Genomic DNA, 56,481 nt, shown 5'->3' on the forward strand with positions numbered 1-56,481 from the left:
GTCGCTCTTTCGCGCTCCGCTTCAAGCACTTATTCAATATAGCGAACCCATTTCATTGTGTCAACTATTTTTCCCAAAATCTTTTTGGATGGTTTTGGCGTCTCCTGAAACTGCCCACAGTGCCGGGTTGTAGGCAACAATGGTTTATGCACTGTGTTGACTAAGGATGGAACAAGCGTGAACTTTCAGTCGGTAATAAGTTTATTGCATGATTTCTGGGGCGATCGCGGTTGTCTTATTGCCCAGCCCTACGATATTGAAAAGGGGGCTGGTACTAAGAATCCCCAGACTTTTTTAAGAGCATTGGGACCGGAACCTTGGGCTGTTGCTTATATTGAACCTTGTCGTCGTCCTACTGATGGACGCTACGGCGAAAACCCTAACCGCTTCCAACACTATTATCAGTACCAAGTTTTGATTAAGCCATCACCAGATAATATTCAAGAGATTTATCTTGATTCGTTAAGAGCTTTAGGTATCCGTCCTGAAGACCACGATATTCGGTTTGTAGAGGATAACTGGGAAGATGCAACTGTGGGAGCTTGGGGTACTGGGTGGGAAGTATGGTTAGACGGGATGGAAGTTACTCAATTTACCTACTTTCAACAGTGTGGAGGAATTGATTGCCGTCCGGTGTCGATTGAAATTACATACGGGCTAGAGCGGCTGACAATGTATCTCCAGCAAGTAGAAGCATTTACTAAGATTCAGTGGACAGACAACATTACTTATGGCGATGTTTTCCTGCAAAGTGAGATTGAGCAATGTACATACAACTTTGAAGCGTCAAATCCTGAGTTGCTACTGACATTATTTAATTTGTATGAGCAGGAAGCTACCCAATTGACGGAGCGAGGATTGGTAGTGCCTAGCTTAGATTATGTAATGAAGTGTTCACACACATTCAATCTGCTGGATGCTAGAGGTGTGATTTCGGTGACGGAGAGAACTCGCTATATTGCCAGGATTCGGCATTTGGCTAGGAAGGTAGCTCATTTATATGTTGAGCAAAGGGAGAAGTTGGGTTTTCCGTTGCTCAAAGATACTGTGAGTTCAATAGGAAGCCAAACATCCTAAAGGGTGCGTCTAAACGAACTAAGTACAGTTTTGTGTAAAATAATAGCCTTTTTAAAGGCAGAGGAACACAGAGTAAAGGTAAAGGTACGCAGAGTCTTGCCAAATTTCATTCATTACGATTTTATGTTCTGTTTATCCTTGTGGCGCTAAGGTTTAAGCTAGATATATCTTTTTGATGCAGCTTTTGCTAGAGGACAGAAATACGGTTAAAAATTGGGTCTAAAACATTCAAGCTACAAGGATAAAGCCCGCACAGGCGGGCTTTGTTTATATAAACTTTATGGATTATACTCACCACAAGCATAAAAATTTTTCGCTGTTGTTGATTAAAGAGATAAAAAGCTCACGCAGAGGTGCTCCAAACACAGATAATAAGAGTTTGGAATATTTTATTTTTGAATTTTATAACCAAATTCAGCAACGCCGATTTTTCTTGATTACTGCCCTATCTATATTTAAATCACCTGTAAATTCGGATTTTCAGGTGCTTTTACAAAAATCTTATGATTCAAACCAGTGGTGTAATTATTTGTCTTGGCTACATTTTTGGGTTGCTGCTTACAGCAGTTCCTTGGGGTGGTGTGGGGATTTTGTTTGTGGGGATTGTGGGAGCAATACTCTTTAGAAAACGCACCACACTACAGCAATTTGCTCAGAAACCGGAAAATGCTGGAAGCAAAAATAAGGCAGTGCCTAATATTTGGCAAAGTATTCCCCATCCTCGAATATGGCTAGCTGCTGGCTTGGTGGGATTATTGGCAACTTTATATTTTCAATGGCGAATGCCACAACCGGGTGCAAAAGATATTAGTCAGTTTGTCCCGCCTGGAAATAGCAGCAATCAAGAACAACTTGTGATTGTACGTGGCGAAGTGGTTAGTAATCCTCGCTTAACTCGCAGTCAGCGAGGACAATTTTGGCTGGAAACGACTCAGTTAGATGAAGTCAAAAACGATAAAGGTTCAGCAGGTGTCCCACAAGGGGTTACAGGGAAATTGTATGTGACAGTCCCCATACTTCAGGCTACTGGGTTATACCCTAGTCAACAAGTTGCTGTGACTGGGATTTTGTATAAACCAAAGGCGGCTTCCAATCCTGGTGGTTTCGACTTTCAGAAGTTTCTTAAGCAGGAAGGAACGTTTGCTGGTTTGATTGGGCGACAAATAAATGTTTTGGATCGGGAACGTAAATTGGGATGGTGGCAAATTCGGGAGCGAATTGTACGATCGCAAGTTCGTTGGTTGGGCGTTCCTGAAGGGCCTCTTGTCAGCGCAATGGTTTTAGGTAGCAAAGCTGTTGATTTACCCTACGATATCCGAGACTTATTTGTACAAGCCGGATTGGCTCATGCTTTAGCAGCTTCTGGGTTCCAAACTTCTTTGATTCTGAGTGTGATCTTACAGTTAGCGAGACGGGCAAGAAAAGGAACACAATTTACTCTTGGGTTTTTGGGTTTAATCATTTTTCTGAGTTTAACAGGGTTTCAACCTGCGGTTCTCAGAGCCGTAATTATGGGTTTTGCGGCATTAGTTGGTCTGCTATTAAAAAGAAAGGTAAAACAGTTTGGCTCGTTACTAATAGCAGCAACTCTGCTATTAGTGTTTAATCCTCTATGGATTTGGGATTTAGGTTTTCAATTGAGTTTTTTAGCAACATTAGGATTAGTTGTAACAGTACCTGCATTAGTCAATCGCCTAGCATGGCTACCACCTGCGATCGCTGCTTTGATTGCTGTTCCCCTCGCTGCTACTATTTGGACTTTACCTGTGCAACTTTTTGTCTTTGGAGTTGTACCATCTTATAGTCTATTGTTGAATGTAGTTAGCACTCCATTAATTTCGATCATTAGTATAGGTGGAATCATCAGTGCATTAGTAGGTTTAGTTTGGACTGATGCAGGAAGCTTCCTAGCAGGGGTATTACATTACCCTACTGATTGGTTAATTAAACTAGTAGATTTCTTTAGCAATTTGCCTGGAAATTCTGTTGCTGTGGGCAGTATATCTACTTGGCAGCTTTTGGCAATTTATATACTAATTATATTGGTCTGGCTAGTGCGTTGGTGGCAAAGGCGGTGGTGGTTTGCTAATATGATTGCAATTGGTTTAGTATTCATCCCACTTTGGCATTCAAAAAATACATTGTTTAGGATAACAGTCTTAGAATCTGGGACAGAACCAATTGTAGTCGTTCAAGATCGAGGTACTGTAACTGTCATTAACAGTGGTGATGAAGGTACAGGACGTTTTACAATTTTACCCTTTTTACAACAGCAGGGTGTAAATCAAATAAACTGGGCGATCGCAACTGATTTCCAAGGTAACGAAAGTAATGCTTGGTTTGAATTAATGCAACGTTTACCAATCAATAATTTTTATGAATATTCACCTCAAACGGATAATTCTATTACAACTCAGGCTATTCAACAGGAGCTACAAAAACATCAAGGAATTTATCAACCTTTGGGAGTTGGTCAATCTGTGAAAGCTGGTTCAATAGTAGCGCAATTAATCAACGACCAATTACCAATTTTACAATTGCAAATTTTAGATCAAAATTGGTTATTAGTAGGTAATGTTAAATCTAAAGAGGTACAGCAACTAGTTAAAAATGGAAGTTTGCCTCGCCCACAAGTGCTTTGGTGTGCCCCTGAGTCATTAAAAGATTTAGTTATTGCTTTGCAACCACAAGTAGCGATCGCTTCTTCTGCCAACTTCGATCCAAAAACTTTATCTGAGCTGAATCAAACCCAAACAAAACTATTTTTTACAGGAAGAGATGGGGCTATTCAATGGACACCTAATGGTCAGTTTGAGGCATTCATTGAATCAACAGAAAACAAATCATCTGTTTTATAAAAAACTTACAAATTCAGTAAATTCAAGAGAATTGATTTAATTTTTATGACAATTTATTTTTATAGTACTCGTGAAGGGTATGGCTGTTTCTCTAACTTTTCGCCCCACGGCTTTGAATTAGATGGATTGTATTGGTCAACTAGCGAACACTATTTTCAAGCGCAAAAGTTTGTGGGTACACCTCATGTAGAACAAATCCGCCTAGTTAAAACACCTAAAGATGCAGCAAGAATGGGGCGTGAGAGAACGCGTCCCTTACGCCAAGATTGGGAACAGGTTAAAGATGACATCATGCGGCAAGCTGTGCTGTGCAAATTTAAAACTCATACAGATATTAGAGATATTTTACTTTCTACAAACAATGTAGAAATTGTTGAAAACTCGCCTATAGATTTTTACTGGGGCTGCGGAGCCGATGGAAGCGGTAAAAATATGCTAGGAAAAATTTTAATGGAGGTGCGGGATATTCTACACCATACATACAGGACAGATATTGATAATAAAACCATTAAATAAGCTGGTCAAAAATAGTTTTTTAATCGAACTACTCCAGACGTAGAGAATACGAATATAGAAGAAATAGAGACGATCGCAAACGCTATAAGACTGCTATATAGTTATTACTCTTCATGAGTGGAAATCTGAAAGCCTCGATTAACGATCGCTATATAAACTCTCACCTTTCCTAATTTATGCTGTGGTAAAGGGGACTGATGAAAGATGCGTCCTGGTTTTGGGAATACTAGATTTAGCACCAGACTTCGCAGGAAGAAGTTGATGTCTAAAAGCGAATGGAATAACCAGATCGAAAAATACAGTTCCCTTGCAATTACCCATAACATACCAAAAACCAGTGAAGCGTAATACAATTACCCATGAATTTGACTCTGGTTCACAAGCAGAAATAATACCTCTACAAGAAAGTGATGACCATTTGTCAGAAGCATCCAAGCTACTAAGGCAAGGAATTCAACAGCAGCAAGGTGGCGAATTAATAACGGCTATGAAGTCTTTACAACAATCCTTGGGGCTATTTCAGGCAGTTGGCGATTTAGAAAAACAGGCACAGGTACTTTCTTTTTTAGGATTGGTAACTTACAGCGCTGGAGACTATAAAGGTGCTATCTCTTACTCCCAACAGTGTCTGTCTTTGCTTAATAACACCTCAGATTTAGCATTACAGATGCAAGCATTTTCCCATTTAGGCAATGCATACCGTCATCTGAACGATCATAAAAAGGCTATTGAGTTTCTAGAAAAATGTTTGAAAATAACGCAACAGTTGCAAGACAAACGCAGTCAAGTTGCGGCACTCAATAATTTGGGATTGGTGTATAAAGCTTTAGGCAACTTTACGCAGGCTATTGAGTATCAACAGCAAAGTCTAGAGATTGTGCGGGAACTCAAAGATAATTGGGGCGAAGAACAGGTACTCAAGAATTTAGGTAATGCTTGGTACGCTTTGAACAATTACCCAAAAGCGATCGCTTATTATGAGCAGTGTGTAGTACTAGCACGCTCTTTAAAAAATGTTCGCAGTGCTTCTCAGGTGCTAAAGAATCTGGGCAATGCTTGTTATGCTTTAGGTGATTATACCAAAGCGATTAAGTATTATGAAGATCGGTTGCAATTAGCCAAAGAAATTCAAGACAAGCGTAGTGAGGAACAGTCTTTAAGTAGTTTAGGAGTTGCTTGTGAAGCTTTGGGTGACTATAACAAAGCAATTACGTATTATGAAGAACGTTTGCTGTTAGCTAGAAATATCAAAGATCGTCGCAGTGAAGAACAAGCTCTTGCCAGTCTGAAAGTTGCTTGTTACGCCTTGGGTGATTATGCTAAGGCTATGCAATATCAGCAGGGAACATCTTCAAATAGTTAAAAAGTAAGATTGGAAAACAATTCAAAATTACTCGCACAGATCAATTCCCCCGATTGTCTTTTGTTGTTGGAGATATACGAGAACTTCTAATGTATCTACTTGGGGAAATTCTGCGTAAAAATTACTTACACTCCAGAAGGGTTCGGGTGTTTCTAAGACTATTGTGCGATCGCCCCACTGTTCTAACCAAGGTAGCAATTTTTGTGGTGCTACTGGAGTACATAGCCAAACTGCCGCTGGAGAAAGCGCTCTCATCGCAGTTGCTGCTACCGCTATTGTCATACCTGTAGCAATGCCATCATCAATTAAGATGAGCGTAGCATTCTCTGCATTTACTTGCGGACAAGCAGGAATTAATTGAGCCTCAAGAGACTTAGCAAGTTTCATCGCTTTATTTAAAGCCACTTCTCGCCACCGTACATCATGTTTAGAGCGAAATAGTTTTTGATCGGCCCAAAGAACATTTCCCGAAGTAGTCACTGCACCAATTGCTAACTCTGGGTTTTCTGGATGGCTAATCTTTTTTGCGACAACAATTGTCAACGGACAATCCAAAAGACGTGCTACTGGTGCTGCTACTGGTACACCTCCTCTTGGCAAAGCATAAATAATTGGTACAGGCTTTATCCCAGAATCAATAGTTTGCTGAGTCAAAACATCATGAATTACTCGCGCCAATAACTCACCTGCATGGGTACGATCGGCGAAAAGTGGGGTATGTGACATGGTTTTCCCCCAGCATCTTAAGACGGCAATGCTTTTATCATGACTGAATTTTGTCTCAAATTAACTGATACAATAAGATTTGTATAAATAATTAAGTATTCAGCAAAAGTTTATTGTTCTGATAAATATCCAACCAAAAGGCTATTTAACTCAGATATACAGCTGGCGCTGATGCCAAAATCCTGATTTTCATGAGCAGCGAAACCCAACTCAGCCTCTTCGACGACTCAACTTTTAATCAACGAGAACTGATTCCTACAGACGCGAAAATTCCGATCGCTCCCGGAACTTATTCTGACATAACGGAGTTGACACAGCATTGCGATCGCTGCCACCGTTGTGCATTGGGAGACACTCGCACTCATGCCGTTGTCGGACGTGGCAATCTCAAAGCACCAATTATGGTTGTGGGAGAAGCGCCAGGTCAAAATGAAGATGAAACGGGTTTACCATTTGTGGGCAGATCGGGACAATTGCTGGAGAAAATTTTGGCATCGGTGAATCTGACTACTGAGCATGATGTATATATTGCCAATATCAATAAATGTCGCCCACCAGATAATAGAGTTCCCACTCCTATAGAAGTAGCGGCTTGTCTACCCTACCTACTAGAACAAATTCGCTTAGTTGACCCCAAAATAATTCTGTTAACGGGTGCAACTGCTGTCAAAGGGATCGTTGGTGATAAGCGGGGGATTACGAAAATTCGCGGCCAGTGGCTGGAGTGGGAAGGGCGTTTATGTATGCCAATTTTTCATCCTTCCTACTTGCTACGTAACCCTTCTAAGGAAAGAGGCGCGCCAAAATGGTTGATGTGGCAGGATATCCAGGCAGTACGTGCTAAGTTAGACGAAATTCAAAATAATAGCTGATGCTTAATCCCCTCTTTTTCTAGGGTTATGATTCCCAACATCTTTTCAATTATTCACTTCGTTGCTATCCCGGTTGGAAAGAAATTCTCAAGCTAATAGCTAAAGTCTTCTTAAGAGGACTAAATACAAGATTTTAAGCAATGTAAATCACTAGACTCTGTGAAAGAGAAAATTTCAGTCTATTGATTGCGATCGCTTATTTTGATTGAATATGACGACTTGCTCGTTAGGGGTAAAACTGGAACTAGCGCGCCCCTTGGCAAGGGGTGCGCTAGCATGGGTGAGGTAGTTTGATTATTGGTAATCGGGCAGACTCGATATTACCTTTTACCTTTTAAACGCGAAATTTCAAGTCTCTATTCGTCGTCGAAATCATCTTCGTCGTCTTCTTCTTCCTCGTAATCGTCGTCGTCTACTACTTCGTCAGCAATTAATTCATCTTCTTCATCTAGAATAGACCTTTCTGCACGTCTGCTGCCAAAGCCAGATTCCCCAAGAGTAGGAGAATCTAAATTATAGGTGCGAGCTGTGCGATCGTCTAAGACCATATCTAGAGGATCGTCAACTTCATCTAAGACACTACTGGTAATTTCAGCAGCATAGTCATCGATCGCTCCTGGTTCTTCATAGGTATTGTATCCAGTACCAGCCGGAATCAATCGCCCGATAATCACGTTTTCCTTTAATCCGCGCAGCCAGTCAGATTTGCCTTCGATCGCGGCTTCGGTGAGTACCCGTGTTGTCTCTTGGAAGGACGCGGCGGAAATAAAGCTGTCGGTGTTCAACGATGCTTTAGTGATCCCCAACAATACTGGAGTGTACTGTGCCCTAGCACCACCTGTAATTGCCATAGCTTCGTTCACCTGCTCGACTTGGCGCAATTCCACCAATTCGCCGGGAAGCATTGTGGTGTCACCACCATCATCAATCCTGACTTTGTTGGTCATCTGGCGAACAATCACTTCAATGTGCTTATCGGAAATATCAATCCCTTGAGACTGGTACACCATTTGCACTTCATTCACTAAGAAGGTTTGTACTTTCTGTAAGGCAAGGCTAGCACAAGCATAGATTCCATCTTCAGAACCCAAACTAAAGAAGATTTCCAAAATTTCGTGGGGATTAGATGGGCCATCAGTTAACGGTTGTCCTGCTAATACCATTGAGCCATCTGGCACAATCAAATTTTGTCCGGGTCCCAGAGGATAATCTGTCACCACGCCATTTGATTCTACGACCTTGATGGCGATCGCTTCATCACCATCACCGTAAACTACCTTAACTTCTCCGCCCCGCCGACATAAGATGCACGCTTCTTTCGGTTTACGAGCTTCAAGTAGTTCCTCAATCCGAGGCAAACCTTGAATGATATCTCCGGTTTTGGCGCGTTCAAACACCAGCAACACCAAGTTATCACCCCGTTGTACCAAATCGCCGTCTTCTATCTGCAACACAGCACCAGGGCTGACTCGATAAGGGCGACCGATACGGGTAGTAATAACGTAGTTTTTAGTACTTAAAGCTGATTCTCCACCAGATGCAGCAGCGACACTTTTAATATCGACTACTTGCCCTGATTCTGGGGCAAAAACTCCAGGAGCAACTTCTGTCCCTTCTACTAGTAAGTCACCCACTTTTACCTTTGGCTGAGTACTAGTATTAATGGGAAGTCTGTCAGCATCGCGCAACACTAAACAGCGACGCACGTTTTCGGTTCCTTTTTTAACACCTCGTACTTCCCCACCTTCTTTACACAAAATTTGGGTACGTGCGACTACAGAACCTGGGGCGATGGTTAACCCATCGTGTACCTCAAGTGTCGTCTGGGTACTACCTTGGGTGGCATCGGCGGTAATGTCTCGACGAATTACCAAGGATTCCAAAATCACTAGTTGTAAACGTTGAACTTCTGGATCTTCAGTATCCTCTACTAATTCAATATCTGCCGCCAGGGGCGAAGCATTATGGTCTTGTTCCCCTTCTTGCTCAATTTCTAGCACTAGCTGGGTTCGCAGCAGTTCCACACCTTCAACAGATTTGACACGTTCTGAATCTTTATAAGGTAGTCGCTGCACCGCTCTTAATTGAATCGATCGCCCGGTTTGTTGACTTACCGATGTCGTTGATGGCACATCTGGATTATCAGGGACGGCAAACTCAACTACTGGACGGCTCAACAGGGCGGGTCCTTCTGGTGTCTCTACATACTGGATGTAACGCAATTCCGTGGCGACATTGCCTTGGAATTCCTCACCTGGTTGGATGAAGGTGTTATCTCGCCCGATAACTGATTCGGGATCGTCCACCATCAGTAGTTCCCCCGGCTTCACCACTACTTCCCGGAGGATGTCGTTTTTCTGGGTCACTTCTACCACACCACTGTTTTGGCAGAAGATATCTTTCACGACTTCAGTGCCAGCTTCGACAAACTGACCGTCTTCCACCAACAGTAAGGAGATATCTTTATTAACTTCGTGGCTTTCTTCGGGAATCCACAACAGTGTACCGCCCTGCACGACTTCATAACCCAGCTTGGCTTTGCCTTTTTTCTGGACTTCGACACCTGCAAATTTCAGGAATCCACCAGTGGTTGTGCGATAGCGGTCATCGATTAACTCAGCTACTACTTGACCATTTTGCACTTTTGTACCTGGTGTAGCTCGGAGGTTAAATACCTGGTTGTTGCCAGTAGAAACTAAGTAGTTATTGCGACCTTGGGAACTTTGGACTGTCACGGTTGCTTGATCTAAGACCACAGAAGCGGTGATAATTTCAATTTCCCTAGTACTCTTACCTGGGGTAGCTTCTGGCAAGCGCACGACACCGCCGTGCAAACTGGTTAACTTGGTTTCTGCTAAAACTCCATTAGAAGCGATCGCATCACCATTTTTCACCACCAATTCTGCACCAGGCGGCAAGTTGTAAACTTCCCCAGACAAAATCCAAATCAAGCCACCGCGTGCGGCTGTGGTTGTGGTATTACCTTGACGGTCAGTTTTTTGTTCTGGAACAACTTCGGCAAATTGCACTTCCCCTGCTAAGTCAGAGGCGACATCTTTAACTGCTTTTTCTGTATTAGTCCGAGTTGTCCGTCCACCAAGGGCGACCTCTGCCAACAACTGCCCTTGTTTTACCTTATTTCCATCAAATACATATAGTGTTGAACCTTGGGTCAGATGAACCTCTTGGTTCTCTGGGGTAACATCACCTACTTTTGTTGGTTCCAAAAGCATGATCCCATTCGCCTCAACATAAAGGGCATCTTCCCCGTGGCGAGTCCGATATGTTCTGGTCTTCAGCTTGCGAGGAAGCTTGACAGTCCCATCGATTTTGGAACGAACTTGTTGCGCCACTTCCCCAGTAAACACCCCACCAGTGTGGAATGTCCGCATGGTTAGCTGAGTACCAGGTTCACCGATACTTTGAGCAGCAATGATCCCCACAGCTTCGCCCAAATCTACCATCTTGGCGTGGGCCAAACTCCAGCCGTAGCAGTGTTGACAGACAGAACGTGCGGCTTCACAAGTTAGTGGCGATCGCACCACAACTTCTCTCACCCCAGATTTTTCAATTTTCTTCGCCAAATCCTCAGAAATTGGGGTATTGCGTGCTGCAATCACTTCTTTTGTTACCGGATGCACCACATCTTCACCAATTACCCGCCCCATCAAGCGGGTTGCTAGAGGAATCAAGGTTTTGGCCCCTTCTGTCATTGGTTGAATCGCAAGACCTCTAGTGGTGCCGCAGTCAAATTCCCGAATAATTACATCCTGGGATACGTCCACCAACCGGCGCGTTAAATAACCAGAGTCAGCCGTCCGCAAGGCAGTATCCACCAATCCTTTTCTGGCACCGTAAGACGAAATAATGTATTCCGTCACTGTCAGTCCTTCACGGAAGTTAGTTTTAATGGGCAAATCGATAATTTCCCCTTGGGGATCTGCCATCAATCCCCGCATCCCCACCAACTGCCGCACTTGAGAGATGTTACCCCGTGCCCCGGAGAATGCCATCATGTATACGGAGTTTAGGGGATTAGTCTTCTTGAAGTGAACTACTACTTCATCTTTCAAAGCTTCACTAGTACCATTCCAAGTATCGATTACCTTTTGGAAGCGTTCTACTTCCGTGATTTCTCCTCGTTGGTAACGGGTTTCAGTGGCGCGAATTTCTTCTTCGGCTGCTTCTAAGAGCAATCGCTTAGTTGGTGGCACCATCAAGTCATCTACACTGATGGAAACGCCTGCTTTGGTAGCGTAGCGAAATCCCAAATCTTTCAATTTGTCCGCCATCACTGCGGTTCGCGCCGTACCATAATACGTAAAGGCCCAAGAAATTAAATTTCTCAGCTGACCTTTATCAACCACCCGATTGCGAAAAATCATTTTTTCGTTAGTCATTAGTCATTAGTCCTGAGTCATCAATAATTAATAATTCGTAATTCGTAATTCGTAATTCGTAATTAATTCTTAAATTACGAATTACGTTAGCGAGCCCGCGTTTGCTTTTAGCGTCTCGTAGAGAGCGTCATTAGAAATTACGAATTAACTTGCTAGTGCTTCCTGAATAGCATTATTGTAAATAACGCGACCGGGAGTGGTATATATATACTGGGAAAGTACATTGCCTTTAGCGTCTTGTCTGACTCGACGGTACTTAAAGAGTAATGTACGGGTACCATCCTCATTTTCCGTCACTTTCACAGGTTCTGTATCCGGTTGGTCTGATTCTATTTCACCGTCAAACCGCACATAGATATAGGCGTGCAAGTCAATTTGCTCTTGCTGGAAAGCCATAATTACATCCTCTAGTGAAGAAAAGTACTTTCCTGCACCTTTTGTCGCACCGGGATTTTCTGCTGTTAAGTAATACGCCCCCAACACCATATCTTGGCTAGGCGTGATGATGGGTTTACCCGTGGCTGGAGACAAAATATTGTTAGAAGCCAACATCAATAACCGCGCTTCAGCCTGACTTTCTAACGACAGCGGCACGTGTACCGCCATTTGGTCGCCGTCAAAGTCGGCGTTAAACGCTGGACACACCAGAGGATGCAGTTGAATCGCTCTACCTTCTACTAAAATTGGTTCAAAAGACTGAATACCCAAGCGGTGCAATGTTGGCGCCCGGTTTAGCATCACTGGGTGTCCTTCAATCACCTCTTCCAGCACATCCCAAACACTGGGATCGTTGCGGGATATCAGCTTTTTCGCAGCTTTGATGTTATTTACCATCCCGCTACGAATTAGGCGGTTAATCACAAATGGTTGAAATAGCTCAATTGCCATTTCTCTAGGCAAACCGCACTGGTGAATTTTCAGCTTTGGGCCGACCACAATAACCGAACGTCCAGAGTAGTCAACTCGTTTACCTAACAAGTTTTGTCGGAAACGTCCTTGCTTACCCTCAATAATGTCGGACAAAGATTTCAGGGGTCGGTTATTTGCCCCTACCACAGTGCGTCCCCGACGACCATTGTCAATCAAAGCATCCACTGCTTCTTGCAGCATCCGCTTTTCGTTCCGCACAATAATCTCTGGCGCTAAAATTTCTTGCAAGCGTGCCAAACGATTGTTGCGGTTAATTACCCGCCGATATAAATCATTTAAATCGCTCGTGGCAAACCGTCCGCCATCTAGTTGCACCATTGGGCGCAAGTCGGGGGGAATTACGGGAATGACTGCCATTACCATCCACTCTGGTTTCGAACCAGTAGCGATGAAGTTGTCAATTACCCGCAGTCGCTTAATTAACTTGGCTCTCTTTTGTCCTTTGGCGTTGCCAATTTCTTCGCGTAGGCTTTCGGCTTCTTGTTCCAAATTGATATCGGCAAGCAAACGCAACAGCGCTTCAGCACCAATACCCACCTCTACGCCTTGCAGCACAGAATCTTCGCTATAAATTTGGTCTTCGATTTCCAACCACTGATCTTCGCTCAGTAGCTGTTTGTAAGTTAAAGTTTCGGCATTACCTGGACTCAGGACAACATAAGAGTTGAAATAAACAATCTGCTCGACATCCCGTAAGGGCATATCTAACAGGATGGAAATATAGCTAGGAATGCCTTTGAGATACCAGACGTGAGCTACTGGTGCAGCGAGTTTAATATAGCCCATGCGGTGGCGGCGCACGCGTGACTCGGTGACTTCTACCCCACAGCGCTCACAGACAATACCTCTATGACGGACTCTTTTATACTTGCCACAATGGCATTCCCAATCTTTCGCGGGGCCAAAGATGCGCTCACAAAACAAGCCATCCATTTCTGGCTTGAGAGTTCGGTAATTAATTGTTTCTGGCTTGGTAACTTCACCGACTACTTGGCCATTGGGCAATGTTCTCTCGCCCCACTGCCGAATCCGTTCCGGGGAAGCCAAGCCGATTTTTACGTAGTCAAACTGATTGGTTTGGGCAGGTCTCATACTTAAGTGCTGAGTTTCGAGTTATGAGTTTTGAGTATATTTAGTTTTAAGGTTTGAATTAAGAGATATACAAGTGCTAAATGCCAATTACTGAGTTTTTTAATACTCAGCACTCAGCACTCAGCACTCATCACTCCTTATTCGTCATCGTCCAGCGATTCGCGGGAAAGAGATTCGTAAGTTGGTCGAGGAGGTGTACGACGGGCTGATTGGTCTGCCATCAAATCGACTTCTACATCTAGGGAACTGCCGTCTGTTTGGGTTTCTACTTTGTGAACGGCAATGTCTAACCCCAATGATTGCAACTCGCGCATTAGCACCTTAAAGGATTCTGGGGTTCCAGGTCGAGGAATTGCCTTACCTTTAACGATCGCATTTAACGCTTCATTCCGTCCTTGCATATCGTCAGATTTAACTGTGAGCAATTCCTGTAAGGTGTAAGCTGCACCAAAGGCTTCCAATGCCCACACTTCCATTTCTCCAAACCTCTGACCACCTTGTTGTGCTTTACCACCCAAGGGTTGCTGAGTCACCAGTGAGTATGGGCCTGTGGAACGGGCGTGAATCTTATCATCCACCAAATGCACCAGCTTCAGCATGTAAGCCACACCGATGGTGATTGCTCGGTCAAAGGGTTCACCTGTACGACCGTCATACACCATGATTTTGCCTGGGTTATCTGGGTTATATACCCAATCTTTCCCTGTTTCGTCTCGTGCTTCTTGCAATTTGCCATGCACGATTCGGCGAGATGACTCTTCTCCGTACATTTCATCAAAGGGAGTAATCTTAAATCGCACTCCCAAGGTTTGACCAGCCCAACCCAAGAGGCATTCAAATACTTGTCCGACGTTCATCCGGCTGGGTACGCCCAAGGGGTTAAGTACAATGTCCACTGGTGAACCATCGGGCAAATAAGGCATATCTTCCGCCGGTAAGATCCGAGAAATAATCCCTTTATTACCGTGGCGTCCTGCCATTTTGTCGCCAACTTGGATTTTGCGTTTTTGGGCAACATACACCCGGACTACCATATTGGCTCCTGGTGGCAGTTCATCGCCTTGTTCGCGAGTAAACAAGCGCACATCAACTACGCGACCTTTTTCACCGTTTGGTACTCGCAGGGAATTATCCCGCACATCCCGTGCTTTTTCACCGAATATAGCTCGCAATAGTTTTTCTTCTGGCGGTTGGTCAGATTCCCCTTTGGGTGTGACTTTTCCTACCAAGATATCACCAGCTTCTACCCACGCCCCAATGCGAATGATTCCCTGTTCATCCAATTGGCGCAAGGCATCTTCCCCGACATTGGGAATTTCTCTGGTAATTTCTTCTGGCCCCAGTTTTGTTTGTCTGGCTTCAATTTCATATTTTTCAATGTGAATTGAGGTGTAGACATCATCCTGCACCAGTCTTTCAGAGATTAAAATTGCATCTTCGTAGTTGTACCCTTCCCAAGGCATATAGGCAACGACGATATTTTGTCCTAGCGCCAATTCACCACCTTCGGTGGAGGAGCCATCAGCCAATACCTGACCAGCAACAACCTTTTCACCAATGCGGACGAGAGGTTTCTGATTTAAACAGGTGTCTTGGTTGGAACGTTGGTACTTGGAAAGGATGTATTTAATTTCGGGGGTGTTAGGTTTAGGACGGACGCGAATTTCTGTAGCATCTACATAAGTGACATCGCCATCAGTACGCGATACAATCACCATCCCAGAGTCTCTTGCTCCTTGAGCTTCCAAACCAGTACCTACCAAAGGACGCTCTGGTTTGAGTAGGGGGACTGCTTGCCGTTGCATGTTCGATCCCATCAGCGCTCGGTTAGCGTCATCATGCTCCAAGAAAGGAATCATGCTGGTTGCTACCGATACAATCTGTACGGGAGATACTGCTACGTAATCCACCTGTTCTGGTGTTGTGGTGGAAAATTCTTGGCGATACCGGACTGGCACTTGTGGTCCAATAATGTGCCCAGTTTCATCTACAGGAATATCTCCAGGAGCAACCCGTAAGTCATCTTCTTCATCGGCTGTCATATAGGCTGGAGGCAGATCGAATCTGACTCGCCCATTTTCTACAGGTCTAAATGGTGTTTCGAGGAAGCCATACAGATTAACCCGCGCATGGGTTGCCAAGGAGCCAATCAATCCGGCATTAGGACCTTCTGGTGTCTCAATGGGGCAAATGCGTCCATAGTGACTAGGGTGAATATCCCGCACGGCAAAGCCAGCGCGTTCGCGAGTTAAACCACCAGGACCAAGGGCACTCAAACGGCGTTTGTGGGTCAGTTCCGCCAGAGGATTGGTTTGATCCATGAACTGACTTAACTGACTGGAACCAAAGAATTCTTTAATTGCTGCTACCAATGGTTTGGGGTTCACCAAGGAAGCGGGAGTTAGCACTTCTGCATCGGATACCGTCATCCGCTCTCGAATGATTCTCTCTAGGCGATTTAAGCCAACTCTTACTTGGTTTTGCAGCAATTCACCGACGCTTCTCACCCGACGGTTCCCTAAGTGGTCGATGTCGTCAATGTTACCAATATCATACTCTAGGTTGATCAGGTAATCTACAGCCGCCAAAATATCGCCAGGAGTCAGCACACGCATGGTATCTGGGACAGAAAGGCGCAATTTTTTGTTGAGCTTATACCGTCCGACACGACCAAGGTCATAACGTTTCGGGTCAAAGAAACGAGAGTCTAAGAGTTGTTGTCCGCCTAGGACTGTGGGTGGTTCACCAGGACGCAGTTTCCGATATAATTCCATCAGGGCTTCTTCTTCAGAAAATTGCCCTTCTTTTTCGATGGTTTTTTGGAAATATTCGGGGTGGCGTAAGGCGTCAAAGATTTCGTTATCTGATAAACCTAAAGCTTTTAATAGTACCTGGGCCGAGAGTTTCCGGGTTTTATCAATGCGTACCCACACCAAATCGTTACGGTCTGTTTCAAATTTCAGCCATGCTCCTCGGTTGGGAATTAAGCTAGCTGAATAAGTGCGTCGGCCGTTTTTGTCTATTTCTGATTTGTAATAGACACCTGGCGATCGCACTATCTGGTTGACAATTACTCGCTCGGCTCCGTTAATAATAAACGTGCCGCGATCGGTCATCAAAGGCAAATCACCAATGAATACCTCTTGCTCTTTGATTTCCCCGGTTTCTTTATTAATTAGACGTGTGGGAACATACATTTGGACAGCATAAGTACTATCCCGCCGTTTGGCTTCTTCGACGCTGTACTTTGGCTCCTTGAGTTTGTAGTTATGACCCAAAAAGTGCAGTTCTAATTTACCCGTATAATCTGTAATAGGACTAAAGGAGTTCAGTTCTTCTATCAGCCCTTCTTCTAAAAACCAGCGAAAGCTTGACCGCTGGATTTCAATCAAGTCGGGCAACAGAAAGGCGGGTTCCATATATGTTTCTTTAGTCATGCCTCTTCCTTTGTCAACCTGGTACAATTTTCCCTTGGACACTGTTTTTTGACGCTTCCCACTGCTAGCTAGTGTCCTTAGCTGTTTGGGAACTTTTTCTTAGACACTTGTAATTTATGGGTGTAGACTCCAGCGATTAAATCTGGCTGCAATGAGCAATTTTGACAAGGAAGCAATCACCCCTAATAGGGACTAAGTAATGGGTACTCGGTACTATAGGATCGGGGGAAAACTTGCTGAAAGTTTTTTCCCCCTGCATCTCATGCCCAATGATGCCAGTTGCTTCTCTTGTTGCAGACGCTATGCATAGCTTACTTCCTTGAAGCGGTACAAGTCGGCAAACCCACTCAACGCACTGGCTCCCCAACGCCCATTTCAAAAAGAATATCCAGTTAAAATATTCCTGAATTTGATTTACTTTCTTCACTTCCCCTCCAAAAAGCGCGTTAATTCGCTGACGCAGCTCTACACAGTGTGTTTAAAATCCACCCCGCTGTTGATACTCTCAGTGATATTCTTAGATATCCTAAGACTGAGGGAACGATCCGCACCTTGTCGATTTGAAATCAGAATCACTTCATTTTGCTGGATTATACTCACAAGGCAATTTTTGTTTAACGATTTTGAATAGATTCAATAAACACTAAACCGATGTTGTGCAAAAGTCTAGCTCAATTTAGGTCGGTACAGTTAGTCATGCGTGGAGAGCATCCGCTTGTAGAGATTTTGAGGATGGGCAAGCCATAACAGTATGGAAAATTAAGATGAGAAGTTTTATGCTCCTTCCTTTATTATTATGGCGCAAGCAAAATGTTTTTGAGGGAATAATATTAGCATATTTTTGTCCCCCTATAGGTTTATTTTTTTAACACAACTTAATAAAAGACACTAGGACACACTTGATATTGACAGACCGAATAATTCACAAGCATTTTGGGTGGTTTGATGAGCGATCTCCTCTACCGTTTCCTGACGCAGTTTTGCTACTTGCTCGGCTACATAAAGTACGTAGGCAGGCTCGTTTCGCCTCTCGCCCCGTTTCGGAACTGGAGCGAGAAATGGGCAGTCTGTTTCAATCAGTAGGCGATCGCTACTCACCATCGCCGCAGAAGATTGGATTGCTTTGGCATTTTTGAATGTAACTGTTCCGCTAAAGCTGATATAAAAGCCTAAATCGAGAAACCATTGAGTTTCTTCCGGCGTTCCTCCCCAGCAATGCATCACACCCCGCACTCTTTCTCCTTTGAGTTGTCGCCATTTTTGCAACACTTCTTTGGTTGCCACGGCAGCATCACGGCAGTGGATAATCACTGGTAAGTTTAGTTCAGCTGCAATCGCCAACTGGGACTCGAACACCAGATACTGTTGTTCATAGTTATCAGCTTTGTAAAAATCCAGCCCCATTTCTCCAATTGCTACCACATTTGAGTCAGAACTCGCTAAAGTTTTGATTTTCTCAGCTGTCTCGCTATTCCATTTATCAGCATCTAAAGGATGTAATCCTACAGCAAAACTAATTTCGGGAAACTCTTGGGCTATGGATTGAATACTGGAAAACTCCTCCGGGTGAACGCAGGAATGCACTAAACGCACTACACCTGCTTCTTGCCACCGCGAGCGCACTATTGCTAAATCCGGCTGAAAACTATCAAAGTTGAGATGTACGTGCGTGTCTATCAGTTGCATCTTTATGTCCTACCCTACGGCAAGCCGCTGGCGCGTCTATCTTTTTTGTCCTTCGTCATTTGTCGTTTGTTTTGTTACCAATGACTAATGACTAAGGACAAATTACCAATGACTACTCAGGTGTTTGTGTGAGGGGTTTTAGTCTGTGAGCCAATCTGGATTTTTTCCTTGCCCCATTGTTTGGGTGAAGAACACCTCGTTTAATCGCCTTATCAATTTTCCCATAAGCCTCAGATAACCGAGCCTGTGCTTCTTGTTTTAATTCTGGGGTAGGATTAGCTGTATAAGCAGCTACAGCATTGAGGTATTTTTTCATCAGCGTCTTGACTGCTGATTTGTAAGATTTATTACGCAGTCGGTTACGTTCTGCGATTTGGGCACGCTTAAGAGCAGACTTTGTATTCGCCACAGTCAATTCCAAAAATACGATTATTAATTATGTACACACACTACTAGACTTACTAATATAGCATCCAAATTGCCAATGTTATAATTTCCTAAAAAAATTATGGGATTAGTTATTGGGGATGAATGAAGATCGTCAATATCAATATTATTATTAGTTCCACAGTCTCTACTCGCCAATTCAGTATTTCGTCAATTGAGGAAATGCGTTAAAATAAGATATATCTAAATAAATGTCACCCTAACTCATCACAACCTGATTAAGCAATGTGATTGCAGATAAATATAATTTGTCCGTAAACCAGATGTATTATTTAGAGGCAGGAACTGTAAAAAGCTAAATTTCAGGGATTATCAAGTATAGAACCGATACAATATATCGTGCCTGTACAGACATTAACTACTAAAAGTTAGGGAAATAAGTAAAAATTATACTCAGACCCTAGCCCCTGTAAATTCAGGGAATTTGGATGTGTAAACACACCATCTGCACCCCATAAGAATTGAGGGAAAGGGTGTAAGGGTAGCGGGAAATGGCACACCTGCTTCCTGCCGCTAGCCAGTTAAGGCTTGTCGGATTGAGCAATTAAGTCGCCTTCTCAAGCAAACTATACGCTGGTAGCCTTGAGAGTATCAAAAAAATCCAGGTTAAGCTAGAGAAGAGAATTAGAGTCAGCTTGCACACCCCAGTGGGTCAAGAGCAATACTAAATCTCAGGTGGCAATATTATAATTTTGGCATTGTCCTTACTCCATGCTGCGAATTATTACTCAGCAGGCAGACGTTAGAGCAGAACTACAACGGATCTGCGATCGCACCCATGACGAACAGGTACTTCACAAAGAAGCAACGGTGCGGGAAATTTTGCAAGCAGTGAAGCGCCAAGGCGACAAAGCTGTATTGCATTACACGGACGAATTTGACAAACAAACCCTGAAAGCAGAAGAACTCCGAGTTACAGGCTCGGAACTGGATGCAGCCTATCAGCAGGTATCAAAAGAGTTGTTGAGTGCAGTTCGGCTAGCTTGCCGCCAAATTGAAGCGTTTCATCGTCAGCGAGTACCAAAAAGCTGGGTACACTTTGGTGACGATGAAGTAGTACTGGGCAAACGCTACACCCCTGTAGACCGAGCCGGGTTGTATGTACCTGGTGGCCGTGCCGCCTATCCCAGTACAGTGCTAATGAATGCAATTCCGGCTCATGTTGCTGCTGTACCGCACGTGGTGATGGTAACACCACCAGGTCCAGGGGGTGCTATTAACCCAGCAGTCTTGGTAGCTGCCCAAGAAGCAGGGGTGCAAGAAATTTATCGTATTGGGGGCGCACAAGCGATCGCTGCTTTAGCCTATGGCACAGAAACAATTCCGAAAGTGGATGTGATTACTGGGCCTGGTAATATTTATGTCACCCTAGCGAAAAAACTTGTCTATGGCACCGTTGGCATTGATTCTTTGGCAGGCCCCAGCGAAGTGCTGGTGATTGCCGATGAAAGCGCAAATCCGGTGCATGTAGCTGCTGACTTGCTAGCCCAAGCCGAACACGATCCAATGGCGGCAGCGGTTTTGCTGACGACAGATGCGGCTTTGGCGAAAAACGTGCAATTAGCCTTGGAAAGACAGTTAGTGGATCACCCACGGCGAATAGACACAGAAAAAGCGATCGCTCACTACGGCTTGATTATCGTTGTGGAATCGCTCCAGGCCGCAGCAGAACTCTCAAATGAATTTGCCCCCGAACACCTGGAATTAGAAGTCAAAGACCCTTGGGCACTTTTACCACAGATTCGTCACGCTGGGGCAATCTTTTTGGGTTACTCAACACCAGAAGCTGTAGGAGACTATTTGGCAGGTCCTAATCATACCTTGCCAACTTCTGGTGCTGCCCGCTATGCTTCGGCATTGGGTGTTGAAACTTTTCTGAAACACTCTAGTATTATTCAATACTCCCAAACTGCACTGCAAAATGTGGCTGGTGCCATAGATGTACTAGCAACAGCAGAAGGTTTACCTTCCCATGCTGATTCAGTCCGACGCCGAATTCAGCAAGAATAGTGATTTGGAATGCTTAATTTTTTTGATAACTGAAAGTTTGGATAACGATACCTACGGTAAGCTACGCTAAAGCACACCATTTGCTATCGTACCTTCAGCTGCCCTTTAAGCACGAGTTGGGCATTGCCGACAGTAGTTTCTGGAGAAACTCGTGAAAAGCTTCTCCAGAAAAGTTACTACAACTCGTTCGTATGAAAGTGGCGTAAAACTCGCCGACCTATGGCGTAGCCTCAAATATATAAACTTAAGTTGTCAGATAAAAAATTAGTTTAGTGTCACTGCCGACTAATTTTGCTAGATACTTATGTATGTAAGGGGTCTACTCTTTAGGAGACGAGAGCAGTGCTAAATAGTGTTTTGGTAGCTCTGGACGGTTCGGATATTTCAGAACGAGTAATTCAAGCTTTAGATAGTTTGGTGTTTTCAAAAGACGCCAAGGTTATTCTCTGTCATGTGTTTCTCACACCAGAGTCAGAAATGGAACTACCTGCTGATCGCCCTCAGCCAGAGTCCCCAACGTTTTCTTATTTTCATATTGAAAAGCAACTGCAATTATATCAGGAAAAGTTATCAGCCAGAAGTGAGTTAGAGTTAGTAACTGGCGATCCCGCTGAAGAGATTATTCGTCTTGCCAATATTTATAAAACTGACTTGATCGTAATTGGCAGTCGGGGCTTGATGGGGATGAAACGAATTGTTCAGGGTTCAGTTAGCAGTCAAGTTGTAGAAGAAGCTAATTGTTCAGTATTAGTCGTAAAACCAAGGTAAAAATTTAAAAGGGGAAGCAATTGCTATAACTACCCAAAAACTAGCGTTTGAAGAATACCTGAAATATGATGATGGCACTGATAGCCGCTAGAAATTGGTCAAGGGAAAACTAATTACTACGAGTTTAGAAAGTGGACAATATGCTGCACAAGGAGTTTAAGAATTTTAATCTATGCAATTCTATGTTCTCTGCGTCTAGAGTCCTTAGATAAAGTACTTTTACAGCAGATTGCAAGTAAGTGAGGTACAAAATGCAGGACTGATTCATCAGATATAAAGAGTTTCTGCCTCCTGCCTCCTGCCTCCTGCCCCCTGCCTCCTGCCTCAAAACCCGTAACTTTGTACTTCATGCAAATGAAAACTGCTGTAAATCGCAGAGCCACAGAGGAGGACACTTGCATGAGCCGGTTTCCCTGCTTGAGCAAAGTGTCCGTGGCAAAGAGAGAAAAAAGAGATTTTTGGAGTTACCTTGAAAGGGCTAGCCATAGAGCCAAGGAAAATCCCTTTTCTACGTTCAGTTAATTAAACGTTCTTGAGTTGCTAAAAACTGACGCAAGCTCAACAAGCTGAGTGTTTGACCCAAATTCAAGGGCAAAATTGAAATTCCTTCCAAGCGGGACTGTACCCAACCTTCTCCCCAGTACCATTCGTGGAACCCGTCAATGCCTCCGCTGAGTACTAAGCGAAGGCAGTTGGATTTGACAACATTTACTTGATGATGAATCGCGACTGGCCCAGTCCAGGTTGTAAACTGGAATCCGGGAAGCAGTTCTTCTGGCATTCCTGGCGCAAAACGTTGCCCTAAAAGCCATTTTTTTAGTTGCACGGGATGCAGTAGACTGTCACGAATTGCATCTGTTGATGCTTCGATTTCAATCCGTAGTTGGCTTTGTTGAAAATTACCCAGCATTTTTCTCGGATTACCTAAAGATAAGACATCGCTATTTCTAATATTGCAAATACAATCACTGATTATGACTAAGTGACTATTCTCGCAGCAGAGAACTTAGAATAGAAAAAGTGAACTTGTTAAGAAATGTAAGGTTATTCATGGCGGATCAGTTAATTCGTGCAACAGCAGCCGAAGGTGGAATTCGTGCCGTAGGTGCGATCGCCACACGTTTAACAGAAGAAGCACGGCAGCGCCACAAGCTTTCTTATGTGGCAACGGCAGCACTGGGTCGGACTATGACGGCGGGCTTGTTAATGGCCTCTAGTATGAAGCGGGCTGGATCGAGGGTAAATGTTCGGGTAAAGGGCGATGGGCCTTTGGGTGGCATATTAGTAGACGCAGGCTTAGATGGTACAGTACGCGGATATGTCGGCAATCCATCTATAGAATTGCCTCCCAACGCCAAAGGTAAATTAGATGTTGGTGGTGCTGTGGGTGGCGGCTACCTCTACGTTGTGCGGGATATCGGTTATGGTTATCCTTACTCTAGTACGGTAGAACTAGTTTCTGGCGAAATTGGTGATGATATAGCTCATTATCTGGTGAATTCCGAACAAACACCTTCGGCTTTAGTTTTAGGTGTGTTCGTGGGAGCAGCCGGAGTAACTGCTGCTGGAGGATTACTGATACAAGTATTGCCCAAAGCCGCCAGAGACGAAGCCTTAGTAGAAACGTTGGAATCACGGGTTGCTGGTCTAGCAGGATTTACGCCATTGTTGCAAGCTGGCAAGACGTTACCTGAAATCTTTGATGACTTGTTGGGAGACATGGGCTTAGAAATCTTTTCCGAACGCCAAATGTTGCGCTTCCACTGTGGTTGCTCTTTCGATCGCGTTTTAGGGGCACTGAAGATTTTGGGAGAAGCTGAACTGCAAGATATGATTCTTAAAGATGATGGTGCTGAAGCAACTTGCGACTTTTGCGGCAACGTCTACCAGGCAAGTAGCGATCAGTTAGCTCAACTAATTTCCGATTTGCAAGCCGAATCTGCTGTTTGAGGATAAAGTATAAAATAGCACTGATTTTTGAGATTGATAATGGTACTCTGGGGAGAGAGATAATCAAAAAAGTAGCTTTTTAATGATGAGAAAGTTACTATGTCAACAATGGAATTATCAACCTAAAACAGAGCGCTATTCAATTATTTTGGTGTGAGAGATGACAGAGCGGGATATTCCAGACAGTTGGTCTTCAGCCAGTGGAAGAGAGCCAGATCAAAGCAAAAGATTATCCCGAACAGAACAATTCGGTGAAACTCAGCCATTTGATGTCCCAGCTACTGGTTCTACCTCCAAGTCAGTGAAGCGGCGAAAAAAAAACCATAAGAAAGGATTACCAATAAATAGTAATTCACAAGAAACTGCCCAACTCAATAGTACTTCTGGAAAATGGCCGCGCTGGATGAAAAGCTGGACATTGTGGCTAGTACTACTAATGTTGATTCCCGGCAGTGTCGGATTCTTGGCAATGGCAATGCTGTTCAAGTTACCAGCTGCCCCTAATTGCCCCTCAATTTTCTGGCCGCTAGCTAGTGCTTCTGTGCGGCTACATTGCGCTCAGTTAGCGGCTTCTAAGCAAACAGTGAACGACCTATTGCAAGCGATCGCTCTGGTGAAGCAACTACCACAAAATCACCCGTTGCATGGAGAAATCAATCGTTTCATCGAAGAATGGTCGCGGGATATTTTGAAACTAGCCGATCAAAGTTTCCAAACTGGGAATTTAGAGGAAGCGATCGCGACTGCTCGTAAGATACCTGAAGATGTGGCAGCGTATAAATTAGTCGATGAACAAATTGACAAGTGGCAGTTAATTTGGTCAAAGGCTGAAGCCACATACAACGGTGCGATCGCCGAAGTAAAGGAACGGCGCTGGCAATCGGCGTTCATGTTATCCGCTAAAATGCTGCGCGTAGACAATGAATACTGGGCGGGTACTAAATACGACCAATTGAATCGTCTAATTGCCACAGCACGAGAAGATGGCGATAAGTTAGGAAAAGCCGAAAGTTTAGCAAACAGCAAAGTAGTCGATAATATCCTAGAAGCGATCAAGTTAGCCGAGTCCATTGGGCAGGAAAGTTACCTTTACCAAAAAGCTCAGGAAGCGGTTCCGGCATTTGGACGTAAAATGCTGGAATTGGCACAGGCGAAACTAGATAAAAAAGATGCGGATGAAGCGCTGAATATTGCTAGGCAAATACCGGAAAGTACGAAACTACAAGGCGAAACTGATGATTTTATTGCCATAGCTGACGCGAAAAGGAGTGCTTGGATCGGTAATGTTTCTGGTTTAGAGGCAGCGATCGCTCAAGCACAACAAATCGATCCCTCCAGACCAGTGTATAACGAAGCACAGCAACTAATTGCTCGTTGGCAGTTGGAAATTGAAGATGTTGCCCATCTGGAAAAAGCAAGAATATTAGCTAGCCAGGGAACAATCCCGAATTTAACAGCAGCGATCGCCCAAGTACAGCTGATTCCTGCTAGTAACCCTAGAGGCGCAGAAGCCAGACAAGAGATAGGTCGCTGGAATGCCCAAGTGGAGACAATTGAAGACCAACCTTACTTAGACCGCGCCGATCAGATAGCAATATTCGAGGATATTAACTCTTTGCAAGCTGCGATCGCCCAAGCGAGTGAAATTCGTAGAGGTCGTGCATTATATCCAGAAGCACGGAAAAGAATTCGTACTTGGGTAGGAAAGATTGAGCGAATTCAAGACCAACCTTACTTAGATCGAGCACAAGAACTAGCCCAGAGTGGCAATCTCACCGCCGCCATTAGCACAGCTCAACAAATTGCCTCATCGGGAAGGGCGCTTTCACAAGAAGCACAAGCTGCGATCGATGATTGGGAAGGGCAAATTCGCACTAGAGAAAACTGGAAAAAAGCCCAGGAAGTGGGGGCAGCTGGCACTCCAGAAGCCTTGGTTGAGGCAATACGACTGGCGGATCGAGTTTCAAATAATAGCATTTTACGTATGGATGCGAATCAGGCTATTGACCAATGGAGTCAGCAATTGTTAGAAATAGCACGCACTCAAGGTCAGTCTGATATTGCCAGAGGCATTGACATTGCCAAATCGATTCCACGCGGTAGTGCTGCTTACAGTGCAGCGCAAGAGCAAATTAAGACTTGGCAGGATTTTCTCAATCCTCAACCTGAACCTCAGCCTTCGTCTGCGCCTGAATCTTTACCATTTCCTCGCTCAACTACTATTAATGGTCAGTGATCGTCTATTAATCCAAGTTGCGGGTTATCAAATTCTAGGTTTTTTGCGTCCGTCGATTCATGCGATGCCTGCGGCGGGCTATGCCTATGCACACCACAAGTTGGGGTTGCACTACGCACAACCCCAACTTCGACTGAATCAAAAAGACAATTATTGAACCAGTTTAGAGTATCATAATTTGCTCATTCAATAAATGCTTGTCGAACAGTAAATGCAAAAATGAATGCTTCAAGCTTCAGTAAAAACCCTTTATACGTAGCTGTTAACGCCTAGTTTCCCACTGCCTTCAGGCGTGAGATGAGCTTAAAGTCTTTATTCGCCGATCGCTTCTCCCCATTCCTTAATGACTGAAAATAGTGATGAGTAATCATCATCAGCAAATGACATTTTCGCAGCTGTTTGCAAGATTTGCCGCACTCCTTTAATACTGCTGAGATCCAAGTTCTGAGATTTCGCTTCTGAGATAAATAATTCCGTATCTTTAAGCAAGTGTTTTGTAGGGAAATTGGGATCGGCATAATTGCCATCTAACATCCGTTGTAGCTTTTTGTCAAAGGTAGCTGCGTAGAGGGGACTGTCGCGCAAGATTTGCATAAACACATCGACATTGACACCTTGACGCTGGACAAAAGCTAAACTCAGAGCAAAGCTAGTTGTTAGAGAAGCTATTAGTTGATTTAGTGCCAATTTAAGTGCCGCCGCAGATCCCACTGGCCCGATAAGTAAAGGTTCTGTCCCAAAATTTTGAAGTAACTTCAAGTGGCGTTCGTATTGTTCTGGCTCGGCCCCTACCATAACACTCAACTTGCCAGCTTTTGCTTCTGGGATACTCCCTAATACGGGCGCTTCTAAGTACTCACCACCACCCCCAACAACAGCATCTCTAATTTCCTGGCTTTCTGTGGGCGTAATTGTTCCCATTTGGACGATCGTGCGCCCTTCCAGAGTTTGCCAAGCAGTATCTGAAAGCAACACATTATAAATAGCTGGGGCATTAGTCAACATGAGAATTACGCACTCAGCAGCACGAATGGCGTGGCGGGGATGTGTCGCAATTTCAGCCCCAGCTGCTTGTAGTGGTGCTAATTTTTCTGGGGTACGATTGTAGGCAACTAGCTGTATATCTGCGGCTAATAACCTTTGAGCCATTGGTAGTCCCATCAGTCCAGTTCCCAGAAATGCCACCTTCATTTTTTACGTTCCTTTAATACAGCGTCACCGATAGCGTTGGTGTAGCGTCTCTATGAGAGGCTGCGCCAACGCTGAGAGCGAGTCATCGAGCGTCATAGCCCATTATGAACATCGCATTGTTTGATTCAAATTTAGTGGGGAAGTAGTTATTTTAAATTTAAGATACAATCCTAAATCCAGTTTTGTTACTCCCTAACTCTGGCAATCAACCACCGGCAGCAAAAGTCAACATAATTATCACTGAAAGTAAAATACCGGGAGTAAGTAGTGTTGCTAGCATTAACAAGTCATGAGTGGACATAATTATTACTTTGGTAATGTGTTTAGCTTTACAGTAATCACTGTTATGCTAGTCTAAATAAGACTGATACTGCATTCTTAAATAGAGTTTTAACTTTTCTTTCTTTACGCTTACTCTGGCAGAATCAATCCTTTTAATCGTTGAGAAATTTCTGTATTTTCCAGACCTTTGCTCTGAATTAAGACTCCAAAGCCGCCGAGTCCTGTAGGATCTATAAGTTGGTGTAGTGCGTCCCGATGTTGTAGTAACTGCGAGAGAGGTTGCTTTTGCTCGGAAAGGGCTGCAATCCGATCGCCTAACCCCAATGCCATCAAAAATAATCCCTGCTGGATAAAACCAACATTTTTTAAATTGTACTTTTCACCCCAGCGTTCCAAAGCTGTAAAGTCAACATGGGCAGTTATATCTTGTCGGCCAATATTAATATAAGGATTGTCATGGAAGCGGTGGTGATAATAGCACTGTAACGTTCCTTGCGATCGCCTGGGATTGTAGTAACGCCTGGCGGGGTAGCCATAATCAATTGTTAACACATAGCCGTGCTGCAAGCGGTCTGCTACTATACTCAACCAGTCTAGAGCAGCTAAATTAATTTCACTACGGTAGCCATCTGGATATGCACTTTGGGTAAAGTTCATTTCCACTAAGTCTAAATATTCAGCTAGTTGGGGCGTTGAAGGTTCCCCTGTGACTTCTACAAATGATGAGCAGGTTTCTTTCTGATTACTATCTGTAGTTACATAAATTTCTCGGAGTTCTCCCGCTTCTAGAATAAATTGATGCACGGGGAACGCATCTACTAACTCGTTAGAAAAAAAGCAACCAGCGATCGCATTTGGTGGTATCTCCTCCAAATTACACCAACGTACAGGGAAATCTTGCAAGCGTTGCTGCTGTTCTTGTCTTAAAGTTGGAGACTTTTCAACAATGATGTACTCTAGCGCCGTAAAAAAATCTGGGTAGTGTTGTTGATGATATTTCAGGATATGCAAAGCTAGCAGTCCTTGACCTGCTCCCATTTCTACCAGAGAAAAGGGTACAGGTTTTCCTAAAATCTCCCACATTTGCAAAAATTGTTCTGCTAGTAATTCACCAAAGTCAGAACAGAGGTTGGGAGAGGTAAAAAAATCACTATCTTTAAAACCTATTTTGACTGCATCGCTGGAATAGTAGCCGTATTCAGGGTGGTATAATGCCATTTCCATGAATTGGGCGAAAGTAATTCGTTGTTGAGGACTGGTGGTAATGTGATTGGCGATCGCTGCACACAGCAAAGCATTGGAATCCATAAAATTTCAGATTTTAGATTGGGGACTACAAAAAACAAATGCTTACCAACGACGACACGTTACGCCAACGTCAGTCAAATTAATCGCCTCCAATCGTTAACGCAAAGGCAAGAACCAGACTTGTCCTTGCCATTCTCCTTCTAAACTACATTTATCTAGCAACAAAATTTCCTCGATCGTCTGCTTCAGTCAATCCAACATCCTGAACACGGACAATATCAATATTACTGTTACGACCCAAAACACCACGGATAATCTGATTATTAAAGTTCTCATCAGCCAAGAAACGCAGCATCGTAATTTACCCTAGTGGGTTTCGTCTTGCTAAAAGGCGATCGCGCACTCCAATCGGGTTAAAACGCTTTTCTGATCTTCAGTTTCAGTGTTAGAAGGTGAGTCATAGAAGTATGGAACATAGCTAGAGGCTATGGTAATTATAGTTTTGCTTGTTTGAAGCCCGAATTAGTAAAACCCTTACGCAATGGTAATTACAATTACGAATTAAGCGTAGTGTCTCGCAGAGAAGCAATACTAGCCACTCATCAATGACACCAGCACACCATTGGGATCGCGGACACGAGCAATAGTTTTTCCCCCAGGCTGGGTTTTAGGAGCATCTAATGTTTTTGCACCAGCACCGATCGCTCTCATATAAGCACTGCCTACATCAGGAGTAATAAATGATATTTGGATTAATGCCGGTGGTTGTGTAGCGTCGTTGGGATGGCAGCCACCAGGAAATAACTTTTGTGCTTCGCTACTAGAGGAGAAAGCTAGCGTGGTGTTTCCGGTTTCGATTTCCGCCCAGATAGATTGTCCTTTATCCTGGACAGTACGGCGAACTAGACCAAAGGCTTTTTCGTAAAACTCAACGGTTTTAACTACATCGTCTACCCAAATAACCGTGTAAGCAAATTTCACAGTTTTTTCTCCTTAACTAGAAAAATCAGTAAAAGCCGCGGCGAATCGAATTCGCGGCTATACAAACTCTCATCCGCCTCCGAGGAAATCATGAAAAATTCAGGGTTTATAACCCACGGAGGTAGGTTTTGCCTGTGTAGACGCGGTTTCTAACCGCCCTTTTTATTAACCGCCTTTTTAACTCTCCAGAATATTACGATCTGTTGCTAGAGTTTGTGCGCCTGTTTGCATCATTTTTATATCTGATGGCGACCAATAATGAGGCCCTTGACACTGATGTGCTACTAGCAATCCCCATAATCCTCTAGGGATGACAATTGGGACAACCAAGTTAGCGCGAGCCTGCAAATTGCGAAGAAAATCTCGGTGACAAGGCTGGATTGGCTCTAATTCAATATCAGCGATCGCTCTTACGCGTCCTGCTAAGTATAAAGCAGCATACTCATTGTTAAAACAATCATCTGGGCCAGTGGAACCAAGTATTGAGAATTCTTGAGAACTCAAAGATTCAAAAGTCACCTGCCCTTCCCACTGACTGTAAAAATAATACAACACCACCCGATCAACCTGAAGCGATTCTCTGAGTTGATTTGTTGTTTGCCGGACTAACTCATCGCGTTGAATTGATTTAACAAGGCGGTCGAGCAATTTCTGCAAACCCTGTTCACGGCGATCGCGGTTTTGGTTAAATTCCGAGTGAGGATGAATTTGCACGGTTCTAAAATTACGACTAAGTAAATGCTGCCGGATTTTTACAGTAATTTATTAGACTTTATGTAAGTGCATTGTTTTATTTATAGCAGCAATTGTATTTTAAGGAAACATAATACTATTCAAGCTCTGCGGTAAATTTAAAATAAATTTTTAAGAAATTCTTTTTTATCTACTCTAGTTAAAGATCGTAAATTTAAAGTTAAGAATCTTAAAATTTTATAAAAAATATGCTTGCTTTTCTATAGTTTAAGGCAATAAATATGCTTCAAACTTTAATGTAATATCGTTTTTTTACAAAGCTGCGCCAAACCCCTTAATTTCTTATTTCTTCTCTTCGCGACGCTTCGCGAAGGGGTAATTGGCGCTTTTGGCGGTTCGTTATTTATTTCTTGCACTACACTATAGGCGTATCTTTATACAGAATTATTATGACAAATCAGTTTGTATTCATCGTTACAGCTATTTGTCATCTTGATACTTTATAAATCCTTTCTGCTTAGTTACGGTTCAGAGATACCATTGAAAGTTATTCAGTTATCTAAACGCCGACCTTATTTTATGCAAGCGCAATTTTTAATTATTAAGTATATTTGCTGGTTACTTTTTCAAAATACCTAATTGCTTTCTCAAAATGGCTAATTGCTTTCTTAAAATACCTAATTGCTTTCTCAAAATGCTTAAATGCTTTCTCATTTCAGTAGATTTAGCAAGCAAAATGACTAATTGCTTTCTCAAAATGCTTAAATGCTTTCTCATTTCGCTAGATTTAGCAAGCAAAAAGAGATATTGCTCTCGCAAACTCCAGTTTGCTTTCTAATTTCGGTGTTTTCCGCAATAAAAAAAGACGGGATAAATCGCCTCTATTGCCTTAATTACCAATTACGAATTACAAAATAATCCCAAAGAAAAGTCAGCTTTTAATTTTATTGCAATTGGTGAAGAGTGAGTAGAAATAGCGATCGCTAATCTTCTCATAAAAATAACCCCTTTTATAGGGGTTATTTTTAGATAATACTGTTGATAAGTAAACTAAACTACAGCAGATAGTTGCCGTTTAAAGAAAGCTTGCAATACTCTCTCTGCTATTTGATGACTAGTTAAACCTAGTTCTGTCTTAGATTCATTGGGTTCAGCATGATCTACCAACACATCTGGTACACCAAATCGCTTGACAGGAACGAGAATATCTGCATCTAGTAAAGCCTCGGCGATCGCAGAACCAAAGCCACCCATGACACAGCCTTCTTCTAAAGTGACAACACGGCCGATTTTCTTCGCTAAAGGCAAAATCAACTCGGTATCCAAAGGCTTAACGAAACGGGCATTAATTACAGTTGCTTCAATGCCATGTTCGCTGAGAATTTCAGCAGCTTGCATTCCTGGATAGACCATTGTGCCATAAGCAACAATTAACACATCATCACCAGTACGCAGAATCTCGCCTTTGCCGATTTCCAAAGGTTCCCAACCTTCCTCCATCAATGGAACGCCGTAGCCATTGCCACGAGGATAGCGCATTGCGATCGGGCCGCTGGTATGCTCAACACCAGTTACTACCATGCTTTGCAGTTCTGCCTCATCTTTGGGGGCCATGATTACCATGTTGGGAATGCAACGCAGATAGGCAATATCATACATACCTTGGTGGGTGGGACCATCAGAGCCGACGATTCCCGCCCGATCCAAGCAGAAGAATACTGGCAGGTTTTGGATGCAGACATCATGAATTATCTGATCGTAAGCGCGTTGCAAGAAAGTAGAATAAATAGCTGCAACGGGGCGCATTCCTTCGGTTGCAAGTCCTGCTGCTAAGGTAATTGCGTGTTGTTCCGCAATGCCGACATCTATATATTGATTCGGCAGTTTTGCTTGAAGTTTATCTAAACCTGTCCCCGTTGCCATAGCCGCAGTAATGCCGACGATTTTCGGGTTTTGTTCGGCAAGTTTTACCAGAGTGTGAGAAAAGACTTTGGCATAAGCCGGGGGTTTGGGTTTATTAGAAGGAATGGCTTTGCCAGTTGCGACGTTGAAGGGGCTTTGAGCGTGGTAGCCAACTTGATCTAGTTCGGCAATTTCATAACCTTTGCCTTTTACTGTTGCTACATGTACCAAAACTGGGCCTGGTATCTGATGTGCTTGTTGGAAGGTAGCAATCAATTCTTCAAGATTATGCCCATCCACTGGCCCAATGTAAGTAAAGCCGAGTTCTTCAAAAACTGCACCTACTTTCGGAACAGCTAAACGCTTCATACCTTCTTTGATGCGTCCGAGTTCGGGTGATAGGGATTCACCCACGAAGGGAATTTGCTTAAACTGTTCCTCAAGATTATCTTTAATAAATTGCACCGGTTGGCTGAGGCGCATTTTGTTGAGATAGCGAGGAATCGCGCCGACGTTGCGAGATATGGACATGTCGTTGTCATTAAGAACAACCAACAGGTTCGTTTTTGGCATGTGTCCGGCATGGTTGATTGCTTCTAAAGCCATGCCTCCAGTCAGTGCGCCATCGCCAATCACAGCAACGGCTTTAAATTTTTCCCCTTTCAAGTCTCTCGCTAAAGCCATGCCCAAAGCTGCTGAAATACTTGTAGAAGCATGTCCAGCCCCAAAGTGGTCAAACTTGTTTTCACCCCGTTTCAGATAGCCCGCAACTCCGTCCTTTTGTCTGAGGGTGTGGAAGCGATCGTAACGTCCTGTAAGCAGTTTGTGGGGATAAGCCTGGTGTCCTACATCCCAAATAACTTTATCCCGATCTAAGTCCAGTGTTTGGTAAAGTCCTAGTGTTAATTCGACAACACCCAACCCTGGCCCCAAGTGTCCACCATTAACTGCTACTGTTTGAAGATGCTTATCTCGAATCTGACGGGCAATCTGTTGCAGTTGGCGAACAGATAAACCGTGCAACTGATTAGGATGGGTGATTTCGCTCAGATGCATATTATAAGGTTTTCCTCTCTAACTTCGAGTCTCGGTATTTTGATTTTCCCACGGTCGGGTTGTCCACAGAATCAAACTCTTACATTGTTACTAAGTTGTAGTGGAAAGTATAACTTCTTAATTGACGATGGTGAAAAATTTGTTAACCATTAACAATTCGTCAAATAAGATTGCAATCAGTTAAAGTTATAACACACTTTCTCATGAGTAATGCTACTTAAAAAATGCCTCTAATGCGTATATAAAAACAACTTTTTTAAGAGTAATTTGCGGAAGTTCCCTAAGCAGATTACTCAATTTTGCCATCTTTAAGTTAGTACAAACGAAAGTCAAATATTTTATTTACAGCTATATATCTAGCATAATTGCTAGTAAATTATTTAACTATAGTTTCTACTCTGGTTCGGTGACAGCAGCTAATTTTATCAACGATCGCTAGTTCTTATAACTGTGGCAAATATGTATCTAAAGCTACTTGATTACTTTATTCAACTTCATTTATTAATATATATCTCGTTAAAAGTCTCCAACTGGAAACGAAGCATTAATTACAATCCCTTATAGGGATGCAGAGCTATCTGTGTTACCCTACCATAATGTTTAACTACCTGTAAATTGCTGTAATAATATCGATCTAACCTTAAATTTTCCGAAATTACTCGCAAACAACAATATTTCCGACCTCTTTAAGAAGTCGGAAATTTCAAGCTTTCGATATTTTACAAATCCAATAGGATTGCTATATCTATATCTCTATTTACCAAAAGCATCTTTAATGTTTTCAACAGTACGTTCAACAACATTCTTGGTGTTGTCTACTGCTTCTTTAGTCCGAGATGCATCTTCATTTGCTCTTCTCTGAATTGTAGCGGCATCTTTCTTTGCTTTGCGCTCAACGAAGCTACCATTGTCTGTTGCTTGGTCAACTTTACTGGCATTGCTCTTGGCAGCATCCTTAACCTTATCTGCCGTATCATCAATGAAATTTTTGGTTCGTCCAGCATCTCTACTAGCTTTCTCTTGAGCGCGATCGCTTGCGTCTGAGGATGCAATCAAGGTTCCAGCAGGATCGGCTATTGCTGAGGTGTTCGAGAAAAATGCCCCTTGCCAAACGAAAGCGATCGCTAACATACAAAACAGCGCTGTGGCCATCCAGCGTTTTACGGTGGAAAACTGTTTTGCAACATAATTTGATTTCATACAATACAATCTCATGTGATTTAGTATACTATTTCTACTTCATTTAGCTTGTTAGCGATATCGATCCCTAGATAGAAGTTCTGTCATCAATAGTTATGAAATGAATTCACTATTTTGATAGATTGAATTTTGAGTAAAGATTATTTCTGAGGAATTAAACGTAGAATTAAACAGTTTATAGTTTTTGAGCATCCGCGATCGCCCTTCAGTTAATTAACTTGCGATCGCTTCCAACGGGCGGTTACGCGATCGCAACTGAATTTTTACAATTGGGGCGTTTGCGTTCTGATTTTTTCTTCAGTCCAATCCAACATCCGATCGGTGCTACACCTACTACAAAGCCAATGCTAAATTTCAATTAGAAATTCCTTGGAAAGGGGGTAGAGAAATCACAGAAATCAGACTTAGCTTTCAAGCCATCTCTCAGAATTGACTTGTAATTTACAGATAGATCCGAATCTGTTTGGATCAGCATCAACAACACATTTTTTGTTCCTGCTGAAGCCACTGGTAATACAACTCAATAGCAGATTTAATCACATCCGTTACTGCTTGATTAGTCTGCTGTTGAATAAAGACTAGTTGATGGCATACTCGTCATCTAATCGTGCATTAATTCGCATCGTTAGGTTCGTTTGTCATACAATCTGTATGACAAACACAATATACCTGCTACCTCGTCAACAACTTCCGGCGCAGATTATCCAACGCTGCATTTGCACTGACATGACGAATTAAAGCTCGACATCGCACAGTACCAAACTGATACTCAAAACTTGTCACTTCATCCTTTGGCCCGGCTAAACCAATGTAAACTAAACCCACTGGCTTTGTATCTGTTCCTCCGGTTGGGCCAGCAATTCCAGTAATACTCAGTCCCCAAGTTGTTGCAAGGCGGGTTTTAACTCCAACAGCCATTTGCTCTGCAACAGTAGCACTTACCGCCCCAAATTTATCTAAATCTTCCTGGTTAACCCCCAACAGCCTAACCTTCACGGAATTGTCATAAGAAATTACTCCACCCCAAAAGTAATCCGAACTCCCAGAAATCTCAGTCAACATTTGCCCTAAACCGCCACCAGTGCAAGATTCTGCCACTGAAAGCGTTTCCTTTGATGCCCGCAACAACTGACCAACTACAGAAGCTAGAGTATCATTATTAACGCCATAAAAATCTAGTCCGGCAATTTCTTTAAGTTGTTTTTCAATGGGCACAATTAGGGCTTCTGCGGCTGCTTCTGAATTTGCTTTTGCAGAAACTCGCAATCTAACTTCCCCTTTACCTGCATAAGGCGCGACTGTGGGATTTGGCAACTTTAAATACGAAGCAACCTTTTCCGCTAAAGCAGATTCACCAATACCCCAAAACTTTAAACTCCGGCTGTAAATAATTTCTTTACCCCAACCTTGACTTTTGAGAAATGGCACAGCTGTTTCTTCCCACATCACGTGCATTTCACTGGGAACACCGGGAAAGGTAAAAATCGTGATTTCAGGACGAGGTTGCCAAATGATGCCGGGTGCTGTTCCAGTGGGGTTGGGTAGAATTTCTGCACCTTGAGGAATCAAAGCCTGCTTGCGGTTACTTGGTGACATAACCCGACCACGTTGGGCAAATTTTTGCGTTATATCTTCGATAATGTCAGAACGTTCTACCAACGGGACTTTAAAAAAATCGGCGATGGTTTCGCAGGTAAGATCGTCTGGTGTGGGGCCGAGTCCACCAGTGAAAATAAGAATTTGCGCTCTGGAAATAGCAATTTCTATAACTTGCTTCAACCGTTCTGGATTATCCCCAACCACTGTTTGATAATAGTGGGGAATGCCTAGTTGGGCTAATTGTTGCGCCAAAAATTGAGCATTGCCGTTGAGGATATCTCCTAGCAATAGTTCAGTACCAACACAAATAATTTCTGCACTCATTGGATTGGGAAAAGGGAAGGGGGAAAAGGGAATGGGGAATGGGGATTAAGAATTTTAGATTTTAGATTTTGGATTTTGGATTAAATTTCAATCTAAAATCGTCAATCTAAAATCTAAAATTGAATTGCCCCATGCCCAATTATGCTAATGCTGGTACAGGAATTTCCAGGTGAGGATATAAGGGGAAGCGATCGCACAATGCCGCTACCCGTTGCCGACAATCTTGGGTTACTACGTCGGAATCTGGAGAAAGTAGGCGATCGCTAATAATATTGGCAATCTCGGTAAATTCTGCTACTCCTAAGCCCCGCGTGGTCATTGCTGGCGAACCTAACCTCAGACCACTGGTAACAAATGCCGACTGCGGGTCAAAGGGAATAGTATTCTTGTTAGCAGTAATATTTACAGTACTGACTAGCTGATCTGCCTGTTTCCCAGTTAGACTTACAGAGCGTAAATCTACCAAGATTAAATGGTTGTCAGTGCCGTTAGATACTAATTTTAAACCACGGTTTTGCAGTTGTTCGGCCAAAGCACGAGCATTTTCAATCACTTGGGCAGAATAAGTTTTAAACTCAGGCTTGAGGGCTTCTCCAAAAGCTACTGCCTTGGCAGCAATAACGTGTTCCAATGGCCCGCCTTGGCTGCCAGGAAAAACAGATTTATCTAGCTTTTTACCCAGTTCTGCGTCGCCAGTCAAGATTAAACCACCTCTAGGGCCGCGTAGAGTCTTATGGGTAGTTGTTGTGACTACGTGACAGTGAGGAATGGGGTCGGGATGAAGACCAGTGGCAACTAAACCAGCAATGTGAGCAATATCGGCAAGTAAGTAAGCGCCGATTTCATCAGCAATACTACGGAATTTTGCAAAGTCAATTACACGGGGATAAGCCGAATAACCACAAATCAAGAGCTTAGGACGCTCCCTCAGCGCCAGCTCGCGAATTTGATCGTAGTCAAGTTGTTCTGTTTGTTGACTGACACCGTAATGACTAACTTGGAACCACTTACCTGAGAAATTGACAGGGGAACCGTGGGTAAGATGTCCCCCATGAGACAAATCCATCCCCATAATTTTGTCCCCTGGTTCTAGGAGTGACAGGAACACTGCAAAATTGGCTTGTGCGCCAGAATGGGGTTGCACATTCGCATGAGCAGCCCCAAATATCTGTTTAGCACGGTCGATCGCTAGTTGCTCAATTTTGTCGATAAACTCACAACCGCCATAGTAGCGTTTACCAGGTAATCCCTCAGCATATTTATTTGTCAGTACCGAACCTTGAGCCGCCAGTACAGCAGCAGACGTAAAGTTTTCACTAGCAATTAATTCCAAGTGATCTTGCTGACGCTGTAGTTCGTCGTTAATTAACCCTGCGATCGCCGGGTCACTGGAAGAAAGAAAGTCTGAATTAGTCCTAGTCACTTGAATTATCCTTATGGAAATTTGTACAACGGCTGATTTTGGTTGGATGCAGCACCTAAATATACAGTCAAAAACCATCGATCTTGACTGCTGTACAGAGGCAATTAATCGTCTCCGTACTCTGGAGGTTTATTTGTGCCAACTTATTTATTATTAGACCCAAGCTCGATTAATGCATTAATTATCATAACGTTGCTTTTTGAAATCCTCACCTTGCTGCGTGTTGTGAGGTCGTTAGACAGTATTCTTTATGAACCTATGTTAAATAATGCTTACTGCGTAGGCGTAGCCCGTCGGAGACATCGCTGCTTTGTAGAATGATTCATGAACAACAAGAACCCCGACTTATTAAAGAAGTCGGGGTTCTGCGGGTTGCAATTCTCACAAATCAAAAAATCAAATAGGATTCATATAGCGATTTTGATAGTAAGCCAAAATCTGGTTAACTCGTTGCCGATTTTCTAAGCTAGAGTTTGCTGTCCACGAGAGGCTCAAGCCAGCAATTTGACTTTGATTGTAATCAAACTGTTGGGATGACTGAGGAATTAAATCCACTTCCACCCCTTCGACTTGACGTAAATGAGCTGCTATTTCTCTATAAATAGCTAAAGGCAAACCAGCGAATTCAACTTTTTCCTTAGTCTCCATCTTTATGAAGCTCCCACATTAAACGTATTTTGGGAGGGCGTTGTCACTGAAATAGCATTGCCGCTAGCAGATGCAGCTGACGACGTTGATTTGACAGTCCCTTCCCCTACCATTTTGGCAACTTCAATACCATATTGTTCCAAAATCACGATGGGGTTGTAGCCCTGATTCATTTCAATACGTTTAATCAGTACGCCATTTGCTAATCGCTGTCCCGCTTGTACATACCGACTTGTCGGCTCATCCGGTACTTTGATAATTGCTTGCGGTTCTTTACTAATTAGAACTACACCAGTCACAACTACTGCCCTTGCTAACTCAGGCTGTGCTGGTGGTGGTAATACAGAGACTAAAGCCGGGTTGGGGATAACTTGAGGCAAAACTTTAGGCAACACTGAAGTCAAAGTAGGATTGACTTTTTTTGGTAAAGAAGAAACGTTATTTTTCTTTGGATTTAAAGCGATGCTGCGTGTTGGAAGCTTTCGTACTGCTAGTGATGCAGTAGGTAGCTTAGGCACCACGGGAACTGGTCTTCCAGATGTTTTAGCCATTCCGGGAATAGTCTGCCCGAAAAGTTGTGCAAAAGGATCGCTTCGAGTTTTTGATACCACAAGTTCCCGTGTCCGCTCTGTGGCATTCGTGGATTGAATCAAGCTAACAGATGCAAGATTAACTTGTGAAACCTGTTTGGCCGGTATCACTGGATTCTGAAAGGATTGAGCCGCTGGTGGCGACTTTTTTGCTATTTTGGGAACTGGCACAGGATTGATGGCTTGTGGTGTATCTTCAGAAGCACATCCGGCGAGCGCCAAAGTTAGAATAGCTGCAATTGTAATTTTTGAAGTTATGCCCATGAGCCTTTCTCAAAAGCCATTGGAAAATTGAAAAGTGGAAATCAACATGCCTAAAATTTGGATCAAAGGCAAAGTATGTTCCCTTTATAACCTAATTTTTTACATTTCAAGAGTTATTTTTAGCACTGCATACCCAGTATAAGTGCGGTTTGTTTTTTGCAGTCAATCTTCTGCCACACCCATAAGCTCTTTCATCAAATCCAGTCCTTTCTTGACTCGACGGGAAACCGTTACTACACTGATGCCCAGATGTTCTGCAACTTGTTTTTGGGTCAAATCTTGCAAAAACACACATTCCAACACATCGCGGGTGCGTTTTTCTAGCTGAACCAACGCTTGTTGTAAGCGAAGTTGGTCTTCTTGTGCCAGTTGAAAGCTGCGATAGTGAGGATCTGGAACCAATTCTCCCAAGCAGGTAGAACCTTCTTCTCCATCTTGGATTGGCACATCAAGACTCAAGGGAGCGCGATTAACCCATGCTAATTTAATTTCTTGCCATTCGTTTGGAGAAATTTCCAGTGCTGCTGCTAATTCCGAGTCGGTTGGTTGGCGATTGTGTTTTTCACGCCAAGAACGTGATACTCCTATTGCTTGCTGTTGGAGCGCTAACCATTTCCGAGGAATTCGCACGGTGACACCTTTATCTCGGAGATAGTGTTGAATTTCACCCCGAATATAAGGAAGAGCGTAGGAACTGAAGGCATGTCCCTTGGAAATTTCAAATCTTTCAATAGCTCTGATTAAACCCAAACATCCAACCTGGAGCAAATCATCGTAGGTTTCATGACATTGATTTGTCCAATAGTGAGCTTCTTTTCTCACAAGTCCAAAATTGAGTTTTACCAGTTGATTGCGGATGTTTTCTGACGGAGATTGCTGATATTCTCGCAACAACTGCCAAATTTCGTGCTTTAGTTCATTGGTGACTGTGGTAGGCATAGCACCGGGTTTATTGAGCAAATAAAGAATCAATTATTATTCGCTTTTTAAATTCAGCTCCGATCGCACAATATCAAATGAAATATTGCGATATATTTCCTAGCAAATACTATGGTAGATAATAAAGACTTTCTATTAAAATTCCATAGATTACTTGACAATCGAGCAAAATTTAAATGAGCGAAATCATTATTTAGTTGGTTATTTATCTTTGGTATGACTTGTAGCTTTTTTAGAACCACATAGAAATAAAATATAAAATTAATCACTAAATATCAAACCGAGATTGTACTTAACTTGAATTAATTAATGATGAAGTTAATTTAGAGAAACGAAACAACAGTAGTCGAGCTTTGTTTCACAAGCAAAAGTTGGATTTACAGTAAAATTACGCGATCATTCCACTGAAATTTATCTAATAATTAAAAATTACTAATAATTTAAAAAATTTTTATGTATATTTACGCAAGTCAATAAAAAAAGGGCGTCTCACCCTTTTTTGTACTTAAGTCTATAGTGTTTTAATGAAAGGCAAAAGGTTAAAGGCATGAATCCATTCACCCATAAGGCTGAGAGATAAGAATTTTCCCAATTGCCAGGGCTATTTTGCCCCAATTTTACTCAGATTTAATTTTTCCCCATTTTTATAAAAAATCTATCCACCCTCTTTTTTAAAGAGGGTGGATAGTTTAACTTTTGCGATCAAGTCTGGTACTTACAGAATTGTCGTTTTGAGTGCCAGTCAGTTGCCTTGCTTTTGAAGATTTAGCCACGAGTAGATTCAACCCGTCCATAAAATAGACCACGAATCTTGACTTCTTTAGGTTCGCCAGCACCTAAATCTGTATCAGATGGCTGTTCGCTCTCAAAAGTGCCAGCAATTTCACCGCTAGAACTGTCTATTTTAGCGATTTGCAGAGAAATCTTGCCATTGAGATTTTCAGCACGCTTGACGTTAGTGCGGGTAAGTTCTTCATCATCTGCTTGGGCGGGGAGAGCTACAGCATTATCGTAGCCACTGACGACACCACGACCTTTAGGATCTAGGAAGGCAGCACCACGATAGGAAGGAACTTTAAAGCTGCCTTCAAAGTCCGTAGAGGTGTTAATACTGGTCAAGCTGGGTTGGCTTTGGGCAACCAAATTTTTGATGGTGAAGAGGAAAGGTACTCGCTCACCACCAGGAAGTTGCACAGTGATGGCTTGGAAGTCAAGACCATCAGTTTCCTTAAAAGTCAGGCTATTATCTGCGTTAACTTTTAGATCACCTTGCACCTGGTCAATGGTGGAAGTGTATCTGGTCAACAATTTGCCAGCAACAAATTCTGCTTCTTGGCGTTTATTAGCAGGTTCTTCTTTAATGAAGAAGCTAGTTGGTTCCAAGCAAAGTTCTTTGATGGTATAAGACTGGCTAGAATCAATGGGAATGGAACCACGGCTTGTTTCTGCTAGTTGTGGGCATTTATTCGCCAAGCCAGTGCCGCGAATTTGATCGTAAGTGAGTACATCTCTACCACTACTAGTAGTAGGAGCATCACTACAAGCGGTTATTAGCCCCAGGCACAAAGCCAAAAATGCAACAATTAAAGCGCGATACCTCATGGTCAACCTCAATCTCAAAAATTAATATCTAAGTTGTAAAACTGCATCGAAGCTTTGATCTCTGATGAGAAGCCGCTATGCGAAAAGCTACTTTTGTTCGGACACGGCTTTGCTCTGATTAAGAGAGTTTAAGCAAGTGTTCGGGTGTCTAGTTGTCAGACGCTGCTCAAACTTTTCTCTGCTAAACGTAGTTAAACGTGTCGCTCTCTTGAGCTTGGAGTGTAAACCCCAGACTAAGTAGAACACTGCATCCATTTTGGATGTGTGTCACTAGGGGAGCAAAAAACCAGCAGTTTTACTGTTGGTGGCATTTGTTTGGAGTTGGGCGAGTGTATGAGTAAGCCTCACACAGAGAAGCATAAATGCTTGTGCCTTGAAAAGTGCAAACAGGGGTGTCTGCTTCGCACTTTGCTCTTGCTTATCGCAAAAGCGTCGTCGCCCAAGTCTTTTTGTATCATGTATGTGACGCCACTACATACAGCCCATTGTTGGATGGGTAAATCAGCCAGATCATACGATTTTTTTTAACTCAAAATCAAAGTTCTCAAAATCCAAGAAAGTCTCGTCCCGATCGCATCTAGCTTCTGTAAAGCCTATGCTAAAGGTTACTACGCTCTTTTTGGAGCGATCGCAATTGCTTTTGATAAAGATACAAATCTAGTTATATTCACCCTTAACTAGGGCAAGTGAGGAGATGCGATAACAGGGAGACAACTGACAAACTAGGGAAAATTAAAAATCTCCGGTAAATTTGAGTTGACCTCATTTATACGGAAAAGGTGGCATGAACGATCGCAAAAACATTGAATCAGAGAAGTTGTCTGGTAAACTGCAAGCGCTCGCAACTGTGGTGTATGATGCCGCTACAGGTTGTGAAGGCGATACTGTAGCTCTTTTAGCTTTGCTGCGGCAATTAGAGCAGTTACACCGAGAGATCCGAGATGGGGTTTTTCAAGAGAGTTTGCCTGTTAACCGCCGCCAACTTTACTCACTGCTGAAAGATATTGAGTCTGAGGGAGGCTGGCCCTACATTGAGCGCATGAGGCTACAAGCCTTTTTAGCGAATTTGCCACAAGAGGCTCCCGAAGAAAATAGCCATGAAGTTTTGGAGAGCGATCGCTCTTTTGGCTGATTAGCTCGATATTTATTTCTAGCTCTGAATTAATAACTCCGATCGCCTCATCAACCGCTAAACCAAGAGCGGTTGCTCATTGAGGCTTCAACCTAATTCGTAATTTGTAATTAAAAAGGGTTTGTACGGATTATCCCATCACAAAGAAGGCGATCGCGCTCTTCAAGATTGTGGTTGTGCTTAAGGTAATCACCCACCCAATCGCAACCACGAACAAGCAGATCGTCAAGATTTAAATTCCACAGAATTATCGTGTTGTCAGTACTTGCTGATGCTAGTGTTTGACCATCTGGGCTAAAACTGACACTTAATACCCCAGCGCGATGTCCATTAAGACTTTTAATTAACTTGCCTTCAGGACTCCAGAGTTTCACTGTACTGTCCCAATTGGCGGCGGCGATTAATTCACCATTGGGGCTGAAAGTCACTGCATTGACGCTATCGCTGTACCCTTTTAATAAGGTTTTTAATAACGTCCCATCCCGTCGCCACAGTTTTACGGTGTTATCCCAGCTAGCAGAAGCCAGTAACTCGTCAGTCGGACTAAAGCTAACACCTGTCACCCAGCTGTTATGGGGTGAGAAAGTTTTTAACAATGTACCATCCCGTTGCCAAAGTTTAACGGTTCCATCATCACTGGCAGAGGCTAAAACCTGACTATCATGGCTGAAGTTTACGCTATTTACCGAATCCTGATGCCCCACTAAGGTTTTGAGTAACTTGCCCTCACGGTTCCAAAGTTTCACTGTTTTATCTTTGCTAGCTGATGCCAAAAACTGACCATCAGGGCTGAAATTTACGCTCATAACACTATCGCTATGTCCGTGGAGAGTCATGATTAAAGTACCATCCAACCGCCAAAGTTTCACTGTTTTGTCAAAACTTCCTGAAGCCAGCATTTCACCTTTGGGGTCAAAACTGACACTAGTAACTTCATTTGTATGCCCCACCAAAGTTTTGTAAAGTTGGGTTTTGACCTCGCCATTACTGGTGTATCGTTGCCAAAGTTTTACAGTGCGATCGCGACTACTAGAAGCTAGCATCCGGCCATCGGGACTCCAAGCAACGCTCAAAACTCGCTTCCGATGCCCTTGAAGAATAGACGGTCTTGGAGCATCTAAACTCCATAGTTTTATACTTTTGTCGAAACTTCCTGAAGCTAGCAATTTGTTTTTTGGACTGAAAGCTAAGCTGACAACATCATCACTGTGTCCTTTGAAGGTTTTGAGTAAAGTACCAGTAATACTCCAGAGGTTTATGGTTTTATCTTCACCTGCGGAAGCTAACTTTTTACTATCGGAACTAAAGCTCAAACTCCACACTGTACTGCGATGCTGTCGTAAAGTTTTGTAAAGACGAAAGTCAAAACTATCTTTAGTGCTGTTACTTTCCCTGAGCCAAAGTTTCACTGTCTTATCTCGACCTGTTGAGGCCAAGAATTTACCGTCTGGGCTGAAAACAGCTATCATCACAGCTTGTTGATGTCCCTGCAAAGTTGTAACAAGGCTACCGTCCCGTCGCCAGATTTTTACTGTTTTGTCATCGCTGGCGGAGGCGATGAATTGACCATCAGGACTGAAGTTTACCCAGTTAACCCACCCTCGATGTCCTCTCAGTATTTTTACTAGGCTACCGTCTTTGTGCCAGAGTTTTACAGTTGTATCCTTACCGCCAGTAGCTAACAACTCACCATCAGGACTGAAATTAACGCTGTCAACCGAATCTCCATATCCTTTCAGGGTTTTATATGGTTTAGGGTCAAATTCACCTGTAACCGGGTTTTTGTGCCAGATTTGCACTCTTTTGTCAATGCTGGCGGAAGCTAGGGTTTGACCATCAGGGCTAAAACTTACACAGGTAACAGCACCAGTATGACCTTTGAGGGTTTGGAGTAAGGTACCGTCAGGACGCCAAAGTTTCACTGTTTTATCTTTACTGCCTGATGCTAGCAACTGACCATCTGGGCTAAAAGTTACTCCCCAGACAACATCAGTGTGCCCTTCCAGGCGGTTAACCTCAGTTACCCCGTAAACGGCTTGTTGCAGTGCTGTTACTACCCGCATTCGGGTATCTGGCTGAACTCCATCAGCTTGTTTAAGTCCTTTCCAAGCCCGTAGACTTTCTAGGAGGGCATCAAATTCTTTATTTGATGCAAACAGAGCTTCGCTAGCGGCAGCGATCGCACTAATTTGTAAGTTGGTTTCACTACGTTCAGCTCGTAGAGTTTGACGCACTGCTGCTCTTTTTTGTAAGTCGGCTTGCCACCATAATGCTGCGATTGTTCCCCCCATAATTGCTAGGATTGCACCTGCTATCCGTGCTTCCCGCAGTCGTCGTTGCAATACCAAATTTAGTTGCTTTTGACTGAGTTGTTGGGCTGCTTCGGCTCTAGTTTTTTCAAGTTTAATTTTTTCTAATTCGGCGAGCATACCATAGTTGTTCTTTTGGCGAATTGGTTCAACTAAATAATCGTGGACTAACTGGTAGCGATCGCCTAACTCTTCTCTGACTCGCAATACCAAGCCTGAACCCACCAATATTTCTAAAATCAGTTCTCCAACTTTGTCAAAGCTTGATATCGTATCTATATCATAATTATTAACTAATGCAGCTGCTAAATCAGCTTTAGTTTTTAAAGGTCGCGTCCCCTTTTCATCTGTTAATTCAAATAATAATTTCCAACTTAACTCTTCGTTCTCTTGACCGCAGTCTTTGATAACTTCCCCTAACCAGCGCTCCACCAATTTTGCCGAGCCACCACAAAGCTTATATTCTGCAAGTGTCGTAATGTTTTCTATTTGTAGTTGAGCGCCGACTATTTGTAATTCAATTGGATGTACTTCGTCTAGTTCTCCTGTCAAATCATGGACTAATCGGTTAATTAATTCCTCACTTAGTTCATAATGTGAACGTTGAGTAAGACTGTGAATTATGGCTTTGGCATCTCGGCTAGAGAATTTTCCTAAATAGTAGCGAATATCCTTATCAAGAATATTTTTATTAATTACTCCTAAATCATATAATCCAGTACTATTTTTCTGACTCAAACGTTCAAACTCTAATAAATGATGTAAGTAATCTTCTCGCAATGAAAGAATAATTTTTACATAAGAAATATTTAAACATTCACTAAAAAATTTATAAAATTCTATTCTTTGTGTAGGAGGATTACTAACAAAGAAAAATTCTTCAAACTGGTCTAATATGATAACTATTGTATAATTGCGTTCAGATGCTAGCCGAATTCTTTCTAATATTATGGTGGGTGTAGAGTCAATATTAACCGATATTCCTGTGTACGCTAATGCTTGGTTGATACTGCTGCTTAAGATTGTTATCCAATCAGTATAAACAGACAAAACAATCGGTATAGGAATGCGTTCACCGATAACTTTTCCCTTAAGTGCTGGGACTAAACCAGCTTTGAGAATTGAACTTTTACCGACACCAGATGGCCCATAAATAACTGTGAGTTTGTAGTCAGCGCGGGCAATTCTTTCAATTAAGCGATTGACATCTTGTTGCCGTCCAGAAGCAGATATTTCTTGAGCAATTTCTTCAGGAATAAACGGTATTTTGTGAGGTTCTAGTACTGGGTTAATTCTGGGGCGTTGTGGCTGTAATTGACTTGCTCCGATAAAGGCACGAAAACCATACTGATGTTCTATTTTAATTTTTTCTTGCTTCAGCTTAAAGGCTTCTGTATAGTTATGACACTCAAAAAAGTAAAGCGATCGCAGTTCCTCTAAAATCTCTAAGTACAGTAATGGCTGATGTTGTAGCTCACAAACTACCCTCGCCCATTCCAAATTATTGATAGCTTCTTCACACTCACCCAAATGCCGTTGTGTGCGTGCTAGTAAGAGAAGATACCAACTTTCTTGTCGTCTTCTTCGCAAAGCGTCTCGCAAAGAAACTTGTGTTACTTCTTCGGAGATAGAAAGTGCTGTATTTGCTAATTCATGAGCCAGTACCCAATTCGATTCTGAAGCCGCCACATTTGCCAAAAAACCATAATTTTGAGCAATTTGTGCAGCAGTCCCATAAGTTTTATGTAGGTGTAATGACTTTTGAGCTAATTCTTTTAAGTCATTCCAGGCTTGTAAACGTTGCAGCATTTCACAAGCAGGCAAAATGAATTTAGCAACTAAGTCTTCTCTTTGTACCTCCTCCAATAGCTCTAAGCATTGTTTAAACCACGACAGAGCATGTTCGCAATAGCTACTAGTATTCTGGTATAAGTCTGCCATTCGGTGATAACAAAGCCCCAGGTGGAATAGGACTATTGCTTGCTTGAGTAAAGATGAGGGGGACATAGGTTGAGGACATGAGAGAGGTAAAGAAGAATTACTCTCCCACTCTGCTAGTCTCCTCGCTTCCTGCTGCCATAATGCAAGGCTTCGTTGATAATTGGCTAAAGCACCATTAATTTGATCGTTGGCGTATTTATCTCGCCCCAACACAAATTCTAAACTAGCCTCTAATCCTGGTGTTAATTTAACGCCATACAGGCGTAGTAAATCATTACGCGCTGATTCTATTTCGTGACGGTGTTGCGACTTAGGATCTAAATCTAGGAAGGCATTAGATAAAAACGTTTCAGCACCTGCTTCTAAAACTTTGTCAAATAGAGATTCTTCCTCTTGAGAGATCAAAGCAATTAAATCTGCTTTGGTCATTTCAAATTTAATAGTGGTTGCAGCCCAGCTTTTGAAATCAGGTGCTAATTTTGAAAGCAATGATGCCACTTCATCCTGTAGCCACAACACCACTGGAAATGGAAAAGTCGCAGCATAGATATCTCGTGCTTGGTTGATACCTGTAAGTAAGTTTTCGAGGTCGGTAATTGACTCAATACCGAAAATCATTACAGCAGACGGTAAAGAGTCTGTAAGGACAGCAGGATTATCTAAAGATAGTTCTGAGATTATTGTGCTGTGTAAAGAAGTAGTTGATGGATTGAGAACGATTTCTCTGATATTAATTTCTTTGGTGTTCGAGCGAATATTCTCTAACATTTGCTCGCGTAATCGCCCATAGTTGCATCGAACTAAAATCAGAGCAAATTGACCTTCAGAAAGTGCGATCGCTCTAATCAATCTTTGTAAAGTATGCTGATTTTCTTTGGTGTAGACGCGTAGCTGTTTATCATTACTCATTGGATATGGGGCATTGGATATGGGGCATTGGATATGGGGCATTGGTCATTTGTTAGTGAACTAATGACCAATAAAAAATGACAATTGACTGTTACTTGTTTTGTTGCCAAGCCAAAACTTTTTCTGTTTCTGCCAAGGCTGGACTAATGCCAAACCAACGCCCCACAGGATCGCGATATTCAAAAAGATACATGCTTCTTAGTAAGCTTTGATAGTCAGACTCACCTTTAACTCTCTGCTGCTGTACTACTTCAAACAATAATTCCCACTGGGACTCATCAATGGCTAATAGCAGATCGTCGCGGTAGTCCTTAATCACGGCTTCTAAGCAGTCCCTAGAAAAAGGCGGATCTTGTCGTTGCAGACAGCTATAAAGTAAGCCTAATAAGTTACGAATGTGACCACCACTCACGCGACATAGACGATCCAAGGTTTGGGAGCAATCGAATAATTCTGTAATTAATAAAAGTCTGCTATTCAAAGGAACTTCTGGAAAAGCTCTAGCTAGAACTAACTGGCGTACTAGTGACATTCCTGGTTCGTAGTCACTGCCATCTCTTTGCCGCACTAGTACCATCGGTAGTACTTTTGGTGCAATCCCTCCCCCCAGACGATTTTTCAGTGTCTCATACTCATTGGAGAAAATTAACGTCAGGGGAATTGTGTAAACTAGGTGGCATTTAAGTCGGCGTAACTGTTCGCCTCGGTCAATGAAGAGATATTCTGGTTGCGATCGCCCGGATGCTAAGGGACGCATATCCACTCGATCCAAATTATCTACAATTACTACCAGTCCTTTTTGACCCCTTAGCTTTAGCTGTTCAACAGCCTTTTCTAAAATCTCCTCGTTAATCGCCTGCAAAATACTATTGGTACGTGGTTCCAGATATTGCCTCAGTTGATTCCGCATCTGGGTGCTATCTTTGGTTTTCGCGGTAATTTTGGCAATACCCAAGGACAACTCTGCTTGTCCAGAAAGCTCTATGGGGCTTTGCAAAAAATCGCCTACTTCTTTAAATAAATTGGTAAAGTAACCAGGTTTGAGTTTGATGCTAATCCCTTCTAAACTGGCACTGACTTGACGGGCTACACTCAGCAAAATATCGCTGATATCAATATCTGCCATGTCTAAGTCTTGACTGGACTCAAAATAAACCACATGAAATCCTGCCAATTCTAGTTCTGTCTTGAGGCGCTGCAATTCCGTTGACTTACCGCAGCCGATATGACCCGTAAATAACTGACAGGTTGGCTCATCAGGAGAAATACGAATGATAGTTCTTTGCAATTCTTCGACAATCTTGCAGCCACGTACATCAGCAAAATCTATGTAATACTGCCGATCTAGTACGTTACTTATATTTAGCGTGTAGCTAGGGTTACATGCTTTATAAAAACGTGACAAATTTAATGTCGTTTTCATGTATGTAGAGGTTTATGTAGATGCAGCTTAGTTTGGATTTTTTATACAATAAATCCCTATCTAGGATGTAGATACAGGATTGACTCACAAGGTAGTAGTGTCTTGCAAAAGACAGCACTTGTTGCCAGATTACTGTCAGTAGTATGGTAGAGATTTAATTGACCCTAATAGCGAATGGCACTAAGATAATGCAAACCCATTATCTACAAAGCTTTGGGGTGTGGGGTGTAGGGTGTGGGGTATAGTGACGTTCGCGCCAGCGTTGCGTAGCAAAGAAATTTGTTTATGTTCGCACTTATTTTTACTTTTCGTGATTTTTTCCGAATCTACACCCTACCCCCTATACCCATACCTGGCAAGGATTCCATCTTTTATTGGTGCCGTTCGACCTGTCAGGTCTTAAGCATATCTGTCCTTTTTACACCTGCCATTGAGGTTTTGACAATCTCTCCCTTCTGTTCGACCTGCCACAAAATTATATGGCTGAGGGATTAAGTAAAAAAAGCTACAGATTTTCATGCTTCTCAGTTTGGATAGCTGATGAGTGTAACTGGTATGAATTATAGCAAGGGATACAGAGATCCAGGAATACTTGTGTATCATTTCACATTCTATTTGTCAAGAAAGCAAAATCCCACACATCTCAATTAATATTTTGTAATCTTTAAGGAAAAATCTTCAAAAATAACTTGTCAAAAAGACTACAGTCAGTTAAAAATGGACACCGGAAACTTTAATAGGACTAATTACTAGCGCCATAATCATTGTGTAGTTACTGTAAAGTGTTACTAAAAATAAAAAAGTCTTGAGGAGAGCGGCTAAAAGATGCCAACAGTGTTTACTGAAATTAATAATGATACGAGCTTGTCAAGGAATTTAGATTGCAATCAAAAAGGGGTGTGAATGGCTGGCATAATATCAGTTTCCCGCACGCATCTAGCCCAGCGTCGTCAGAAATTGCGTCGGCAGCGGCAGATGAGAATTATTCAAGCTATTTGGCGAACCTTTGCCATTACTGCTTTGGCGGGTGGATTGTTCTGGGTGACAGTCCAACCGATGTGGATGCTAAAGGCTCCCAAACAAATAGTGATGAAATCAGGCAATAAATTGCTGTCGGATCGAACAACTCAGTCATTGTTGGTGCTGTCTTACCCTCAGTCTTTGTGGCGGATTCAACCGTCAGCGATCGCTAACTCTTTGAAGAAACAACCAACTATTGCCCAAGCAATCGTCAGACGCCGCCTATTTCCTCCTGGATTAATCATTGAAATCCAAGAACGAGTACCTGTAGCGGTAACTCAAACACGTGGCAACAAAAAAGTAACAATCGGCTTGCTAGATGCAAGTGGGGCCTGGATGCCTTTAGAAAAATATACATCACTGAATCCTACTAGAAAATTACCCAATCTCAGAGTGATTGGTTCGCCAAATCAATACTGCCTTTACTGGACTCAACTCTATGAAGCTGTGAGCCAAAGTCCCGTGAAAGTGATGGAAATTGATTGCCAAAATCCAACAAATTTAATTTTGAAAACAGAATTAGGAAATGTGCATCTTGGTGTTCCAGGTCCCCAATTGTCTGAACAAATTAAGGTACTCGCCCAAATGCGTCATCTAGCAACAAAATTTAATTCCAGTCAAATAGAGTATATCGATCTGAAAAATCCTGAACTTCCATTAGTACAAATGAACCAAAAAGACCAGAAATTAACTCCCAAAATTCCTAAAAACATTTAGTATGTTTATTATTTTGATAGTTCCTAGTAAATTAAGAAGCTTTATGCTGATAAATATATTTATTATTTTCAGTTTTCTAGCAAATCGCCCTAAAATCGGCATTAACTTCTAATTAAAATGAGAAAATCAATCATAAAATCTCTATTGCGAGTAACAGACCCTCAATTGTTACCCTAACATCTAATAGTAGGGTGCAAAATTTCAGATAGTCTAATGATGGTCTATAGCGTACCAAACGCCTTCTGCCCATACATCCCTTGACTAAACCCAGTGCAAAAAAGAGAACATTGCTTGAGCTTTTCATTCAGATTCAGACTCGCGAACAGAGACCACCGATCGGAACGGTTTATGCCACCATCCAAGTGCAGAGGCAAAAAGGCTCTGCCTTTGGTCTGTTAAGGACACTTCCAAAGACAGTTTACCGAAGTTTCAATCTGTAACGAAAAATGCCAGCCAAAGTTGCGTAAGCATTGCTTCTGGGCAATAAGTTTGGACTGTTCTGTGCTGTAATTCCTATTAGGTGACGAAATCTCTTAGGAAATCTTGATTTGTTGGCCGCACTAGTGAGGGTTCTTGTAGGATAGACTATTGCTCCAACAAAGTGTCCATTAAGACCACCCAAACAACAAATTAATCAGGTATAGTCTGACAAGTAAATTCTTGCTTAGTTTAACTTAAGCATAAGTAAGTAGAAGGTAAATTTTGTGTCTAAAGCTGCAATTATGCCCAATGGTAAAACTTATTAACAATATTATTATTGAGGCAGAGAAGATACGCTGTAGTGTGTCTCTACAAGTAATGCCCGCCGCTGAGAATAGTGAAGAGATTAATGTCTGGTTGAAGTTATACAGGTCAGTTTTAGATAAATATAGGTATACTTCTCTAGAATTGGCTGTGCGATCGGCTGTGTTAAAAGCTCATCCCATAGCAAATTTTCGCACTGCCAATTCTGTTAGGCTTGGCAGTAGTGAAAACAATAAAGAACAACGCCATACTCTTGTGGCTTTGTCAAACTAAAGTTGACTCTGAGGTGAATAACACCTGAAAAAGTCGTTTATCTACCCTTTCACAAATCCAATGACACTTGATAATAACCAAGGACTTAACTATAAAAATTCCCAATCTACGGGACAGCCGGGGTTCTCTCTGGCAGTTAACTCGACCAATCCCTTTAATAACTCTGGGTTGAACTTCGGGCAAAATCACGATAATAAAAAAATTTCTCCGGAAAATAGCCGAATTGGTGAGATTGTTCCTGGCCGGGTCGCCAACATCAAAGTGATTGGTGTCGGTGGTGGTGGTGGCAATGCTGTTAACCGCATGATCGAGTCTGATGTTTCTGGCGTAGAGTTTTGGTCAATTAACACTGATGCCCAAGCTCTTACCTTAGCTGGCGCTCCAAGTCGATTGCAAATTGGGCAGAAGCTAACGAGGGGTTTAGGAGCAGGTGGTAATCCTGCGATCGGTCAAAAGGCAGCTGAGGAATCACGGGACGAAATTGCTACGGCTTTAGAGGGTGCAGATTTAGTATTTATCACTGCTGGTATGGGGGGTGGTACTGGGACGGGTGCAGCACCAATCGTGGCAGAAGTGGCCAAAGAAATGGGTGCCCTCACTGTTGGTGTAGTCACACGTCCATTTGTTTTTGAGGGACGCCGCCGCACCAGTCAAGCAGAACAAGGTATTGAAGGACTAAAAAGTAGAGTAGATACACTGATCATTATCCCCAACAACAAACTGCTGGAAGTGATCCCCGAACAAACGCCTGTGCAAGAAGCTTTTCGTTATGCAGATGATGTACTGCGTCAAGGGGTGCAAGGTATTTCTGATATCATCACGATCCCCGGTTTGGTAAACGTTGACTTTGCTGATGTCCGAGCAGTTATGGCAGATGCAGGATCGGCATTGATGGGAATTGGCGTTAGTTCTGGAAAATCTAGAGCTAGAGAAGCTGCGATCGCAGCTATTTCTTCACCATTACTAGAGTGTTCTATTGAAGGCGCTAGAGGGGTTGTATTTAATATTACAGGTGGTACTGACCTGACTTTGCATGAGGTGAATGCAGCCGCAGAAGCAATCTATGAGGTAGTCGATCCCAACGCCAATATTATTTTTGGGGCTGTAATTGATGACAGGCTTCAAGGTGAGGTAAGAATTACTGTAATTGCCACCGGATTTACAGGTGAAGTGCAAGCTGCGGTACAACAAAGTGTGGCTAACGTTCGAGTAGCACCTAATACCTCGAAGCGTCCAACAACACAGCAACCGACAGTTAATCCCCCAGCCTCAACTCCAAGTTCAGCTCCAACCCCAACTCCAATTCCAGAACCAAAGGAAAAACCTGGATTAGATATCCCTGATTTTCTGAGAAACCGACGTACACCAAGGAATTAAAAGATTTGGGATTTGGGATTTTAGATTAACTTAGCAGTTTCAGGTCAGGCTGAACGCTGTATAAAATCTGCTACTTCCACCAGGGTTTTACCAAGGGCAGGGATAAGCAATCTTTTGCTGTACCCAATTTTGTCAATTGGTAAAAAAACTTGTCAACGCTACTTTATAGAATGAATTTGGGCAGGAGTCTATTGGCTTGCATGTCCAGCTATGCTTTCAGAACAAAACAATAAAAATACCTGCCCAACTATGGATGCATCACTGATAGCGCAGTGTTAGCAAGTCTTCTCCCAAGGGAAGGCGCCAAGGGCGAACCAGGTCACGATCGCCTGTGACGATCGTAGACATGAATGCATCTACCCTTTGCAATCCACTAAACTCATATTCCGTACAAGTAAATATATTTACTTAAACCAAGTAGCGTAGGCAACTAGCCCACCAAAGTGCGCGAAAGAAGTCTGTTTGCTGGGGAATTAAGACATCAAACAAAAAAATAAATGTAAATTATTTTTGGATTTTTAATCTCTGTTCAATCCATTGAATAACCTGATGACCAAGGCAAGTACCATCTAAGCGGTCAATCTCACGAATGCCGGTAGGACTAGTGACGTTAACTTCAGTTAGATAGCCACCGATAACGTCAATACCCACAAAAATTAAGCCGTCTTGGCGTAAGCGTTCGGCTAGTTGGGTACAAATTTCATACTCTCTTGGGGTAATTTCGGTTTGAGCGACTGTACCACCAGTTGCCATATTATTGCGAAAATCAGTTCCACTAGAGAGGCGATTGAGTGCACCAATTGGTTCGCCATTGAGCAAGATAATTCGCTTATCTCCTTCTTTTGCCTCCGGTAAATAGGTTTGTACCATTACTGGCACTTTACCTTGGAGGGTACTGAGTTCAACAATAGAGTTAAAATTGCGATCGCCTGATTGCAAAAACAAAATTCCTTCACCAGCTTTGTTACCCAACGGTTTGAGAACTGCTGCCCCCTTTGCTTCCATGAATTGCCGAATAAATTGCTTATCAGCACTGACAATCGTTTCAGGAATCGCCTTGGTAAACTGGAGGGCGTACATTTTTTCATTTGCCCCTCGGACGCCACTGGGACTGTTAATCACCAGGGTTTTATTTTGGTCAATGTAATCCAGAATGTAGGTGGCATATAAATAGGAATCATTGACAGGTGGATCTGTCCGCATAAATACGGCGTCCATTGTCTCTAAAGAAGTCAAGGAGGAATCGCTCAACTTATACCAAGGATTTACCGCTACCCAGCGTCCCTCCACCAACTGCACTGGTACAAGTTCGACTCGCTGTAGGACAGCCCAAGCTTTGCCCTCCACCACACTCAGCAGATTTGCCTGAGTCACCCAAACTTCATGTCCCAGAATTTGCGCTGCTTCAATTAGGGCAACACTGGTATCATGACACGGGTCAAGTAGATGGATGGAATCAATGATAAAAGCCAGTTTCACCCTTTATACCTCAATCACCAAGAAATTAAATGGTTATTCAATTATTATCCCTTGATGATCTTAGCAATTGACGTACATCTGTACTACGGAGTAGAACTGGAGGGTAAAGTCTTGTGGACAGATATCGGTTTTGTCAGGAAAAAGCCCGTAGATAAGGCAGCACGTTGTTTTTCTATAGTTGTAGCGACTGCCGCGTAATTTGCAGCGGCTTGTCGCTAGTGCAATACCTTTTGAATCTATACGCTATTGCTAGAAGTTAGTAACTCATCCAGCTTGCCTTGACTGTCTAAAGCATGGATATCATCACAACCACCTACATGATGGTCATTGATGAAAATTTGCGGTAAAGAGCGCCGTCCATTTGCCCTTTGAGCCATTTTATTTCTGGCTACTTCATCCCCATCAATACTGTATTCGATAAATTCAACACCCTTGTTTTTCAGCAAACTTTTGGCACGGATACAAAACGGGCAAGTCCTCCAGGTGTAAATTTCTACTTTTGCAGCCATGATGTCCTCAACTTGATTTAATACTTTTTAATTTTAGAGCTTTGCCACTGACTGTGGCTGCTTTATCCCTTCATAACCTAATCTACAGAAGCAGTGAATATGGACTGCAAAGTTAATGCTAGCCAAATATGTGAGAGTTGTTATTTTTTATCCGACTTAAAAAACTAATAATATTTCAGTTTAAATGCTGGGAATACCAGTAATTGTATTGAGATTGTTTCTATCATTCAACTTTTTTGAGTACTAATACCATTTCTTTATGAAGCTGCGCTAAATAAAGCTTCAAGAATAAAGTCGTAAGAAGTGAGAGAAGCAATCACCTCAGGTGTAATTGCTTT

General features: G+C 42.7%; 40 protein-coding genes. 15 read left to right on the forward strand and 25 right to left on the reverse strand.

Features of this window, described 5'->3' with window-relative positions; translation table 11 throughout:
• Positions 1–177: 177 nt before the first annotated feature.
• From glyQ to V7K45_RS30050, 4 genes are all read left to right on the forward strand, one after another.
• On the forward strand, positions 178–1,077 hold the full coding sequence (gene glyQ / locus V7K45_RS30035) for a glycine--tRNA ligase subunit alpha (protein WP_335009191.1): 900 nt from the start codon (positions 178–180) through the stop codon (positions 1,075–1,077).
• A gap of 503 nt (positions 1,078–1,580) precedes the next feature.
• A complete protein-coding gene (locus V7K45_RS30040) occupies positions 1,581–3,935 on the forward strand; it encodes a ComEC/Rec2 family competence protein (RefSeq protein ID WP_335009193.1) in 2,355 nt (784 codons plus the stop codon).
• A gap of 45 nt (positions 3,936–3,980) precedes the next feature.
• Entirely contained in the window at positions 3,981–4,451 is a 471-nt protein-coding gene (locus V7K45_RS30045; protein WP_335009195.1) for an NADAR family protein, read from the forward strand.
• Positions 4,452–4,788: 337 nt separating this feature from the next.
• The gene (locus V7K45_RS30050) at positions 4,789–5,814 is read left to right on the forward strand and encodes a tetratricopeptide repeat protein (RefSeq protein ID WP_335009197.1); all 1,026 of its coding nucleotides are present in this window, start codon (positions 4,789–4,791) and stop codon (positions 5,812–5,814) included.
• A 27-nt stretch (positions 5,815–5,841) separates the two neighbouring features.
• Here the strand turns inward: V7K45_RS30050 and V7K45_RS30055 are convergent, their stop codons facing one another.
• Entirely contained in the window at positions 5,842–6,540 is a 699-nt protein-coding gene (locus V7K45_RS30055) for a phosphoribosyltransferase (RefSeq protein ID WP_335009199.1), read from the reverse strand.
• 191 nt (positions 6,541–6,731) lie between these two features.
• Here V7K45_RS30055 and V7K45_RS30060 point away from each other — a divergent pair, with 191 nt between their 5' ends.
• A complete protein-coding gene (locus V7K45_RS30060; protein ID WP_335009201.1) occupies positions 6,732–7,412 on the forward strand; it encodes a uracil-DNA glycosylase in 681 nt (226 codons plus the stop codon).
• A 356-nt stretch (positions 7,413–7,768) separates the two neighbouring features.
• On the opposite strand, the gene V7K45_RS30065 is transcribed toward V7K45_RS30060, so the two are convergent.
• The 5 genes from V7K45_RS30065 to rpsT form a co-directional block, all read right to left on the reverse strand.
• Positions 7,769–11,812: a DNA-directed RNA polymerase subunit beta'' gene (locus V7K45_RS30065; protein WP_335009203.1), complete on the reverse strand. Its 4,044-nt coding sequence runs from the start codon at positions 11,810–11,812 to the stop codon at positions 7,769–7,771.
• A 144-nt stretch (positions 11,813–11,956) separates the two neighbouring features.
• Positions 11,957–13,834 carry a DNA-directed RNA polymerase subunit gamma gene (locus tag V7K45_RS30070; RefSeq protein ID WP_335009205.1) on the reverse strand — a complete coding sequence of 626 codons (1,878 nt, stop codon included), beginning with the start codon at positions 13,832–13,834 and terminating at the stop codon, positions 11,957–11,959.
• Between the two features lie 137 nt (positions 13,835–13,971).
• On the reverse strand, positions 13,972–17,271 hold the full coding sequence (rpoB, locus tag V7K45_RS30075; protein ID WP_335009207.1) for a DNA-directed RNA polymerase subunit beta: 3,300 nt from the start codon (positions 17,269–17,271) through the stop codon (positions 13,972–13,974).
• A gap of 888 nt (positions 17,272–18,159) precedes the next feature.
• Positions 18,160–18,957, reverse strand: coding sequence for a TatD family hydrolase (locus tag V7K45_RS30080; RefSeq protein ID WP_335009209.1), 798 nt, complete (start codon positions 18,955–18,957; stop codon positions 18,160–18,162).
• Between the two features lie 112 nt (positions 18,958–19,069).
• The gene (rpsT, locus tag V7K45_RS30085; protein WP_335009211.1) at positions 19,070–19,366 is read right to left on the reverse strand and encodes a 30S ribosomal protein S20; all 297 of its coding nucleotides are present in this window, start codon (positions 19,364–19,366) and stop codon (positions 19,070–19,072) included.
• A gap of 749 nt (positions 19,367–20,115) precedes the next feature.
• Here rpsT and hisD point away from each other — a divergent pair.
• Complete coding sequence (gene hisD, locus V7K45_RS30090) at positions 20,116–21,414, forward strand: histidinol dehydrogenase (RefSeq protein WP_335009213.1); 1,299 nt, start codon at positions 20,116–20,118, stop codon at positions 21,412–21,414.
• Positions 21,415–21,756: 342 nt separating this feature from the next.
• On the forward strand, positions 21,757–22,182 hold the full coding sequence (locus tag V7K45_RS30095; protein WP_322674420.1) for a universal stress protein: 426 nt from the start codon (positions 21,757–21,759) through the stop codon (positions 22,180–22,182).
• A 514-nt stretch (positions 22,183–22,696) separates the two neighbouring features.
• Here the strand turns inward: V7K45_RS30095 and V7K45_RS30100 are convergent.
• Positions 22,697–23,092 (reverse strand): hypothetical protein, encoded by a 396-nt coding sequence (locus V7K45_RS30100; protein ID WP_335009216.1) that lies wholly within the window; start codon positions 23,090–23,092, stop codon positions 22,697–22,699.
• Positions 23,093–23,232: 140 nt separating this feature from the next.
• On the opposite strand from V7K45_RS30100, the gene hslO reads away from it, so the two are divergent.
• The 3 genes from hslO to V7K45_RS30115 all read left to right on the forward strand — a co-directional run bounded on the left by hslO (position 23,233) and on the right by V7K45_RS30115 (position 26,525).
• Positions 23,233–24,132, forward strand: coding sequence for an Hsp33 family molecular chaperone HslO (gene hslO, locus V7K45_RS30105; RefSeq protein ID WP_335009218.1), 900 nt, complete (start codon positions 23,233–23,235; stop codon positions 24,130–24,132).
• A gap of 160 nt (positions 24,133–24,292) precedes the next feature.
• On the forward strand, positions 24,293–26,368 hold the full coding sequence (locus tag V7K45_RS30110; protein ID WP_335009220.1) for a chromosome segregation ATPase: 2,076 nt from the start codon (positions 24,293–24,295) through the stop codon (positions 26,366–26,368).
• Complete coding sequence (locus V7K45_RS30115) at positions 26,358–26,525, forward strand: hypothetical protein (protein ID WP_335009222.1); 168 nt, start codon at positions 26,358–26,360, stop codon at positions 26,523–26,525. The genes V7K45_RS30110 and V7K45_RS30115 overlap by 11 nt, the downstream gene beginning before the upstream one ends.
• A 155-nt stretch (positions 26,526–26,680) precedes the next feature.
• Here V7K45_RS30115 and V7K45_RS30120 read toward each other — a convergent pair whose 3' ends face one another.
• The 14 genes from V7K45_RS30120 to V7K45_RS30185 all read right to left on the reverse strand — a co-directional run bounded on the left by V7K45_RS30120 (position 26,681) and on the right by V7K45_RS30185 (position 42,310).
• A complete protein-coding gene (locus V7K45_RS30120) occupies positions 26,681–27,559 on the reverse strand; it encodes an NAD(P)-dependent oxidoreductase (protein WP_335009224.1) in 879 nt (292 codons plus the stop codon).
• Positions 27,560–27,970: 411 nt separating this feature from the next.
• Positions 27,971–29,149, reverse strand: coding sequence for a class I SAM-dependent methyltransferase (locus V7K45_RS30125; protein WP_335009226.1), 1,179 nt, complete (start codon positions 29,147–29,149; stop codon positions 27,971–27,973).
• Between the two features lie 151 nt (positions 29,150–29,300).
• Complete coding sequence (locus tag V7K45_RS30130) at positions 29,301–29,444, reverse strand: hypothetical protein (RefSeq protein WP_335009228.1); 144 nt, start codon at positions 29,442–29,444, stop codon at positions 29,301–29,303.
• Between the two features lie 236 nt (positions 29,445–29,680).
• Positions 29,681–30,070, reverse strand: a complete 390-nt coding sequence (locus tag V7K45_RS30135) for a VOC family protein (protein WP_335009230.1) — start codon at positions 30,068–30,070, stop codon at positions 29,681–29,683.
• Between the two features lie 177 nt (positions 30,071–30,247).
• Positions 30,248–30,784 (reverse strand): GAF domain-containing protein, encoded by a 537-nt coding sequence (locus V7K45_RS30140; protein WP_335009231.1) that lies wholly within the window; start codon positions 30,782–30,784, stop codon positions 30,248–30,250.
• Positions 30,785–31,381: 597 nt separating this feature from the next.
• Positions 31,382–31,561 (reverse strand): hypothetical protein, encoded by a 180-nt coding sequence (locus V7K45_RS30145; RefSeq protein WP_335009233.1) that lies wholly within the window; start codon positions 31,559–31,561, stop codon positions 31,382–31,384.
• Positions 31,562–31,813: 252 nt separating this feature from the next.
• Positions 31,814–33,721 (reverse strand): 1-deoxy-D-xylulose-5-phosphate synthase, encoded by a 1,908-nt coding sequence (dxs, locus tag V7K45_RS30150; protein WP_335009235.1) that lies wholly within the window; start codon positions 33,719–33,721, stop codon positions 31,814–31,816.
• 753 nt (positions 33,722–34,474) lie between these two features.
• Positions 34,475–34,921, reverse strand: a complete 447-nt coding sequence (locus V7K45_RS30155) for a hypothetical protein (protein WP_335009237.1) — start codon at positions 34,919–34,921, stop codon at positions 34,475–34,477.
• 672 nt (positions 34,922–35,593) lie between these two features.
• Positions 35,594–36,844: a competence/damage-inducible protein A gene (locus V7K45_RS30160; protein ID WP_335009239.1), complete on the reverse strand. Its 1,251-nt coding sequence runs from the start codon at positions 36,842–36,844 to the stop codon at positions 35,594–35,596.
• 139 nt (positions 36,845–36,983) lie between these two features.
• Positions 36,984–38,267 carry a serine hydroxymethyltransferase gene (gene glyA, locus V7K45_RS30165; RefSeq protein WP_335009241.1) on the reverse strand — a complete coding sequence of 428 codons (1,284 nt, stop codon included), beginning with the start codon at positions 38,265–38,267 and terminating at the stop codon, positions 36,984–36,986.
• A gap of 396 nt (positions 38,268–38,663) precedes the next feature.
• A complete protein-coding gene (locus V7K45_RS30170) occupies positions 38,664–38,915 on the reverse strand; it encodes a hypothetical protein (protein ID WP_335009243.1) in 252 nt (83 codons plus the stop codon).
• Positions 38,916–38,917: 2 nt separating this feature from the next.
• Positions 38,918–39,769, reverse strand: coding sequence for a hypothetical protein (locus tag V7K45_RS30175; protein WP_335009245.1), 852 nt, complete (start codon positions 39,767–39,769; stop codon positions 38,918–38,920).
• Positions 39,770–39,931: 162 nt separating this feature from the next.
• On the reverse strand, positions 39,932–40,708 hold the full coding sequence (locus tag V7K45_RS30180; RefSeq protein WP_322713663.1) for an RNA polymerase sigma factor SigF: 777 nt from the start codon (positions 40,706–40,708) through the stop codon (positions 39,932–39,934).
• Between the two features lie 765 nt (positions 40,709–41,473).
• Entirely contained in the window at positions 41,474–42,310 is an 837-nt protein-coding gene (locus V7K45_RS30185) for a photosystem II manganese-stabilizing polypeptide (protein ID WP_335009247.1), read from the reverse strand.
• A 784-nt stretch (positions 42,311–43,094) separates the two neighbouring features.
• Between V7K45_RS30185 and V7K45_RS30190 the strand changes: the two genes are divergently transcribed.
• A complete protein-coding gene (locus V7K45_RS30190; protein ID WP_335009249.1) occupies positions 43,095–43,442 on the forward strand; it encodes a hypothetical protein in 348 nt (115 codons plus the stop codon).
• A gap of 110 nt (positions 43,443–43,552) precedes the next feature.
• Here V7K45_RS30190 and V7K45_RS30195 read toward each other — a convergent pair whose 3' ends face one another.
• On the reverse strand, positions 43,553–48,601 hold the full coding sequence (locus V7K45_RS30195) for an nSTAND1 domain-containing NTPase (RefSeq protein WP_335009251.1): 5,049 nt from the start codon (positions 48,599–48,601) through the stop codon (positions 43,553–43,555).
• Positions 48,602–48,692: 91 nt separating this feature from the next.
• On the reverse strand, positions 48,693–50,024 hold the full coding sequence (locus tag V7K45_RS30200) for a P-loop NTPase fold protein (RefSeq protein ID WP_335009253.1): 1,332 nt from the start codon (positions 50,022–50,024) through the stop codon (positions 48,693–48,695).
• Positions 50,025–50,927: 903 nt separating this feature from the next.
• Here V7K45_RS30200 and V7K45_RS30205 point away from each other — a divergent pair.
• The 3 genes from V7K45_RS30205 to ftsZ all read left to right on the forward strand — a co-directional run bounded on the left by V7K45_RS30205 (position 50,928) and on the right by ftsZ (position 54,155).
• Positions 50,928–51,761 (forward strand): cell division protein FtsQ/DivIB, encoded by an 834-nt coding sequence (locus V7K45_RS30205; protein WP_335009255.1) that lies wholly within the window; start codon positions 50,928–50,930, stop codon positions 51,759–51,761.
• 729 nt (positions 51,762–52,490) lie between these two features.
• Positions 52,491–52,778, forward strand: coding sequence for a hypothetical protein (locus V7K45_RS30210; RefSeq protein WP_335009257.1), 288 nt, complete (start codon positions 52,491–52,493; stop codon positions 52,776–52,778).
• 60 nt (positions 52,779–52,838) lie between these two features.
• Positions 52,839–54,155, forward strand: a complete 1,317-nt coding sequence (ftsZ, locus tag V7K45_RS30215; protein ID WP_335009259.1) for a cell division protein FtsZ — start codon at positions 52,839–52,841, stop codon at positions 54,153–54,155.
• 504 nt (positions 54,156–54,659) lie between these two features.
• Here ftsZ and gshB read toward each other — a convergent pair.
• Positions 54,660–55,634, reverse strand: a complete 975-nt coding sequence (gene gshB / locus V7K45_RS30220) for a glutathione synthase (RefSeq protein WP_335009261.1) — start codon at positions 55,632–55,634, stop codon at positions 54,660–54,662.
• Here gshB and V7K45_RS30225 point away from each other — a divergent pair.
• Complete coding sequence (locus tag V7K45_RS30225) at positions 55,602–55,832, forward strand: hypothetical protein (RefSeq protein ID WP_335009263.1); 231 nt, start codon at positions 55,602–55,604, stop codon at positions 55,830–55,832. The two genes, gshB and V7K45_RS30225, sit on opposite strands and share 33 nt — an antisense overlap.
• Positions 55,833–55,870: 38 nt before the next feature.
• Here V7K45_RS30225 and grxC read toward each other — a convergent pair whose 3' ends face one another.
• A complete protein-coding gene (gene grxC / locus V7K45_RS30230) occupies positions 55,871–56,143 on the reverse strand; it encodes a glutaredoxin 3 (RefSeq protein ID WP_335009265.1) in 273 nt (90 codons plus the stop codon).
• Between the last annotated feature and the right edge of the window lie 338 nt (positions 56,144–56,481).

The sequence above is a fragment of the Nostoc sp. genome (genome assembly GCF_036917375.1).
GTDB lineage: Bacteria > Cyanobacteriota > Cyanobacteriia > Cyanobacteriales > Nostocaceae > Nostoc.

What these genes read in the sequence shown, in the direction of transcription:
- V7K45_RS30225 (WP_335009263.1), top strand. Translation starts at nt 55,602, where the DNA reads ATGGATGGAATCAATGATAAAAGCCAGTTTCACCCTTTATACCTCAAT.
- dxs (WP_335009235.1), bottom strand. Translation starts at nt 33,721, where the DNA reads ATGCATCTGAGCGAAATCACCCATCCTAATCAGTTGCACGGTTTATCT.
- V7K45_RS30110 (WP_335009220.1), top strand. Translation starts at nt 24,293, where the DNA reads ATGACAGAGCGGGATATTCCAGACAGTTGGTCTTCAGCCAGTGGAAGA.
- V7K45_RS30190 (WP_335009249.1), top strand. Translation starts at nt 43,095, where the DNA reads ATGAACGATCGCAAAAACATTGAATCAGAGAAGTTGTCTGGTAAACTG.
- ftsZ (WP_335009259.1), top strand. Translation starts at nt 52,839, where the DNA reads ATGACACTTGATAATAACCAAGGACTTAACTATAAAAATTCCCAATCT.
- V7K45_RS30115 (WP_335009222.1), top strand. Translation starts at nt 26,358, where the DNA reads ATGGTCAGTGATCGTCTATTAATCCAAGTTGCGGGTTATCAAATTCTA.
- V7K45_RS30210 (WP_335009257.1), top strand. Translation starts at nt 52,491, where the DNA reads ATGGTAAAACTTATTAACAATATTATTATTGAGGCAGAGAAGATACGC.
- V7K45_RS30195 (WP_335009251.1), bottom strand. Translation starts at nt 48,601, where the DNA reads ATGAGTAATGATAAACAGCTACGCGTCTACACCAAAGAAAATCAGCAT.
- V7K45_RS30120 (WP_335009224.1), bottom strand. Translation starts at nt 27,559, where the DNA reads ATGAAGGTGGCATTTCTGGGAACTGGACTGATGGGACTACCAATGGCT.
- V7K45_RS30155 (WP_335009237.1), bottom strand. Translation starts at nt 34,921, where the DNA reads ATGAAATCAAATTATGTTGCAAAACAGTTTTCCACCGTAAAACGCTGG.
- hslO (WP_335009218.1), top strand. Translation starts at nt 23,233, where the DNA reads ATGGCGGATCAGTTAATTCGTGCAACAGCAGCCGAAGGTGGAATTCGT.
- V7K45_RS30060 (WP_335009201.1), top strand. Translation starts at nt 6,732, where the DNA reads ATGAGCAGCGAAACCCAACTCAGCCTCTTCGACGACTCAACTTTTAAT.
- V7K45_RS30040 (WP_335009193.1), top strand. Translation starts at nt 1,581, where the DNA reads ATGATTCAAACCAGTGGTGTAATTATTTGTCTTGGCTACATTTTTGGG.
- V7K45_RS30125 (WP_335009226.1), bottom strand. Translation starts at nt 29,149, where the DNA reads ATGGATTCCAATGCTTTGCTGTGTGCAGCGATCGCCAATCACATTACC.
- V7K45_RS30175 (WP_335009245.1), bottom strand. Translation starts at nt 39,769, where the DNA reads ATGGGCATAACTTCAAAAATTACAATTGCAGCTATTCTAACTTTGGCG.
- V7K45_RS30080 (WP_335009209.1), bottom strand. Translation starts at nt 18,957, where the DNA reads ATGCAACTGATAGACACGCACGTACATCTCAACTTTGATAGTTTTCAG.
- V7K45_RS30185 (WP_335009247.1), bottom strand. Translation starts at nt 42,310, where the DNA reads ATGAGGTATCGCGCTTTAATTGTTGCATTTTTGGCTTTGTGCCTGGGG.
- V7K45_RS30180 (WP_322713663.1), bottom strand. Translation starts at nt 40,708, where the DNA reads ATGCCTACCACAGTCACCAATGAACTAAAGCACGAAATTTGGCAGTTG.
- V7K45_RS30045 (WP_335009195.1), top strand. Translation starts at nt 3,981, where the DNA reads ATGACAATTTATTTTTATAGTACTCGTGAAGGGTATGGCTGTTTCTCT.
- rpoB (WP_335009207.1), bottom strand. Translation starts at nt 17,271, where the DNA reads ATGACTAAAGAAACATATATGGAACCCGCCTTTCTGTTGCCCGACTTG.
- V7K45_RS30200 (WP_335009253.1), bottom strand. Translation starts at nt 50,024, where the DNA reads ATGAAAACGACATTAAATTTGTCACGTTTTTATAAAGCATGTAACCCT.
- V7K45_RS30170 (WP_335009243.1), bottom strand. Translation starts at nt 38,915, where the DNA reads ATGGAGACTAAGGAAAAAGTTGAATTCGCTGGTTTGCCTTTAGCTATT.
- V7K45_RS30160 (WP_335009239.1), bottom strand. Translation starts at nt 36,844, where the DNA reads ATGAGTGCAGAAATTATTTGTGTTGGTACTGAACTATTGCTAGGAGAT.
- grxC (WP_335009265.1), bottom strand. Translation starts at nt 56,143, where the DNA reads ATGGCTGCAAAAGTAGAAATTTACACCTGGAGGACTTGCCCGTTTTGT.
- V7K45_RS30065 (WP_335009203.1), bottom strand. Translation starts at nt 11,812, where the DNA reads ATGACTAACGAAAAAATGATTTTTCGCAATCGGGTGGTTGATAAAGGT.
- hisD (WP_335009213.1), top strand. Translation starts at nt 20,116, where the DNA reads ATGCTGCGAATTATTACTCAGCAGGCAGACGTTAGAGCAGAACTACAA.
- V7K45_RS30100 (WP_335009216.1), bottom strand. Translation starts at nt 23,092, where the DNA reads ATGCTGGGTAATTTTCAACAAAGCCAACTACGGATTGAAATCGAAGCA.
- V7K45_RS30070 (WP_335009205.1), bottom strand. Translation starts at nt 13,834, where the DNA reads ATGAGACCTGCCCAAACCAATCAGTTTGACTACGTAAAAATCGGCTTG.
- V7K45_RS30055 (WP_335009199.1), bottom strand. Translation starts at nt 6,540, where the DNA reads ATGTCACATACCCCACTTTTCGCCGATCGTACCCATGCAGGTGAGTTA.
- V7K45_RS30205 (WP_335009255.1), top strand. Translation starts at nt 50,928, where the DNA reads ATGGCTGGCATAATATCAGTTTCCCGCACGCATCTAGCCCAGCGTCGT.
- V7K45_RS30130 (WP_335009228.1), bottom strand. Translation starts at nt 29,444, where the DNA reads ATGCTGCGTTTCTTGGCTGATGAGAACTTTAATAATCAGATTATCCGT.